The organism is Caulobacter sp. DWR3-1-2 (assembly GCF_049896225.1).
Taxonomy (GTDB): Bacteria; Pseudomonadota; Alphaproteobacteria; order Caulobacterales; family Caulobacteraceae; genus Caulobacter.
This window is the reverse complement of the sequence record NZ_JAFCTW010000003.1, coordinates 222,389-280,059: the sequence shown is the minus strand read 5'-3', so window position 1 is coordinate 280,059 and position 57,671 is coordinate 222,389. Positions and strand designations below refer to the sequence as shown.

The window sequence follows — 57,671 nt, the reverse complement described above, 5'->3', positions numbered from 1 at the left end:
GAGTCCAATCGCGACGGCATGCGCATCGTCGTCGAGCTGAAGCGCGATGCCTCGGGCGAGGTGATCCTCAACCAGCTCTACCGCTTCACGGCGCTGCAAAGCTCGTTCGGCGTCAACATGCTGGCCCTGAACAGGGGGCGGCCCTCGCAGATGGGCTTGCGCGAACTGATCGAGATCTTCGTCAATTTCCGCGAAGAGGTCGTGGTTCGCCGCACCAAGTTCGAGCTGGGCAAGGCGCGCGATCGCGGCCACGTGTTGGTGGGCCTGACCATCGCCGTCGCCAATATCGACGAGTTCATCCACATCATCCGCTCGTCCAAGGATCCGACCGAGGCGCGCGAGCGCTTGGTGGCCAAGGCCTGGCCAGCCGGCGACATGCTGCCGCTGGTCGAGTTGATCGCCGACCCGCGCACCCTGCAGGACGAGGGCGGCCTGATCCGCCTGACCGACGAGCAGGCCCGCGCCATCCTGGCCCTGACCCTGTCTCGCCTGACCGGCCTGGGACGTGACGAGATCGGCGCCGAGGCCGCCACCCTGTCCGAAGCCATTCGGGACTACCTGGACCTGCTGTCGGACCGAGCCAACATCATGGCCGTGGTCCGCGAGGAACTGGTCGAGGTGCGCGAAAAGTTCGCCATCCCGCGCCGTTGCGTGATCGTCGACGGCGACGCCGACGTGGAGGACGAAGACCTGATCGTCCGCGAGGACATGGTCATCACCGTCACCCTGGGCGGCTACGTCAAGCGCACCCCGCTGGCCGCCTATCGCACCCAGCATCGCGGCGGCAAGGGCAAGTCGGGCATGGCCACCAAGACCGAGGACGCGGTCACCCGCGTGTTCTCGGCCTCGACCCATTCGCCGCTGCTGTTCTTCACCTCGGGCGGCAAGGTCTACAAGATGAAGGTCTGGCGCCTGCCGCAGGGCGTCGCCAACAGCCGGGGCAAGGCCTTCGTCAACCTGCTGCCGATCGAGCCAGGCGAGACCATCACCTCGATCCTGACCCTGCCCGAGGACGAGGCCACCTGGGACGGCCTGGACGTGATGTTCGCCACCCGCTCGGGCAGCGTGCGTCGCAACAAGCTCAGCGACTTCGTCGACGTTCGCCGCAACGGCAAGATCGCCATGAAGCTCGATGAAGGCGACGGCATCATTGGCGTGGCCGTCTGCGACAGCAGCAAGGACATCCTGCTCAACACCGCCGCCGGTCGCTGCATCCGCTTCTCGACCGACGAGGTGCGGGTGTTCGCCAGCCGCGACTCCACGGGCGTGCGCGGCGTGCGCCTGGCCAAGGACGACAGCGTCATCTCGATGAGCGTGCTGCGCAATGTCGACGCCACCCCGGCCGAACGTGCCGCCTATCTCAAGCACCAGCGCGCCATGGCCCGGGCGATGGGCGAGGAGGGCGACGAGGCTCCCGCGGCGGCTGAAGAGACCGAGGAAGACGTCGGCGAGGCCAGCCTGACCCCCGAACGCATCGCCGAATTGGGCGCGGCCGAGGAAATCCTGCTGACCATCTCCAGCGAAGGCTTCGGCAAGCGCACCAGCGCCTATGACTATCGCCGAACCGGTCGCGGCGGCCAGGGCCTGACGGCCCAGGACCTGTCCAAGCGCGGCGGCAAGCTGGTGGGCTCGTTCCCGGTTGACGAGACCGACCAGGTCCTGTTGGTCACCGACGCCGGCCAGCTGATCCGCGTGAAGGTTTCGCAAATTCGGGTTGCGGCGCGGAATACTCAAGGCGTAACCATCTTCCGCACGGCGAAGGATGAGCACGTCGTCAGCGTCGAGCGCCTGGCCGAAACCGGCGACGACGATGTGACGGGCGACGAAAACGCGACGGACCAGATCTCGTAGCGCGAAGAGGCGGGCCGGTGGTCCTGAGGGCAGGGGCCAACGGGCCAAAGGCCCAGAAGGTTAGGGGAAAGTATGCGGATCGGACTCTATCCGGGCACCTTTGACCCGGTCACCAACGGCCATCTCGACATCATCGGTCGGGCGGTCAAGCTGGTCGACAAGCTGGTGATCGGCGTGGCGGTTAACATCGGCAAGGGGCCGCTGTTTTCCCTCGAAGAACGGGTCGCCACGCTGGAGCGCGAAACCGCGCACCTGACGCGTATCGCGCAGATCGAGGTTCGGCCGTTCGACACCCTGCTGATGTATTTCGCCCGTGAGGTCGGGGCCCAGATGATCGTGCGGGGCCTGAGGGCCGTGGCCGACTTCGAATACGAATTCCAGATGACGGCGATGAACCAGCAGCTCGATCGCGAGATCGAGACCGTGTTCCTGATGGCCGACCCGCGCCACCAGGCGATCGCCTCGCGCCTGGTCAAGGAGATCGCGGCCCTGGGCGGCGACGTCCACAAGTTCGTCCCGCCGGGCGTGGCCGAGCAACTGTTGGCGAAGCTGGCGAAATAGGGCGGCGGGGCGTCTGGTGCTGGGGGCCGCGTTGGAGTCTGTTTTCGACCCTGTGCTCACCTTCAGAAGGTCAGCTTTTCGCAGATCGCCTCAAACAAGCTCCAGCAGGTTAGCGCCGGGCCTTCAGGACGATGATCGCTACGAAAACCACACCAACGGCGAGGGCAGCGTGAATGATGCCTTTTACATCGACTCCAAAGTGGCCCGGCTGTGCGCCTTGCAACAAAGTAAGGATAAGATAGGTGGCAACCGCGACGGTTGCGGCTACCGCTGCAGCCAAAGCCATCTTCAATAGAGCAGAGCTTTCCACTAAATTTCCCCGAAAATTGAGGTGCCGCTGCTAAAGTCGCTGCACGCTGTTGGAAGGCTACAACGCGCTCGCTTGCACCACCAGCCAGCGCCGGTCGAGTTCCTGCGTTCCACCCTCTGCAGACGTTTGAAACGTCTGCTTCCTGGCGACCGCCCGCATCCGCCCCGGATGCGGCCACGCCTTAAAGCCTTAATGGATGGGAACTCTGGCGTCTGACGATGTCAAGGACCGCCTCTGGCGGCCGCGTCGCGGCGGCGCTCCGCGCCGTCCTTGACATCGTCAGACGCCAGAGCAAGCTCGCCATCAAGGTTTCAAGGCGCAGCCTCGCCGTTGCGGGCGGTTGGGTAAGGGGCCCTAACTTCTTCCATTTCAGAACCGTCATCCCGGGCCTTGTGCCCGGGATGACGGTTGAAAGGTGGGTTGGAAAAGCGGGCTCGCGGGGATCGACGCCGCTCCATCCCCACAATCGCCCGATACAAAACCCAACAAAGTCAACGCCCTATAAAATAATCAGCGTCACGACCGCTGGCGCACCCACAACCGCCTCATACTAACCCCGTCTCCGTCGCGGAGGAGGGCGCTTGGTACCGACCCGAAGCGGCGATGGAGGTGGAACCGAGCGGGGCCGTGCAGGGCCACGCGCGAGGCAGGTGTGGGTTGTCGGAGAAATCCGCCGCCCATCAAAACCTCGCCGGGATCTGCGCGGGTCGACGGGGCCGGGAGTCAAACCGGTCTGTTCCAGGATCTGTCGGAGTCGCTGACGGCCCCTTCCGGGCGACTTTGATCCTGCCCGTCCGAGGGGGAACGACGATCGGGATGAAACAAGCCCTCAATCGCCGTCCCTCGAGACAAACGGTTTCGCGGAGCGGTCGGTCCACGCCGAAACGCAAACTCTAAACCCACGGTCATCCGGGCTTGGCCCGGCCGCTCCGCGCCTCCTCACCTTCTCAGCGGCCGTCCGCGTGAGACGGCGACGCCGTGCGCCGGAAACTCGCCGGAATCTTCGGCTCTAACCCGCTGCTACTTGTCGTTCGCGTCGCGGCGTTCTACGCCGTCAGCACCAGTCTTTCGGGGATATCCATGAAGCTAGCGTCCCTCGCCGCCGTCATGGCGCTTACTGCGGCTTCCGCCGCCAGCGCCCAAGCGGCTTCCGACTGGCGGACGCCCGATCCGGACAATGTGCTGGTGGTCGACACCAACAAGGGCCGGATCATCGTCGAGCTGGTCCCGGAGGCCGCCCCCGCCCACGTGGCGCGGGTGCGGGGGCTTGCCAAGGCGCATTTCTACGACGGCCTGACCTTCTTCCGGGTCCTCGACAGCTTCATGGACCAGACGGGCGATCCCAAGAACGACGGCACCGGCGGCTCGGACCAGCCGAACCTGACGGCCGAGTTCACCTTCCGGCGCGGCGCCGGTTACGCGCCGCAGGGCAAGGCCGGGCCGGCCGAGATCGGCTTCGTCGGGCCCTTGCCGGTCTGGAGCCAGAACAGCGCCCTGGCGGCCATGACCGCCGACGGCAAGGTGGCCGCCTGGGGCGCCTTCTGTCCCGGCGTGCTGGGCATGGCCCGGGCCGGCGATCCCGACAGCGCTAACAGCCAGTTCTTCTTCATGCGACAGACCAACGCCTCGCTGGACAAGACCTATACCGCCTTCGGCCGCGCCCTGAACGGGCTCGAGGCCATCCGCGCCATCAAGGTGGGCGAGCCGGTGGCCGCCCCGCAGGACAGCATGACCACCGTGCGCGTGCTGTCCGACATCCCCGCCGCCCAGCGGCCCAACGTCCAGGTGATGGACACCGCCGGCCCGGCCTTCAAGGCCCTTGTCGACAAGCGCCGTGTCGAACTGGGCGGGGCCTTTACCCCCTGCGACGTGACTATTCCGGTGCAGGTAAAATGATGCGCGCGCCGATCGCCGCCCTCGCGGTTCTGCTGGCCTTCGGTGCGGCCCAAGCCGCGCCGAAGGGGGCCGCGCCCAAGGTCGCGGCTCCGAAAGCCTCCGACTGGCGCACGCCGGCCGCCGACACCGTGGTGGTGATCGACACCACCAGGGGCCGGATCGTCCTCGAACTGATCCCCGAGGTCGCCCCCGTCCACGTGGCGCGCTTCCAGGAGCTGACCCGCGAAGGGGTCTATGACGGCCGCACCTTCTTCCGGGTCATCGACCGGTTCATGGCCCAGACTGGCGATCCGGACGATACGGGAGAGGGCAGCACGAAAAAGCCCAACCTCAAGGCCGAGTTCACCTTCCGCCGCGACGCCAAGACGCCCTTCTCCGTGGTGGCCGCGCCGGCCGGCACGGAGGTGGGGCTGCTCAGGTCGCTGCCCGTGGTCAGCCAGGCCGCGACCTGGTCCGACGCCACGCCCGACAAGAAGGTCTCGGCCTGGGGGACCTATTGCCCCGGCGTGGTTGGCGAAGCGCGCGACGAGGCGCCGGATTCGGCCAACAGCCAGTTCTTCCTGATGCGCCAGCCCTACCCGTCGCTCGACAAGCGCTACACCGCCTTTGGCCGGGTGCTGTCGGGCCTGGAGGTGGTGCTGGCTATCAAGACCGGAGAACCGGTCGCCAAGCCGCAGGACGCCATGCTGAAGGTGCGGCTGCTGTCGGACATCCCGGTGGCTGAGCGGCCCACCGTGCGCGTGGTCGACACCGCCAGCGCCTGGTTCAAGGGCGAGGTGGCCCGCAAGCGGGCCAGCCGGGGCGCGGACTTCTCGGTCTGCGACATCGACCTGCCGGCCGAGGTGAAATAGGACGAGGCGTCCGTGGATCGCATCCCGGCGGTTTCTTGTTTACATCGCACGGGCTAGAAGCTCTTTCGATTCTCCAACCCTTCTTTCAAGCCTCAAGGGATGACCATGTCGGCCGACCTCGAAAACACTCTGCTACTGACGCTCGAGACCGGGCCCGTCACGATCAAGCTGCGTCCCGACCTGGCTCCTGGCCACGTCGATCGCATCAAGGAACTGGTGCGCGAGGGCTTCTATGACGGCGTGGTGTTCCACCGCGTGATCCCCGGCTTCATGGCCCAGGGCGGCGACCCGACCGGCAGCGGCCGCGGCGGTTCGGCCAAGCCGGACATCAAGGCCGAATTCTCCAAGGAAGCCCACGTGCGCGGGATCTGCTCGATGGCCCGCACCCCCGATCCGAACTCGGCCAACAGCCAGTTCTTCATCTGCCTCGACGACGCCTCCTTCCTCGACAACCAGTACACCGTCTGGGGCCAGGTGGTCGAAGGCATGGAAAATGTCGACGCCCTGCCGACCGGCGAGCCACCGCGCACCCCCGGCAAGATCCTCAGCGCCAAGATCGGCTCCGACGCCTAGAGCATCGCGCGGAAAAGTGGCCACCGGTTTTCCGCAAAAGCGATGCGAAAACAAAAGCCTAGAGCAATCCGTGCGATTCCTATATCGCGCGGCTTGCTCTAGGACAACAAGGGCCCCGGGAAACTGGGGCCCTTTTCCTGGTTGGCGCCTAGCGCGTGAGCGTGGCGACCACAGGACGGTGATCCGAGCCTAGGGTTGGTCCACGTTCGACACTTACGGTCTTCCAGGCCTTCCCGGCATAGACGTGATCGATGGGAAAGACGGGGAAGGGCGCGGTGGCCACTCGCGAGAACGCCCCGCTGGGCCAACTGGCCAGCGCCCGCGTCCGCCGATCGAGACCCAAGGCCTTGTCCCGGCGGCGCAGGGTGAAAGACCAAGGCGTGGAATTGAAGTCGCCGGTCACGATCAGAGTGTCATGCGGAAACCGGGCCAACGCCTTCACCAGAGTATCCGTCTGATCTTGTTGCCGACCGGCGGGATAGGGCCACACGAAGTGCGCGCCCGCCACCGTGAAACCGCCGCCCGGATGGCTGAGCGTGGCCCAGGCGCCGGGAAGGCCGAACCCCGACTGTGCGTACTGCCCTGAGGCGGCGATTGGCCAGCGGCTGAAAATCCACGTGTCGCAGCCGTGCTTGGAGGGGCATTTCGTAGAGGCCGGATAGGCTTTGCGCAGACCGGACACCACGGGCCAGGCCCCGCCGCCGCCCTCTTCAAGCACCACCACATCGGCCTTCTGGGCCAGGAGCCAGGCGAGGGTCGTCTGGGGGTCTTCGTTCGACGCCCAGGCGTTGAACTGTATGATCTTCACGGTCGCACCGGCCTTGGCCGGGGCCATCGGCCGCCCTGCGCTCAACAGTTCGGGGATGATCAGCGCGCTGTTGCAGACGATTGCGACGGCCGCCAGGCCCAGGAAAACCTTGCGCTCGGCGTCGCGGGAGAAGGCCGTCGCCAGGGCCAGCGTCGCCAGGCCGCAGAGCAGCCACAAAGGCGCGAAATGGGTCAAGGCGTCCAGCCGGTCGCTGAACATGCCGCCCATGCAGGCCAGGCCAATGACCGCGCCGACTAGGCCGAACATCAGGGTGGTGCCGCGGATGAACAGGCTGGCGAGGTCGAGGATCAAGCGCATGATCGCGCCTTAGCATGGCCTTGTGACACGCGCCGCCGCTTAGTCGCCGCCGAAGTACATCAAGCTGACATTGCGGAATTGTTGGTCGCCCACCTGCAGGTCGCCCTTCAGGACGATCCGAGGCTCGCCAGGGTCCGCCCCCTTGGCGGCCTTCAGCGCGCCCAGGTCGAAGACGCCGGAGAAGGTGAGCTGGCCCAACTTCGGATCGGCGCCGTGGAAGCTGACGGCCTGTCCATCCACCCGGTAGGCCGTCGGCATCACGCGCAGCGAGACTGTGTGATAGGCCTGCCCCATCTCGTTGACGGCCGTCGGACTGGCGACATCCTCGAATTCCAGGAAGATCGGCGCGTAGGTGGCCGGGCGATGTCCAGACTCCCACTCGGCGAAGTCGCTGGCCTGGCCGATGTTCAGCGAGCTCAGTTTCAAGTTTCCGGATTGAACGACGGTGTCGGTGAAATAGTAGCCAAAAACGTCAAGCGCTGGATCGTGGGCGAAGGTCACGGGTTCCGGGATCGTTTTGGCCGGGGCGGCGGTCGGAGCGGCCGCGGTTTCAACCCGCTTGCTCTCGGTGGCCGGTTTGCAGGCGGCCAGCGCCAGGCAGGCGCTCAGGACGCAAAGGTGGCGCAAGGTGACGGTCATGCTTTCCCCGAGATGGTGTCGAACGCTCAGGATGGCGGCTTGGCGCGGGCTTTGTCCAATAAAGCCTCGCCCAGGCCGGAGTGTCTGCGCGCTTGACCTGACGCCCCTGTCGTGGCCTTGAAGCCGCCCCATGCGCCTGTCCGACTTCGACTTTCACCTGCCCGATGCAGCGATCGCCCTGCGGCCGGCCGAACCGCGGGATTCCGCGCGCTTGCTCGTGGTCAGGCCGGGCGAGAGCCTTGAGAACCGGATCGTTCGCGAATTACCCGACTTCCTGCGCCCCGGCGACGCCCTGGTGTTCAACGACACGCGGGTGATCCCGGCCCGGCTGATGGGCCTGCGGGCCGGGCGCGGCACCGGCGGCGGCGACGGATCTCCGGTGGCGGTCGAGGCGACGCTGCACCGCCGCGCGGCGCCCGATCGCTGGACCGCCTTCATGCGACCCGGCAAGCGGCTGAAGGCAGGCGACCGGATCGCCTTCGGCCACGACCATGACCGTGCTTGCCAGGCCGGCATGCTGGACGCCACCGTGGTCGCCAAGCACGACGGCGGCGAGATCGAGCTGGCCTTCGACTTCGCTGGCGTCGATCTGGACCTGGCCATCGCCGCCCACGGCGAGATGCCGCTGCCGCCCTATATCGCCGCCAAGCGGGCCGAGGACGACCGCGACCGGGCCGACTATCAAACGGTCTATGCCCGTGAGGACGGCTCGGTGGCCGCCCCGACCGCCGGCCTGCACTTCACCTCCGACCTGCTGGAGCGCCTGAAGGCCAGGGGCGTTGGCCTGCACTTCGTCACCCTGCACGTGGGGGCCGGCACCTTCCTGCCGGTCAAGACCGACGTGGTGGCTGAGCACAAGATGCACGCCGAATATGGCGAGGTTCCTGCCGCCGTCGCTGCGGCCTTGAACGCCGTCCGCGCCGCCGGCGGACGGATCGTCTGCGTGGGCACGACCAGCCTTCGCCTGTTGGAAAGCGCCACGAGCGAGGACGGCCTCGTGCGGCCGTTCGCCGCCGAGACCGCGATCTTCATTACCCCCGGCTATCGTTTCCGCGCCGCCGACGTGTTGATGACCAACTTCCACCTGCCCAAGTCGACCCTGTTCATGCTGGTCAGCGCCTTCGCGGGCCAGGCGAGGATGAAGGCGGCCTATGAGCACGCGATCGCCACCGGCTATCGCTTCTATTCCTATGGCGACGGAAGCCTGCTGTTCCGCGCTACAACACACAAGAATGGGCCCGAGCAAAGCTGATGGCCGCCTTTCCCTTCGAGATTTCCGCCACCGACGGCGCGGCCCGCACTGGGGTCCTGAAGACCCCGCGCGGCGACATCCGCACCCCGGCCTTCATGCCGGTGGGCACCGCCGCCACGGTCAAGGCCATGACCGTCGATCAGGTGAAGGACACCGGCGCCGACATCATCCTGGGCAACACCTACCACCTGATGCTGCGGCCCACCGCCGAGCGCATCCAGCGCCTGGGCGGCTTGCACAGGTTCATGCGCTGGGACAAGCCGATCCTCACCGACAGCGGCGGCTTCCAGGTGATGAGCCTGTCGGGGATCAGCAAGGTCACCGAGGAGGCCGTCACCTTCTCCAGCCATATCGACGGCTCCAAGCACGTGTTGAGCCCCGAGCGGTCGATGGAAATCCAGGCCGACCTGCTGGGCAGCGATATTGTCATGCAACTGGACGAATGCGTCGCCTGGCCGGCCGAGGAGAAGCGGGCCCGCGAGGGCATGGAGCTGTCGGCTCGCTGGGGCGCACGCTCCAAGGCGGCGTTCGGGACCCGCGACAGCCAGGTGCTGTTTGGCATCCAGCAGGGTTCGACCTTCCGCAACCTGCGCCAGGAGTCATCGCAACGTCTGCAGGAGATTGGCTTCGACGGCTACGCTTTGGGCGGGCTGGCGGTCGGGGAGGGTCATGAGGCCATGTGCGAGGTGCTCGACTATGCGCCGGCCATGCTGCCCGCCGACAAGCCGCGCTATCTGATGGGGGTCGGCAAGCCGATCGACTTGGTCGAGGCGGTCTATCGCGGCGTCGACATGTTCGACTGCGTGCTGCCCACCCGCTCGGGCCGCCACGGCCAGGCCTGGACCTGGGAGGGGCCGATCAACCTCAAGAACGCGCGCTTCGCCGAGGACGACACCCCGCTGGACGCCAACAGCGACTGCCCGGCCAGCCGCGACTATTCCAAGGCCTATCTGCGCCACCTGTTCAAGGCCGAGGAAATCCTGGGTCAGGTGCTGCTGTCCTGGCACAACATCGCCTTCTTCCAGGCCCTCACGGCCGCCATGCGCGAGGCGATCGCACAGGGGCGGTTCGAGGCGTTTCGGCGAGATTTCAAGGCGCGGCATCTGGGCGACCGTTAAGCAGACTCGTCAGGCGTCCGAGAATGTTTAGCTTTCTCAGACACCCGCCCTTGGGGTCAGCCCCGTCGCCGCGCTTGGCGGGCGTCCAAGAAACCTAAACACAGCTGGACCTTGGCTCCGTTACAGAAACCGGACGTTCCAGAGCCTCCGTCAATCTACCAGATCTTGTAGATCGGCCTTTTCTTCTTCTTGGCCGGCGGCTCAGGCGGCGCCTGCGGTGCGTCGACCAGCGGCGCCTCGGCGTCCTTGGGCTCCGCCGCGGGGGCGTCGATCACAGGGGCGTCCTTCATCCACGGGAAGCGCTTTTCCTCGATGGGCGCGGCGGGCTTGGCCAGGTGCTGGGGCGTGGCCGGCGGATTGCAGCCGCGAGATTCACCCAGGCCCTTCAGATAGGCCCGGCGCACCGCGCCTGACGCGATAGCGGACTGCACCAATTGGTCGTGCTTTTCCGCGCCGCTCAACTTTCGGACCCAGCCGCGCATCGGGATCAGGTCCTGGGCGGCGCTGGCCATGGCGCCCAGGGCCGCCGAACCCGCCATGCGCTTGCCGCGATCCATCAGATCCTCGTTGCCGTCGGCCGGCTTGCGGTCCAGGTCTTCGCCGAGCGCCAGGTCCAGCGGCGCGACCATGGCGATCAGGGTGTCGCAGGTGATCTTCGCGCCGGGCGGCCGGGCATAGGCGTCGGCCATGGCCTCCAGCAACACCGGCGGGATCTTGGTGCGCAGCAGGTTCATGTCGCGCAGCGGCGCACTGGCCGCCCCCTCGAAGCCGGCCTTGTTGGCGTCGGAGGTGGTCTGGATCTTCGTTGGCGCCGCCGGCGGCGGCTCGCTTCGGCTCGCGCAGGCGGCCAGGATCGGAAGGGTGGCGGCGATAAGCAACAGTCTGCGCATGGGCTGACCCTAGCGCGCGGCGGGCGCGTTCGTCATCCGTCTCTTATCTATCAAAGCGCGCTTGCGGCTCAGGCGGGCGCCGACTATGTTCCGCGCCGCTTCCACCGGCCTCCCGCCGCGTCGATGCGGGCCGGTAGCTCAGTGGTAGAGCATTCGACTTTTAATCGAATGGTCGTGGGTTCGAACCCCACCCGGCCTACCAAAATCTGCTTGAAATGATTGGCTAAAGTCACCGCCTGGGCGGAGCGCTCGCGGGCGACGGCGGCCTGGCCGGCGCGCCGCCTCCTGATTGTTTCCGAGCGTCAGGCCCGTTGAAGGTTTGTGCGACGCAGGTCGGAGCTCCGAATCGCGTTGCCGGCAAAACGTGCGAAAATCTCCGTACAGCGCAGTTCGTGGCGACACCGAAAGTTGAATGGTCTAGCACTAGCTGTGGGGCAGTCGGGAGTAGGCGTTTGGCGGCGGGGGCAGGGGTTTCGCAGGGCGTATCCGCGCCTGTCTCGCAGCATGCGCCCGACGACTTCGCGCGCGCCCACGCCGCGTTGCTGCACGACAGAGACCTGCAGTTTTCTCCGACCCTCGTGAAGCCGCCGCACGTGCCCGAATGGATGGCCGCCGTCGGCGAGTTCCTGGCGGCGGTCGCGCCCGCTCTGGTCTATGTTTTCTGGGGCCTGCTGATCGTCGGGGCGGCTGTAATCCTGTTCTTCCTGGCGCGGGAGCTGATCGCCACCCGCTGGCCTTCGATCAAGCCCGGCAAGGGGCCAATCCTCGGCGCCGAGGACTGGAGGCCCAGCATCGCCAAGGCCCGCACCTTGCTAGAGGACGCCGATCGCCTGGCCGCCGCCGGCCGCTTCGCCGAGGCCGTCCACCTGATCCTGTTTCGCAGCATCGAGGACATCGAGGCCAAGCGCCCGGACCTGATCCGGCCCGCCTTGACCAGTCGCGACATCGCCGGATTGGACGGCGTGCCCCAAGCGGTGCGCCGCACCTTCAGCCAGATCGCCCGCGTGGTCGAACAGAGCTTCTTTGGCGGTCGGCCGGTCGGGGCCGACGGGTTCGCGGCCTGCCGCAAGGCCTATGAGGGCTTTGCCTTCGCGGAGGCCTGGCGATGAGCGACGCGAGCCTGGAGGGGCCCATCGCGGCGGACGGTGGCGTGCTATTCTCGCCCAAGGTGGTGCTGGGTATGATCCTGGCCGGGGTGTTCGCCTTCTCGACCTTCGCGGTGCTGTCGACCTATGCGCCGGATCTGCAGTCGGGTGACAACGGCCAGGGCCATGCGCTGTCAAAATCGGCGGTAGGCTATGCCGGCTTGGTCCAACTGCTGCGCGCGCGGGGGGATCCGGTGATTGTCAGCCGCCGGAATTTGAGCGGCGAGGAGCCGTCCCTGGTCGTGTTCACGCCCAATATGGGCGGTTCGCGCGACGCCTATCAGAAGGCCCAGCTGTCGTCCCGCACCCTGGTCGTCTTGCCCAAGTGGGGCGCGCCGCCGGATCCCCGTCATCCGGGCTGGGTGGGCGCCTTGGACCTGGCGCCGGACGCCATCATGGCCGACGCGCTGAAGGTGGTCGGCATTCCCAAGGCCGCGCTCGCGGCGCGAAAAGGGCTCGCTAACGCCCGGCTGGTCGGGGTGGCGGGCACGGTGGCGGAGGGCCTTGTGCTGGAGACAGGGCCGATCCGGGATCTCCGCGCCGTCTCTGGTCCCGGCCTTCAGCCCGTGATCGTCGACGCCCAGGGTCGCGCCATCTTGGCCCGGCGTCTGCCGACCGATACCTATTTCCTGGCCGATCCGGACCTGCTCAACACCATGGGCATGAAGGATATCCGCACCGCTCGCAGCGGCGTGGCGATCCTGGACACCCTGCGCAAACCTCAGGGCTCGATGGCCTTCGACGTAACGCTGAACGGCTTCACCCGCTCGCGCACCGCGCTCAAGCTGGCGTTCGAGCCGCCGCTGGTCGGCGCGACCCTGTGCCTGGTGGCCGCCGCCCTGTTGATGGGGCTGCACGCCGCCGCCCGGTTCCGCGCCGTCCGGCGCGGCGAGCGCGCCCTGGCCCTGGGCAAGGGCGCCCTCATCGACAATTCTGCAGGCCTGATCCGGATGGCCAAGCGTGAGCCGGCCATGGCCCCGCGCTATGCCGAGCTGCAGCGGGCCGCCGCCGTTCGCGCCATGGGCGGCTCGCGCCTGAGCGGCCAGGCCCTCACCGACTTTCTGGACCGCCAGGGGTCGCGCTTCGCCGCGACCGACAGCGTCTCGAGCCTGGATAACGAGACCCGGGCGGTACGTTCCCCCGGCGACCTGATGAAGGTCGCCGCCAAATGGTATCAGTGGAGACTGGAGATGACCCGTGAACGTCGCTGAGGTGCAGGCGCTCGCCGGCAAGATCCGAGCCGAGACGGCCAAGGCCGTGGTCGGCCAGAACGACACCATCGACCTGATGCTGACGGCCCTGTTCGCCGGCGGCCACGTGCTGCTGGAAGGTCCGCCCGGCACGGCCAAGACCTTCCTGGCCCAGTGCTTCGCCCAAGCGGTGAACCTGCAGTTCGGGCGTATCCAGTTCACGCCCGACCTGATGCCGGGCGACATTCTGGGCGCCAATCTGTTCAACTTCCAGACCAGCGCCTTCACCTTGGTCAAGGGGCCGATCTTCTGCGAGCTGCTGCTGGCCGACGAAATCAACCGCACCCCGCCCAAGACCCAGGCGGCGCTGCTGGAAGCCATGCAGGAGCGCAACGTCACCCTGGACGGCGTCCGACACCCGCTGAGCGACCGCTTCATGGTGGTGGCCACCCAAAACCCGCTGGAGCAGCAGGGCACCTATCCGCTGCCCGAGGCCCAGCTGGACCGCTTTCTGTTCAAGCACGTCCTGGCCTATCCCAGCCTGGCCGAGGAGACGGCCATCGTCTCCACCCATGGCAGCCGCACCGGCCAGCCGTCGCCAGAGGGGTTCGGCGTTAATCCAGCTGGTGACAGCGCGACGATCGCCGAAGCCGTCGCGGCGGTGGCGACCGTGCGCCTGACCGACGACATCGTCCGCTACATCGTCGGGGTGGTGCGGGCGACCCGCGACACTGGCGAGCTGTCGGGCGGCGCCTCGCCACGCTGCGCCGCCATGCTGGCGGTGGCCTCCCGGGCCCGCGCGGCGCTGGAAGGCCGCGACTATGTGATCCCCGACGACGTCAAGGCCCTGGCCCTGCCGGCCCTGCGCCACCGGGTGATCCTGTCCCCGGCCGCCGAGATCGAGGGCCGCAAGGTCGATGACGTGGTGCGCGGCCTGGTCGACCAGGTCGAGGCCCCGCGGTGAGCCGGGTGGAATAGGACCAGGCCTTGCGGACCTATCCCACCGCCAGAGCGATCCTGCTGATGGTCCTGGGCGCGCCCCTGGCCCTGATGCTGGCGCTCGTCTCGGCGCGGCTATGGTTGCTGGGCCCCGCCTGGATCGCGTTGGTCGCGGCGCTGCTGTTCATCGACGCCCTGCTGGCCCCCGGCCGCCGGAAGATGCAGCTGACCCTGACCGCGCCCGCGTCGCTGGCCAGCGGCGCGACCCAGCAGGCTCTGTTCCAGGCGGTGTTTCCGCGCGGCGTGGCGCCGTTCAGCGTGGAGTTCGCCGTCGATCTGAATGACCGGCTGGAAGCCTCGCCGGCCCACGGGCGGGCTCGGGTGCGCGATCGCCAGGCCGGCCTGCGCTTCGACCTGACGGCGACCCGGCGCGGGGAAGGGATCGTCCATCGCCTCTCGGCCCGTTGGCGGGGCCCGCTGGGCCTGATGTGGAAACAGCGCGACGACCGGCTGGAACGGGTGATCCCGGTCACCCTCGACATCGCGGGGATCAAGGAAGAGGCCCTGCGCCTGTTCTCCCGCGAGGCCTCGATCGGCCATCGCCTGCAACTGGACCTGGGCGGCGGCAGCGACTTCCACGCCCTGACCGATTTTCGGCCCGGCATGAACCGCCGGGCGATCGACTGGAAGCAGTCGGCCCGGCACGGGGCCTTGCTGGCCAAGGAATTCCACGTCGAGCGTAACCACCACATCGTCGCCGCCATCGACACCGGGCGGCTGATGAGCCAGCCCTTGCTGGGGCGGCCGCGCCTGGACCACGCGCTCAACGCCACCCTGCTGCTGGCCTATGTGGGCCTGAAGATGGGCGACAAGGTCGGACTCTTCGGCTTCGACGCCCGGCCCAATGTAATCAGCGGCGTGACCTCCGGCCCCAACGCCTTTCCGGCCCTGCAACGCCTGGCCTCGGCGATCGACTATTCGGCCGAGGAGACCAACTACACCCTGGGCCTGACCCAGCTGGCGGGCCAGCTCAGCCGCCGCTCGCTGATCGTGGTGTTCACCGACATCGCCGATTCCACCAGCGCGGAGCTGATGCTGGAAAATGTCGGCCGCCTGTTGCGCCAACATCTGGTGCTGTTCGTGATGATGCGCGATGAGGAGCTGGAGGCCATCGAGCGCAAGCCGCCAGAGAGCCCCGACGACGTGTCCAGCGCCGTCGTCGCCGCGTCGCTGATGCGCGAGCGCGAGCTGGTGGTCGGCCGCCTGCGCCGCATGGGCGTCGAGATCGTCGAGGCCCCCGCCGACCAGGTCGGCCCGGCCCTGTTGGCCAGCTATCTGGACCTCAAGCGTCGGGATCTACTGTGATGGAACAGCTGCAGCTGAAAAGCTCCCGCTTCCGCGCCGAGCGCGAGGACGACTGGCGGCGGCTGGAAAAGCTGCTGGCCAAGGTCGGCAAGGGTTCGGCCCGGGCGCTGAGCGACGAGGAACTTTTGGCCATGCCGGTGCTCTATCGCCAGGCTCTGTCGTCGCTGTCGGTGGCCCGCGCCACCTCGCTGGACCAGAGCCTGGTCGACTATCTGGAAAGCCTCAGCACCCGGGCCTATTTCTTCGTCTACGGCACGCGCTCCAGCTTGGTGGAGCGGCTCAGCGGCTTTTTTGCGCGCGAGTGGCCGGCGGCCGCCAAGGCCCTGTGGCGCGAGACCCTGTTCAGTTTTGCCCTGACCCTGATCGGCGTTGCAGCGGCCTATTATCTGACCATGCACGACACCGAGTGGTTCCACGCCTTCGTGCCCGAGAGCCTGGCCGGCGGGCGCGGTCCGGCGGCCACGACCGAGGCGATGCGGGCCACCCTCTATGACAAGGGCGGCGACCATTCGGGCCTGTCGGTATTCGCCGCCTTCCTGTTCACCCACAATTCCGGCGTGGCGATCTTCGCCTTCGCACTTGGGTTCGCCTTCTGCCTGCCGACCGCCATGCTGATGACCTATAACGGCGCCATGCTCGGCGCCTTCCTGGCCGCCTTCATGATGCGCGGCCTGGGCTTCGAGGCCGGCGGCTGGTTGGCCATCCATGGCGTGACCGAGATCTCGGCGGTCATCCTGGCCGGGGCTGCCGGCCTGCGGATCGGCTGGACCCTGGCCTTCCCCGGCGACCAGAGCCGACCCGCTGCGATGGCGCAGGCGGGCCGCCAATCGGCCACCTTGATGGCCGGGGTGGTGGTGATGCTGTTCTGCGCCGGCATCTTGGAAGGCGTGGGGCGGCAGGTGATCCAGAACGACTTTGCCCGCTATGGCATAGCCCTGGCGACCCTGATCCTTTGGCCGGCCTATCTCTACCTGCCGCGCCGCAGAAAGGCCGGGTCGTGAAGCTCAAGCGCGCGAAAAAGGCCCCCACCACCGTAGTCGCGTCGCCAGGCGACCTGTCGGCGCACCACGCGCGGCGGTCGCGGTCGCTGGTGACGCCGGAGGGCGTGGACCTGCACCTGCGACTGGGCGACGCCGGCGAACGGGCCGCGGCCCTGCTGATCGACCTGGCGATCATCGTGGGCGTGTTGATCGCCTTCAGCCTGCTGACCCTGCTGGCCTTTTTCGGAGCGAAGGGCAAGGGCGGCGACGTCATAGCCACGGTTTGGATGCTGGTGTTCTTCGTGCTGCGGAACCTCTATTTCGTCATCTTCGAGCTGACGCCGGGGGCCGCGACGCCGGGCAAGCGGGCGATGGGCCTGCGGGTGGCGGCGCGCAACGGCGGACGCCTGACAGCCGACGCGATCTTCGCCCGTAACGCCATGCGCGAGATCGAGCTGTATCTGCCGCTGAGCTTCCTGATCGTCAACAACAGCCAGGTCGGCGCCTGGATCAGCCTGGCGGGCCTGCTCTGGTGCGGGGTTTTCCTGCTGTTCCCGCTGTTCAACCGCGATCGCTTGCGCGTGGGCGACCTGGTGGCTGGAACCTGGGTGGTCAAGGCCCCGCGCCGCAAGCTTGTCCCGGACCTGGCGCGGACTTCGCGCCCGTCACCCGGACGCTTCGCCTTCACTCAGGCGCAGCTCGACGCCTATGGGGTCAAGGAACTGCACGTGCTCGAGGATGTGCTGCGCCGCTACGAGACCAAGACCATCGCCCTGGTGGCCGCCCGCATCCGCCTGAAAATCGGCTGGAAGGTCGCCCCCGAAGAGTCGGACGGCGACTTCCTGGCCGCCTATTACGCGGCCCTGCGCGGGCGGCTGGAGTCGCGGCTGCTGCTGGGCAAGCGCCGCAAGGACAAGCACGACCAGTCTTAGCCGTGGATCGGCTGGGGACACACACTCATGCCTCGCCTTGCGCCAAGATCACAACGGTCGTGGGATGACTGTCTGTCCCCAACTTCGCACGCTGTTTTGGGCTAGGCTGCTGATCTTGCTGAGCTAAATCTTTATCCCCAGCAGTCACTCCCGGCGCCCGTATCCTCATCTCACCTCGTCGCATGGAAAGGGCGCATGGCCAGCGACCGATGCGGCGGCGGGGGGCGATCGAGCGGGGCTGGGCGTGAGGGGGTTACTCACGCGTGTCCGGGGACTTCCATCGTTGGGGGAGCCCGCCCGCCGTCGGCGTCGACGGGGAACCAGCGTGCGTGTCTTGATGATCCGCGCCCCCGTCACCGGAAACCGTCGGAAACGACGGGGTCCGGATCCGGCTAGGCCTTAACAGGGCCGCCCACCGGACGCGGACGGATAACGATGGCGCGGAGCGATCGGCTTCGTCGAAACGGTACACACTAGACAACACTCCGGACGATGTCCGGCGCTCCGCGACCCTTTCCACCTCTTCAGCGGCCGTCCGCGTGAAGTCCTCCCCCCGTGGCGGAGATGTCGGCGAAGCCGACGGTGGGGGGAGGGATCGGATGTCGGCCATACCTGTGATTGCCGACCCCGACACTCCCCCCACCGGTCGCTGCGCGACGACCTCCCCCCGTGGGGAGGACTTAGCCAGCGCTTTCGTTTCCGCCGCTCACCTTCTATATGCAACCGCTCCTCGACTCCCCCGGAAGACCCATGTCGCGCATCCTGATCACCTCCGCCCTGCCGTACATCAACGGCATCAAGCACCTGGGCAATCTGGCGGGATCGATGTTGCCGGCCGACGTCTATGCGCGGTTCCAGCGGGCCCGGGGTAACGACACCCTCTATATCTGCGCCACCGACGAACACGGCACCCCGGCCGAGCTGGCCGCCGCCGCCGCCGGCCAGGACGTGGCCGAATATTGCGCCGAGCAGCACGTGATCCAGCACGACATCGGCCGGGCCTTCGGCCTGTCCTGGGACCATTTCGGCCGCTCGTCCTCGCCGCAAAACCATCGCCTGACCCAGCACTTCTGCGAGGTGCTGGAAGCGCGCGGCCTGATCGAGGAGCGGGTCGACCAGATGGTCTATTCCATCGACGACGCGCGCTTCCTGCCCGACCGCTACATCGAGGGCACCTGCCCGCACTGCGGCTTCGAAAAGGCTCGCGGCGACCAATGCGACAACTGCGGCAACCTGCTGGACCCCACCGACCTGAAGGATCCCTATTCGGTGATCTCCGGCTCGCGAAACCTGGAGGTGCGCGACACCCGCCACCTCTACCTTCTTCAGACGAAGGTGGCCGACCGGATCCGGGCCTGGATCGACACCCGCCGGGACTGGCAGCTGCTGGCCAAGTCCATCGCCTACAAGCACCTTGACGAGGGCCTGATCGACCGGGGCATCACCCGCGACCTGGCCTGGGGCATCCCGGTGACCAAGGGCGAGTTCCCGCGTCCGGGCTTCGAGGACAAGGTCTTCTATGTCTGGTTCGACGCCCCGATCGAATATATCGCCGCCACCCAGGAATGGGCCGACCAGGGCGTGGGCCGCGACTGGAAGTCGTGGTGGCGCACCGATGCGGGCGCTGACGACGTTCGCTACGTCCAGTTCATGGGCAAGGACAATGTCGCCTTCCACACGGTCAGCTTTCCCGCGACCATCCTCGGCTCGGAGGAGCCCTGGAAAAGCGTCGACATGCTCAAGGCCTTCAACTGGCTGAACTGGTACGGCGGCAAGTTCTCTACCTCGAACAAGCGCGGCGTGTTCATGGACGCGGCCCTGGAGATCCTGCCGCCCGACTTCTGGCGCTGGTACCTGACCTCCAATGCGCCTGAGAGCAGCGACACAGCCTTCACCTGGGAGCAGTTCGCCAGCGCCATCAACCGCGACCTGGCCGACGTGCTGGGCAATTTCGTCAACCGCATCCTGAAATTCACCGAAGGCAAGTTTGACGGCGTGATCCCCGACGGCGGCGCGCCTGGGCCGCTGGAGGAGAAGCTGTACGCCGATGTCTCCGCCCGCCTGGCTGACCTGACCGAGCAGATGGACGCCATCGAGGTGCGCAAGAGCGCCCAGGCCCTGCGCGCGCTCTGGGTGGTCGGCAACGAATATCTGCAGGAAGCCGCGCCTTGGACGGCGATCAAGACCGACCGCGATCGCGCCGCGGTGATCGTCCGCACCGCCCTGAACCTGGCGGCGCTGTATGCCCGGATCTCGGCGCCGTTCATCCCGTTCGCGGCCGAGAAGATCGCCGAGGCGTTCGCGATACCGTGGCCGCCCGAGTGGCCGACCACCGAAGCGGCGGCCGAGCTGTCGATCCTGCCCGTCGGCCTGTCGGTGCGGGCGCCGGAGGTGCTGTTCAAGAAGATCGAGGACGACCAGATCGCCGAATGGACCGAGCGGTTCGGCGGGGCGGAGTAATGTCGTCCTTCTCCCCTTTCGGGAGAAGGTGGTCTCGCGGAGCGAGGTCGGATGAGGGGCTGACGGGCGGGTCCACCGCGAGCGGGCAGGGCGGCGCGCCCCCTCACCCGTCAGCTTTGCTGACACCTTCTCCCGCAAGGGGAGAAGGGATTTGAAGGCGTCGTCCCAAACCCGCCTGGGCCTGTTCTACGTCGTCTCCTATCTCGGCACCGGCGTCAGCCTGCCGTTCATCGCGACCTATTTCCATTCGCGCGGCCTGACGGGCGCCCAGATCGGGTTGACCCTGGCCCTGCCGATGCTGATCCGGCCGTTCACCGGTCCGGCCCTAGCGGTGTGGGCCGATGGCTTCGCCCTGCGGCGCACCCCCCTGGCGTGGCTGGCTTTAGGGGCGGGGGCCGGCTATCTCGCCCTGCTGGCCGCCCCGGGGTTCCCGGCTCTGCTGCTTTGCTGGCTGGTCGCCATGACCTGCCTGACCACCCTGACCCCGTTGATCGACGTCATCACCCTGCGGCGCTCGAGGCTGGAGGGCTTCAACTACGGCGTGCCGCGCGGCGCGGGCTCGGCGGCCTTCATCGTCGGCAACCTGGCCATGGGCGCATTGCTGGCGGTGGCGGCGCCGAGCATCATCCCGATCTGGATCGCCGTGGCCGTGCTGGGCTGCGGCCTGGTCGCCCTGACGATCCTGCCGCCCGACCGGGTGCACGAAACTCAGGTGGCGCCGGACAAGTCGATGCGCTGGAAGGGGCTCGGCACACTGCTCCGCGACAAGACCTTCCTGCTCGCCGTGGTGACCGCCGGCCTGATCCAGGGAACCCACGCTTTCTACTATGGCTTCTCGACCCTGCTCTGGCGGCGCGAGGGAATTTCCGAACCGATGATCGGCGTGCTCTGGGGCGTCGGCGTGGCGGTCGAGGTCGGCTTCATGTGGTTCGCCGAGCCCTGGCGGCGCAAGGTCGGGCCCGAACGACTGCTGGTGCTGGGCGGGGCGGCGGCGGTGATCCGCTGGACGGCCCTGGCGTTCGCCCCGCCGCTATGGCTGCTGTTTCCGCTGCAGGCCCTGCACGCCCTGACCTTCGCGGCCAGCTTCATGGCCTCGCTGCGCCTGATCGAGCGCTTGGCCCCGCCGCAGAGCGCCTCGGCCGCCCAAGCGATCAACTCGGCCCTGTCGGCTGGTTTCATGCTCGGGGTGGCTACCCTGGCGTCTGGCCCGCTGTTCGACGTCTTCGGGGTGAGGGGGTATCTGGTGATGGCGGTGATGGGCGCGCTGGGGCTGATCGGGGCGTTGAGGCTGACGGGGCTGGCGGGTCGCTAAGTCGGGTTGGGGACCACGCACAAGTGCATGTCCCCGTCAGAGACCCGGCCGGGGACATGCACTTGTGCGTGTCCCCATTCGCGACCGCGGTCTAGATCTCGTAATCCAGCTCGCCCTCAAGCCAGGCGACGATCAGTTCAGCGGCCGCGACGGGGTCCATTTTCGTGGTGTCGATCCGCAACTCCGGCGCTTCCGGCGCTTCGTAGGGGCTGTCGATGCCGGTGAAGTTCTTCAGGTCGCCGGCTCGGGCCTTCTTGTACAGACCCTTGACGTCGCGTTCCTCGGCCACCGCCAAAGGCGTATCGACGAACACCTCGACGAACTCGCCATCCTGCAGGATCTCGCGCGCCAGGCGGCGCTCGGCCCGGAACGGCGAGATGAAGGCGGTCAGCACGATCAGGCCGGCATCGACCATCAGCTTGGCCACCTCGGCGACCCGGCGGATGTTCTCGACCCGGTCCTCCTCGGTGAAGCCGAGGTTCTTGTTGAGGCCGTGGCGGACATTGTCGCCGTCCAGCAGATAGGTGTGGCGGCCCAGGGCGTGCAGCCGCTTCTCGACCAGGTTGGCGATCGTCGACTTGCCGGCGCCCGACAGGCCGGTGAGCCAGACGACCCGGCCGCGCTGGCCCTTCAGGGAGGCCCGCGAGGCCTTGCTGACGTCGGTGTGCTGCCAGTGAATATTGTCGGCCCGGCGCAGAGCGAAGTTCAGCAGGCCCGCGCCAACGGTCCGATTGCTGATCCGGTCGATCAGGATGAAGCCGCCCAGGTCGCGATTGACGCTATAGGGCTCGAACGGGATCTCCTGGTCGAGCGACAGGTTCACGAGGCCGATCTCGTTCAGCTCCAGCTTCTTGGCGGCCAGGTGCTCCAGCGTGTTGACGTTCACCCGATGCTTGATCTCGGTGACGCTGGCCCCGACCATCCGCGTGCCGATCTTCAGCAGGTACGAACGGCCCGGGGGCAGGGGCTCGTCGTCCATCCAGACGACGGTGGCCTCGAACTGGCCGGCCACGGCGACGGGGTCGTCCGCGGCCACCAGGATGTCGCCACGGCTGACGTCGATCTCGTCGGCCAGGGTGATCGTCACCGACTGGCCGGCGAAGGCCTGGGGCAGGTCGTCGGGCAGGGTGACGATGCGGGCGACGGTGCTCTCGCGGCCCGAGGGCAGCGACTTGACCTTGTCGCCCGGCTTGACCGTGCCGGCGGCGATCTGGCCGGAGAAGCCCCGGAAGTCGAGGTTGGGGCGGTTGACCCACTGCACCGGCATGCGGAACGCCTGGCTTCGCAGATCGTCCTCGACCTCCACGCCCTCCAGCCAGTCCATCAAGATCGGCCCGTCGAACCACGGCGACTCCTCGCCCCGGCCGGCCATGTTGGCGCCGGTCAGGCCCGAGATTGGGATCGGGGTGAAGACCTGCAGGCCGATCTGGTCGGCGAAGGCCCGGTAGTCGGCGACGATCTCGTCGAACCGCGCCTGGTCCCATCCGACCAGGTCCATCTTGTTCACAGCCAGCACCACGTGGCGGATGCCCAGCAGCTGGACGAGATAGGAGTGACGGCGGGTCTGGGTCAGCACCCCCTTGCGGGCGTCGATCAGGACCACGGCCGCATCGGCGGTCGAGGCGCCGGTGACCATGTTGCGGGTATATTGCTCGTGACCGGGGGTGTCGGCGACGATGAACTTGCGCTTGTCGGTGGAGAAGAACCGGTAGGCGACGTCGATGGTGATGCCCTGCTCGCGCTCGGCGGCCAGACCATCGACCAGCAGAGCGAAATCGATCGCTCCACCCTGGGTCCCGACCCGCTTGGAGTCAGCCTCGAGGGCGGCCATCTGATCCTCGAAGATCATCTTGCTGTCGTACAGCAGGCGGCCGATCAGCGTCGACTTGCCGTCATCCACGCTGCCGCAGGTAATGAAGCGCAGCAGCGACTTGTGCTGGTGGGCCAGCAGATAGGCGTCGATGTCCTCGGCGATCAGGTCGGAGGGCTTGTAGACCGTGTTCACGGAAGCGGGGGCCATCTAGAAATACCCTTCCTGCTTCTTCTTTTCCATCGAGGCCGACTGGTCGTGGTCGATGGCCCGGCCTTGGCGCTCGCTGGTTGTGGTCAGCAGCATTTCCTGGATCACCTCGGGCAGGGTCGAGGCCGTGCTCTCGACGGCCCCGGTCAGCGGATAGCAGCCCAGGGTACGGAACCGCACGCTCTTCATCCGGGGGACTTCGCCCGGACGCAGCCGGAAGCGATCGTCATCGATCATGATCAGGCTTCCGTCGCGTTCGACCACTGGCCGCTCGGCCGCGAAGTAGAGCGGGACGATCGGGATGTTCTCCAGGTGGATGTATTGCCAGACATCCAACTCGGTCCAGTTGGAAATCGGGAAGACTCGCAAGCTTTCTCCGGGGTGCTTGCGGGTATTGTAGAGCTTCCACAGTTCGGGCCGCTGGTCCTTGGGGTCCCAGCGCTGATCAGAGGTGCGGAAGCTAAAGACGCGTTCCTTGGCGCGGCTCTTCTCCTCGTCGCGGCGGGCGCCGCCGAAGGCCGCGTCGAAGCCATGCTTGGCCAGCGCCTGCTTGAGGCCCTCGGTCTTCCAGAGGTCGGTGTGGAGGGCGCTGCCGTGGTCGAACGGATTGATGCCGCGCGCCTCGGCCTCGGGATTCTTGTGCACCAGGAGTTCAAAGCCCAACTGGTTGGCGATGGTGTCGCGAAGGTCGTACATCGCCCGGAACTTCCAGGTTGTGTCGACGTGAAGCAGCGGGAAGGGCGGCTTGGACGGATAGAAGGCCTTGGCGGCCAAGTGCAGCATGACGGCGCTGTCCTTGCCGACCGAATAGAGCATCACAGGCCGTTCGCACTCTGCGGCGACCTCGCGCAGGATGTGGATGCTCTCGGCCTCCAGCCGCTGAAGATGCGTCAGGCGCTCGGGACTCACGCGAGCCGAAGTCAGCGCACTCATGGACGTGTCCGCAAAGGCGTCGTGCGACAAGGAGGCGACTGGGCTAGGGGGCAAAACGCATGTCCGCAAATGGTAAAGCGCCGCCGCCATGCCATGGGCGCGGCGCCGACCGGTGATCCTGGGACTGCACCTAGGTGCGGCGGAACAGCGGGGCAAGGCGGAGAAAACTGCAGACGCTGTGAGCTTCGATGGGAGGCGCGACCACGGTCGCTGCCTTTCATGACCAAAAGTTCATTCGAGCTTGGGCGCAAACTGTCGCATAACGCCGGTATCGGATTGTGGGCTCACCGATGTCATCCCTGGCTGAATTCATCACTGCGATCATGCTCTGGCTATCGGCCATGGCCCTGTGCCAGTTCGGCGTGGTCGTTGAGCATCAGGTCAAGGCCCCGTCCAAGGCCGAGCGCACCGTTGCGCGGTCGCCGCGCCAGCAGGCCGTGCAAAGCACCATGAGTTGCGCTCATCGCCAGCTTGCCGCGGTTCGCGCCTAGGCCTTTCACGAGCAGGCTTCGCGGCAAGTTCACCTCTGACGGGAAAACCGCCGGAACCCGCTATGCGCGCGGGCTTTTCGCCGTTAGGTTTGAGCGTTGCGCGAGGGTGGGGCGCCCGCGCGGCGGTGTTCATCCGGCCCTACGCCGTTCGCTCTGGGACCATGGCTGCGTATGAAGCCTAAGAAGCGCCAACCGCTTGATTTCTCCGGCATCGCGATGGAACCGCCGGTCGAGGACGTCGGCCGTCAAGTCGAGCCCCAGGCCGATGCGCCGGTCAGCGAACCCGACCTGGATCTGGACATCGCCGCTGTGCCAGAAGCCTCGCCGCCGCCGACGCTTGATCGTGGCCCGCTGAACCCCGAACCCACGCCGATCGTGGAGACGCCAAGGACCGCCGCCCGTCGGGGTTTCTTTGCATCGACGCCAAAGGAGCGTCCAGCCGAGGCCGCGTCCAAGGCCGAAGTCGAAAGGCCATTGCCCGTAGCGCCCCACTCGACCGATCCTGGGGCCGATGATCCGATTCCCGCCTTTGCGGCCTATACGCCACCGCGCCCCAAGCGGAACGCCCAGGTCGAGGCCGAGCCGTTCGCGCCGCTGCCCTCCTTCCTGACCGCCTCGGCTGTCCAGTCGCCGGCCCCGGTCGTGGAGCCGGAGGCGCCGGCGAAACGGTCGGAAGCCGCCGTCGCGAAGCCGCGCCAAACCCCGCCAACGCCGCGGACCGCGCCCACCATCACACCCTTGTCCGCCACCTACGATGACAAGAAGCCGATGCCGGCCCCGCTCTATTGGAGCCTCGCCGCCGCCGCCGCTGCACTGTGGGCGCTGGCGCCGATCGCCTTTGCCCTGGGCTATGGCGCTGGTGTGCCCGCGCTGAAGGTCGATCAGTTCGCCTTGGCGGTGTTCGCCGCCCTGGCGATCGGTCCCGCTCTCCTGACCCTGCTGGGCGCCTACATGCTACGCCAGGCCTTGGCCGTCTCGGCGGAGCTGAAGCGCAATCGCGTGATGACCGACCGCCTGGTGACCCCTGCGGCCCTGGCCTCGGCCGGCGTGACCAGCGCCGTCGAAGGCATTCGCGCCGAGATCGACGCCGCCGCAGCCGCCGCCGAGGACGCGCGCGCGCGCGTCCAGGCCCTGCGTGAGGCCTTGGCCGAAGAGACCCTCGCCTTGGCCCAGACCACCAGCGAGTCGGCGCGGATGGTCAAGCAGCTGTCCGACGGACTGGGGCACGAACGCCAGGCCATGCACGCCCTATCGACGACGCTGGACGCCCAGTCCACCGCCGTGGTCGACGCCATCGGCAGCCAGGCGCGGATGGTCGCCGAGGCTTCCGACCTGGCCGAGACCCAGCTTCGCGAAGCCGAAGCCGCGCTCGCCGCCCGAGCCGCCGACCTTGCCGCCGCCGCCTCCGAGGCGTCCGACGCCGCGCGGGTTGGGGCAGAGGACCTCTCGCGGCAAATCGCTCGGCTGGAGACCGCCGGTCAGGGCGTGGGCGACCAGATGGCCGCTGTTGAGCGCAACCTGGCCCAGCAGCGCGCCGTGCTGGTCGCGGCCAGTCAGTCGTTGCGCGCCGACCAGGAAGACTTCGCCGGCGAGGCCGAGACCCGAACCGCCCAGCTCACCGAATTCATCGGCCACACCCGCGCCGGCGCCACCGAGATGGGCGACATGGCGGCCATGGGGGCCGAGGTGCTGCGCGGCCTGATCGGCGCGGCGGCCGACCAATTGCGCGAAGTGGCCGAGACCGCCCGCGCCGAGCGTGAGGCCCTGGCCGCCGAAACCTCCAGCGCGATCACCGCCCTGGCTAGCGCGGCCGGCGGGCAGCGCAGCGATTTAGAGAGCGCGCTCAACCACGCGCTGGACGCCATGGCCGCCGCCGCCCGCAAGGCCAGCGAAGGCGTGGAACAACGGGTCGAGACAGCGCGGGGTCGTGTCGACCAGCTCAATGAGATCGCGTTCGCTGCGGGCCAGAAGGCCGACACGGTGTTTGAGTCGCGCATGGACGAGGCCCGCGATCTGATCGAGCAATCGGCCCAGGTGGTCGAGCAGGCTGGCGCCCGTACGGCCCTGAAATTGGCCGAGAGTGTCGAGACGGCCCGGGCCACCATCGCCGAGATGGAGTCGATGCTGGAGGACGTCGGTCGTCGCACCGCCGACCTGCCGGCCGAAGCCCTGGCCCGCGCCAACGAGGTCCGCGCCCAGATCAACCACGGCATCGAGTCCTTGCGTCTGGCCGCTCGCCAGACCGCCGAGGAGACCGCCGCGATCGACCAGGCGTTCCAGGAGCGGGTTCGTCGCAACTACGACATGCTCAGCGAAGCGGTCAGCCGGATGGGCGTGGCGGGCGCGCCTCAGCCGCCGCCCGCATCGCGGGGAGCCGCGGGGCTAGTGCGTCCGCCTCAAGCCGCCGCCCCGCTGGCGCCGCCCGTGGTCCAGCCGGTCAATGAGCCGAGCGCCGACGAGATCGGCCTGCGCCCCCGCCTTCGCCTGACCCCGACCGCCTCCGATGACGAGTTCCGCTCGATCTTCGACGCCGCCGGTGGCCGCAACGCCGCGCCGCCGCCCGCCCAGCCCACCGAGCAGGCCGAACCACCGGGCGGCTGGTCGTGGCGCAATATGCTGTCGGGCCTGGAAAGCGCCGCGCCGGGCGACGCCGCCCTGGGCGAGAAGATGGCCGCCGAGATCCTGGCCATGGGCATAGACCCGACGGCCCTGCTACCGCGCGGTCGCATCGACGAGATCGCCGCCACCATCCAGACCCACGACAGTGAGGGTGCCCGTGAGGTGGTCAAGAAACTGGCTCCAGCCGCCATTCGCCGCCTGGTGCGCCGCCTGTTCTCCGACGCGGCATTGCGCGCCGACGCCGACCGCTTCCTGCGCCGCTATTCAGGCATGATGGACGAGGCGGCTGATCAGGACCGCGAAGGCTTCCTGGTGGCCGCCCTCTTGTCCTCCGACGCTGGACGCGCCTACCTGCTGCTGGACGCGGCTTCCGGCGATCTGGCCTAGGCCGTGAAGCGTCTGTTCGACGTGGCGGCCTCCGGCGGGGCGCTGCTGGTGCTGGCTGTCCCGCTTCTGGTGCTGGCGGGGGTGGTGCGCCTGACCTCGAAGGGGCCGGCGCTCTATTGGTCGCAACGAGTAGGGCGCGGTAACGCGCTGTTCGCGATGCCCAAGTTCCGCACAATGCGGATCGACACGCCGGAGGTCGCCACCCATCTGCTGGAAGGCCCCGATCGCTGGCTCACCCCCTTGGGCGGCCTCCTGCGCAAGACAAGCCTCGACGAATTGCCGCAGCTATGGAGCGTGCTGGTCGGCGAAATGAGCCTGGTCGGGCCCCGGCCGGCGCTGTTCAATCAGGATGACCTCGTGGCGCTGCGGACGGCCGCCGGCGTCGAGACGCTGCGGCCCGGCGTAACCGGATGGGCCCAGATCAACGGCCGCGACGAGATCGCCACACCGGCGAAGGTGGCTTTGGACGCCGAATATTTGCGGCGCCAGGGGTTCTGGTTCGACCTGCGAATTTTGCTCGCCACCGTGCTGCCCGTCATGACGGGCATGGGTGTAACGCGATAGGGATGCAGTCCTCCCCCCGTGGGGGAGGTGGTCGCGCAGCGACCGGTGGGGGGAGATTTACGACGCTCGATCTTGTCCGTGACTACCTGCCGATCACTCCCCACTCCGTCGGCTTCGCCGACACCTCCCCCACGGCGGGAGGACTTGTCAGGATAGCGCTGCGTAGGCCTTCTCCAACGCCGCCACGAACGCCGCGTTGCTCGCCAACTCCCGGCTGAACACCGGCTCCAACTTCAGGAACGACGCCACATCGGTCGAAGCATCGCCGGTGCAGGCGGCCGCCGTCTCGACCAAACGCTCAGCCAAGGGATCGACGATCTTCACGCCCTCGGCGGTGCGGCGGCGGATGACGTGCATCCAGGCGGCCAAGGGCAGGGCCAGGCGGTCGACCGAGCGGCCGGCCTCCAGCGCATCGACCACCGTGCCCAGGATACGGAACGGCAGTTTTTGAGAGCCGTCCCAGGCGATCTGGCTCAGCAGGTGGCGGATTTCGGGATTGCGGAACCGGGCCAGGATGGCCTGGGCGTAGGCGGCCAGGTCCAGGCCGCGCGGGGCGGTCAAGGTGGGGATGATGTCCTGGACCATCAGGTCCTCGGCGATCTGGGCCAGATCCGGATCGCTGATGGCCTCGAACACCGTTTCATGACCTTTCAGCAGGCCGGCATAGGCGATGGTCGAGTGCACGCCGTTCAGCAGCCGCAGCTTGGCGCGTTCGAAGCCGCGAACGTCGTCGGTCAGGGTGACGCCGACCGACGCCAGGTCGGGCGCGTCGTCTCCGAGCACGTCCTCGACAACCCACTGGGTAAATGCTTCGCGTTGGATCGGCCAGGCGTCGGACAGGCCGGTGGCCTTCTCGACCCGCTCGCGCAGAGCGTCGTCGGTGGCCGGGGTAATGCTGTCGACCATGGTGCGCGGGAAGCGGCCCTCGGTCTCGATCCAGGCGGCGAGTTCCGGATCAATCGCCTCTGCGAAGGCGACGGTCGCCGCCTTCAGCCGCCAGCCGTTGTCTCCGAGGTTGTCGCAGGCCACCACGGCATAGGGCGGCAGCCCGGCCAGATGGCGACGGCGCAGGCCCTCGACGAGATAACCCACGGCGCTGACCGGCTCGCGCGGATGGGCCAGGTCATGGACAATGTCGGGATGGGCGGTGTCCAGCTTGCCGTCGCCGGTTAGGCAATAGCCCTTTTCGGTCACCGTCAGCGTGACCATCCGGGTCATCGACGCGGCCAGGCGGGCGAAGACGGCGGGCGGATCCTCGGGCGCGACCAGCACTTCCAGGATCGAGCCTACGATGCGGAAGGTGGTTTTGGCGTCCAACTGGGCCAAGGTGTAGAGACCGTCTTGCGGCTCCAACGCGTCGCGGACGCCCGGGCTCTTCAGCGAGACGGCGCAGATCCCCCAGCGCGGGTCGCTGTTCAGAAGCTGGTCGAAATAGCAGGCCTGGTGGGCTCGGTGAAACGCGCCTGGCCCGAAGTGCACGACGCCGACGGTCACCTTGTCGCGATCATAGGCCGGCTGCGCGACGCTCGGAATGGTGGCGGGATAGCTGACGGCGTTGAGGCGCAGCGGGCGAGAGACGGTGTCGGTCAAAGGGTCACGCCTTGTTTCCAGATGGCGATTTCGCGCTCGCCGTTGAGTTCAGCCTTGGTCTGCTGGCCCGAGGCCGTGGCCACCACCAGGTCCATCAGGGAGTCGGCCGCCGCGTCCATGGTCACGCCCGCCAGCACGACCCCAGCGTCGAAGTCGATCCAGCCCGGCTTTCGCGCGGCCAGAGCGCTGTTGGACGCGATCTTCAGGGTCGGGGCGGGAAAGCCGAGTGGCGTGCCGCGACCGGTGGTGAACAGGATCACCGTCGCACCCGCCGCGGTCAGGGCGGTGGACGACACGGCGTCATTGCCGGGCGCCTCTAGCAGGGTCAGGCCGTGCGGCCCGACCTGATCGCCATAGCGCAGCACCTCGACCAGCGATGAGCGGCCGCCCTTCTGCACCGCGCCGAGGGACTTCTCCTCAAGGGTGGTGATGCCGCCGGCGATGTTGCCGGGCGAGGGGTTCTCGTAGATTGGCTGGTGGTTATCGATGAAGTAGCGCTTGAAGTCGTCGATCACCCGCACCGCGCCGTCAAACACGGCCCGGCTGGCCGAGCGCGACAGCAGCACCTGCTCGGCGCCGAATACCTCTGGAATTTCGGTCAAGACCGGCGTGCCGCCAGCGTCGGAGACCTTGTCTGCGATGCGGCCGACCAGCGGATTGGCGGTGACGCCGGAAAAGCCATCAGAACCGCCGCACTTGAGGCCGACAACCAGGTCCGCCAGCGGCGCGGGTTCGCGGTGGTCGCGCTCGGCGATCTCGATCAGGGCCTCGATGGCGGCCAGGCCGTCTTCCTGTTCGTCATCGACCATCTGGGTGGTGAACGAGCGCAGGCGTTCGGGATCCAGGCCCGGCGCGGACTCCAGCAGCGCCTTCAGCTGATTGTTTTCGCAGCCCAGACCCAGGATCAGCACGCCGCCGGCGTTTGGATGGGCCGCCAAACCGGCGATCAGCTTGCGGGTGTGGATCAGATCGTCTCCCAACTGCGAGCAGCCGAACGGGTGAGGGAAGGCAAAGACCCCATCCACCCGGCCGGCAAAGCGCTCATTGGCCTTCTCGGCGATCCGCCGGGCGGTGTTGGCCACGCAGCCAACCGTGCATAGCACCCAGATCTCGTTGCGGGTCCCGACCCGACCATTCTTGCGGCGATAGCCCAGGAAGCTTCCTGGCGGCGAAGCGAGGTGGTCATCCGGTGTCGCAACGGCGTAGGTGAAGTCCTCGACGCCCGACAGCCGGGTTTCGACATTATGGACATGGACGTGATCGCCGACGGCGATCTCCACCGTGGCCCGGCCAATCGGCCAACCGTATTTCAAGACGTCCTCGCCTTTGGCCGCGGCTCGCTGAGCGATCTTGTGGCCCTTGGGAATGTCGGCGCGAGCGATGATCGACTGACCATGCAGGTCGAGCGTCTCGCCCGCCACGAGGTCGCGAAGCGCCGTGGCGACGTGGTCGCGTGGATCGACGCCGTGGATCGATTCGGTGGCGGCGGAGGGCGGGTCACTCATCAAACTGTTGGTCATTGGGACATTTCGTGTTGCCATCCCCGTCAACGAGGTGGGGAAACCGGTGTCAGCATAGGCCAATTACGCCTGTCCGCGCATCTGTAGCGACGCCTTCTTGCGTAGAGTATGACAAAACAAACCAACGATCGCTGCATGGAAACGCTTTGACCTCGTCCAACACCCCCCTGACGGACAACGATGGCCCGGAACCCGAGTCTGGCCTCGAAGGTGGTCGCAAGCGCGCCACCATCAACGACATCGCCCGCCTGGCGGGGGTGTCGAAGAAGACCGTCTCGCGCGTCATCAACCAGTCGCCCTTCGTGCGCGACGAGACCCGCGAGCGTATCGAGGCGGTGATCGCCGAGTGGGGCTACGCGCCCGATCCCCAGGCGCGGGGCCTGGCGTTCCGCCGCTCGTTCCTGATCGGCATGATCTACGACAATCCTAACCCGCAATATGTCGTCAACATGCAACTGGGCTTGCTGGATGGTATCCGGGGCTCTGGGTTTGAGCTGGTGGTGCATCCTTGCGATCGTTCCAGCCCGACCTTCCTGCAGGATGTACGCACCTTCGTCGAGCGCCAGAAGCTGTTTGGAGTGGTGCTGCCGCCGTCGGTCTCGGAAGACGAACGGGTGGCCAAGCTACTACGCGAGATCGGCTGCGAATATATCCGCATCGCCTCGGTCGAGCTGGACAAGCCCGAGCATATGATCGTCGGTCACGACCGATTGGGCGGCGAGGCCATGGGCGCCCACCTGGTCGAATTGGGCCATCGGCGGATCGGCTTCATCAGCGGCTTGCCAAGCTTCCGTTCGTCGCACGAGCGGCGAGGGGGTTTGGAGGACGCCCTGAACAAGGCCGGCCTGAAGCTCGAAGACGACTACGTGGTCCAAGGCGCCTACACCTTCGAGTCGGGCCTGGCCTGCGGCGAGACCCTGCTGGCGATGGACCCGCGTCCAACGGCGATTTTCGCCGGTAACGATGAGATGGCCGCGGGCGTTCTGCAGGCGGCGCGACGGGCGGGCCTGCAGGTTCCCGCCGACCTGACGGTGGTCGGGTTCGACGACTTCCAGATCGCCCAGGCCGTCTGGCCGCCCTTGACGACGATCCATATTCCGACCCGCGAAGTGGGACGGATCGCCGCCGAGAAACTGATTAACGCCGCAGTTCGTGAGAAGCGTGATCCGAACAGCCCGATCCCCTATCTGGTCGTTCGGGAGTCGTCGGCCCCACCATCCTCGGTGTAGGGTCGGCCGCGCCGCCGTGGCTTGCATAGCTTCATGACACCGGTTACCAAGCGCGTCGAAGCGGCCAGTCAACGCCGTCGGCGGATTAAGGAGTAGGAGACGCCAATGGCTCGGCCTCTGATATTTCACGATGACCGCCTGTTCCCGGCAGACGAGCGCACGCGGGGCATCGCCCGTACGCTGTATGGCCAGGTCAAGGATCTGCCGATCATCAGCCCGCATGGTCACACCGACCCGTCCTGGTTCGCGACCAATGCCCCTTTCGAGGACGCCACCGACCTGCTGCTGGCGCCCGACCACTACCTGTTCCGCATGCTCTACAGCCAAGGGATCAGCCTCGACTCGCTGAAGGTCCGCTCCAAGGCCGGCGTGCCGGCGACCGACCCGCGCGCCGCCTGGCGGCTGCTAGCCGAGAACTTCCACCTGTTCCGCGGCACGCCGTCCTGGATCTGGCTGAACCACGTGTTCAGCAAGGTGTTTGGGTTCGAGGTCTTCCTGGGCGCCGACACCGCCGATCTCTATTTCGACCGGATCAACGAAGCGCTGGCCACGGAGGCCTTCCGACCCCGCGCCCTGTTCGACCGCTTCAACATCGAGACCCTCGCCACCACCGAGGGTCCTCACGATAGTCTCAAGCATCACCACGCCATCCGTGAGAGCGGTTGGGGCGGCCATGTGATCACGGCCTACCGTCCCGACGCCGTCATCGATTTCGAGGACGAGCGTTTCGGCTGGTCGTTCGACCGCTTCGCTGAAGTGTCAGGCCAGGACGTCACCAGTTGGCGCGGTTATCTCGAAGGCCACCGCATCCGCCGCGCCGCCTTCATCGACGCAGGCGCCACCTCCAGCGATCACGGCCATCCGACCGCGGCCACCGCCGACCTCAGCGACGTCGAGGCCGAGGCCCTGTTCCAGAGCCTGCTACAGGGCGAGGTGACGCCCGCCAAGGCCGAGCTGTTCCGCGCCCAGATGCTGACCGAGATGGCCAAGATGAGCCTGGACGACGGGCTGGTCATGCAGATCCACCCCGGCTCGCACCGCAACCACAACACCGGCCTGCTGGACAGCCACGGTCGCGACAAGGGCGCCGACATCCCGATGCAGACTGAATATGTCAGCGCCCTCAAGCCGTTGCTCAGCAAGTTCGGCAATGACCCGCGCCTGTCGATCATCCTCTTCACGCTGGACGAGACGGTCTACAGCCGCGAATTGGCCCCTCTGGCCGGCCATTATCCGGTGCTGAAGCTGGGTCCGTCCTGGTGGTTCCACGACAGCCCAGAGGGTATGATGCGGTTCCGCGAGCAGGTCACCGAGACGGCGGGATTCTACAATACCGTCGGCTTCAACGACGACACCCGCGCCTTCCTGTCGATCCCGGCCCGCCACGACGTGGCCCGCCGCGTGGACAGCAGCTTCCTGGCCCGCATGGTCGCCGAGCACCGCATGGACGAGGTCGAGGCCGCCGAGCTGATCGTCGACCTGACGTACAAACTCCCTAAGAAGGCCTACAAACTCGACCAACCGCGGACCGTCCAACCGACGCCCGCCACACAATACGCCGCCGAATAGATTTCCCGGAGCTCCAAGATGTTCGCCAAGACCTACCACGCCACCCACCCCGACATGATGTACGCGGTCAGCAATGACGACCTGCGCGATCGTTACCTGATGCAGGGTCTGTTCGCGGCCGACGAAATTGTGCTGCAGTACAATCACGCCGAACGCTTCGTGATCGGTGGTGCGGCCCCGGTCTCGACCGCCGTCAAGCTGCCCGACCAGACCGAGCCGGCCTCGGCCGCCGGTCATCCGTTCCTGGAACGCCGCGAGCTGGGCGCCATCAATGTCGGCGGTGGCGTCGGCAAGGTGACCGTGGACGGCCTCGCCTACGACATCGAGCCGCGCGACGGCATCTATGTGACCATGGGCTCCAAGGACGTGACGTTCGAGAGCGCCGACGCCGCCAACCCCGCCCGCTTTTACATCACCAGCCTGCCGGCTCACACCGCCTTCGAGACCAAGAAGCTCGAGTTCGCCAACGCCGTCCCGCTGGAGCGCGGCGCGCTGGAGACCTCCAACGAACGCACCATCTACCAGTACATCGTGCCGACCACCTGCAAGTCGGCCCAACTGCTGCTGGGCATGACCGTGCTGAAGCCGGGCAGCGTCTGGAACACCATGCCGCCTCACCTGCACGACCGCCGTTCGGAAGCCTATTTCTACTTCGGCCTGGGCGACAACGACCGGGTCTTCCACTACATGGGCGAGCCGGACGAGATGCGTCACATCGTGATCGCCAACCAGGAAGCCGTGATGAGCCCGCCGTGGTCGATCCACATGGGTTCGGGCACCTCGAACTACACCTTCATCTGGGCGATGGGCGGCGAGAACCTCGACTATACCGACATGAACGTGCTGGACATCTGCCAGCTGAAGTAGGGGCGGGGACCGCTGCACTTCCCTGCGGCTGTCATCCCGGCCGCAGCCAAGCGAAAACCCGGGACCGCCGCAAGCGCCTGCGTTTGTGGCGGTCCCGGATCGGCCCTTCAGGCCGTCTGGGATGACAAGATTTAGATCAGGAAGACAGCATGATGGCCCATCCGTTCAGCCTCGAAGGTAAGGTCGCCCTCGTCACCGGCGCCAACACCGGTCTCGGCCAGGCGGTGGCCGTGGCCATGGCGCAAGCCGGCGCGGACGTCGCCGTCGCCGGCCGCAGCACCCCGACCGAGACGCAAGCCCTGGTGGAAGCCACGGGCCGCAAGTTCCTGTCGATTCAGGCCGATTTCGGCTCGATCGAGCCCGTGCAGCGCGTGATCGACGAGACCGTCAGCGCCTTCGGCAAGGTCGATATCCTGGTCAACAACGCCGGCATCATCCGTCGCGCCGACAGCATCGACTTCTCCGAAGCCGACTGGGACGCGGTGATGGACACCAATCTGAAGGTCGTCTTCTTCCTGACCCAGGCCTTCGCCAAGCAGGTTCTGAAGCAGGGCGGAGAAGGCTCGATCGGCAAGATCATCAACATCGCCAGCCTGCTGTCGTTCCAGGGCGGCATCCGCGTCCCATCCTACACCGCCAGCAAGAGCGGCCTGGCGGGCTTGACCAAGATCCTGGCCAACGAATGGGCGGCCAAGGGCATCAATGTCAACGCCATCGCGCCAGGCTATTTCGACACCAACAATACCGAGGCCCTGCGCAACGACGCCGACCGCAACGCCTCGATCCTGGCTCGCATTCCGGCCGGCCGTTGGGGTCAACCAGGCGACTTGGGCGGGGCGGCGGTGTTCCTCGCCTCCTCGGCCTCGGACTATGTTCAGGGGATTACCTTGCCCGTGGATGGCGGTTGGTTGGCGCGCTAGAGGCTGATTTCTGCGCAAGCCTGCGATTGGTACCGTAACCATTGCGCTTGCCGCCTTTTCCCGGTGATCAAAGCGCGGTAAGGGCGCCGTTACGTCAGACTGGGCCCGGCGTCCGGCTGTCGTCTCGTTCATTTCTACCCTGATGAGCCGTCGCCGTTTCGCGGCGGCCTCGGAGCTCCGCGCATGCGCAATCCCCTGTCGGTCTTCTTGTCGTCCGAGGGGGATCGCCCCACCAGCCGCAACGTCCGGCAGAACGCCCACCTGCTGAGCGACCTGCTGAACGAGGCCATCGCCTATCTCGATGGCGACGAGGCCGCCAAGCTGGTGGCCACCGCCCGCAAGGCCGCCTCGCAGGATAGGCCGGACGGCGAGGCCGCGCGGCTGGACCATCTGTTCGCCGACCTGTCCAGCGACCAGGCGATCTTCCTGGCCCGCGCCCTGGCCAGCCACTCGATGCTAGCCAATATCGGCGAGGACGTCGCCGGTCGCCGTCGCCACGCCGAGGCCGACGCCCAGCCGGGCGATGATCGCCCCCGCACCCTGGTCGACGCCGTCAAGGCGCTGGTCGCCCAGGGCAAGACCCCAGCCGAGCTGACCAAGGTGCTGGCCGCAATGAATGTGGTGCCGGTGCTGACCGCCCACCCCACCGAGGTGCGCCGCCGCAGCATGGTCGACCGCGAGACCGAGATCTCGCGCTTGATGGCTCTGCGCCGCCACCACCTGCCGGCCGATCTCGAGGCCGACATCCGCGAGCGCCTTTTCCGCGAGATCGCCCTGATGTGGCGCACCCGGCTTTATCGTCCCGAACGGATCACCGTGAAGGACGAGATCCGCAACGCCCTGTCGATCGTCCGCACCTCAATCCTGCCGGCGATCGTCGACCTCTATGGCGACTGGTCGGCCCAGATCGGCGAGCATGGCCAGATGGCCCCGCTGCTGAAGATGGGCTCGTGGCTGGGCGGCGACCGCGACGGTCACCCCGGCGTCAATGGCGACACGCTCAAGCTGGCCCTGGCCTCCCAGGCTCGGGTCATCCTCGACTGGTACGCCGCCGAGGTGCGCAAGCTGTGGTCCAACCTGGCGGTCTCCACCGCCTATGCGCCGGTCTCGGACGAGGTGAGGACCTTGGCGGCCCAGACGCAGGACCCGTCCGTTCATCGCATGGACGAGCCCTATCGCCTGGCCCTGGAGCTGATCTTCGATCGTCTCTCGGCGGTGTCGCAGAAGCTGACCAACCAGTGGGTGGCCTTCGCCAACGGTCGCACGGAGGTCGAGCCCTATGCTCATCCCGAGGCCTTCGTGGCAGACCTGAAGATCATCATCGACAGCCTCGAACGCAACGGCGGCGAGCGCTTGGTCGGCACAGCCCTGCGGACCCTGGTCGAGGTGGCCCAGGCCTGCGGCTTTCACCTGATGAGCCTGGATCTACGCCAGAACGCCGACGTCCACGAGCGCACCCTGCACGAACTGTTCCAGCGGGCCGGCACCGGCGTGAGGTACCTGGACCTCGACGAGGAAGCCCGCTCCAAGCTGCTGATCAACGAGTTGTCGCATCAGCGGCCGCTGGTCTCGCCGTTCACCGCCTATGGCGAGGAAACGACCAAGGAACTGGCGACCATGGAGGCGGCCGCCCAGATGGTGCGCGACTACGGCCACGGCTGCCTCGGCGCCTATGTGATCTCCAAGTCGGCGACCCTGTCGGACATCCTCGAGCCACTGGTTCTGCTCAAGCAGGTCGGCCTGGTCTGGGGCGGGGCGGCGCCGCGCGCCTCTGTGAAGATCAGCCCGCTGTTCGAGACCATCGAGGATCTGGAGAACGGTCCCCGCGTGCTGCGCCAATGGCTGGAACTGCCGCTTAGCCGCACCATCCTGGGCGACCGGCCGGTGCAGGAAATCATGCTCGGCTATTCGGACAGCAACAAGGACGGCGGCTATGTGGCCTCGCGGCGCGGCGTGGCGCGCGGCGCTTCCGCCCTGGCCTTCGAGGCCGAGCGCATGGGCGTTGGGCTGCAGCTGTTCCATGGCCGCGGCGGCTCGGTCGGGCGGGGCGGGGGACCGGCCGCCGAAGCGGTGATGGCCCAGCCGGCAGGCACCGTCCAAGGCCGAATCCGCATGACCGAGCAGGGCGAGATGATCGCCCGACGGTTCGGCGACCAGCCCACCGCCCGCCGCAACCTCGACGGACTTGCCGCTGCGGCCCTGATGGCCAGCGAGCGCCCGGTTCAACGCCCCGACCCCAAGGTCGACGCGGCGATGACCGCTCTGGCCGAGGCCTCCTTCCATGGCTTCCGGGCCCTGGTGTACGACGACCCGGCCTTCGAAGACTTCTTCTGGTCCGCCACGCCGATCGGCGAGATCGTCGGCCTCAACATTGGCAGCCGGCCCGCCTCGCGTACCGCCAGCCGCAAGATCGAAGACCTTCGGGCCATCCCCTGGGTGTTTTCCTGGTCGCAGGCCCGTTTCATGCTGCCCGGCTGGTACGGCTTCGCCGCTGGTGTCGAACGGGCTGGGCTCTCTACGGGGCAACTGCAGGACCTGGCCGGCGGCTTCGACTTCTTCGGGGCCTTGCTCTCCAACATGGAGCTGGCCCTGGCCCAGAGCCACATGGGCATCGCCGCGCGATACATGGCCCTGTCGCCCGACACGACCGACGCTCAGCGGATTTTTGACACCATCCAGGCCGAGCACGACAGCGCCTCGAAGATCGCCCTGGCGATCCGGGGCGGAAGCGCCCTGCTCGACAACCAGCCGGAGCTGGCCGAGTCTGTCGCCCTGGCCGGCCTGTCGGTCGATCCGCTGAACCACCTGCAGCTTGAGCTGCTGACCCGGCGCCGGGCCGGCGATCAGGACGAGAACGTGCGTCTGGCCATCCAGCTGACCGTGGCCGGCATCGCGGCGGGCCTGCGCAACACGGGATGAGGGCAGTGGTGCTGACGGGGACGTGCCCTTGGGCGTGTCCCCAGACAGGGCAGGGCTTCATTGGGGACACGCCTAAGGGCATTTACCCGACCCTACTGCTGCTGATTTTCATCCCTTCCGTCAAAACATAAAACACCGTTTTCAACGGGCTTGCACAAGGCGGCGCTTCGGGGTAAATTCCCAATTGACACCGGTGGCAAAGTGGCCTGTCCACTTCCGCTTCTGGTATCATGACGTTTTGGATTGGTCTGCCCAATTCCAGACGTTCGCGGCTCTTTCTGAGTTCGCTCCTGCGCAAACTCGGGCGTCGAGCTTCGGCCTGACGCCCTTTATTTACGACACGCCCTGCGCCGCGATCCGAGGCAATCGGGGCGGCGGCGGGGCAGGGTGGAAACAAAGGACGATCGACCAGAGCCATGGAATTGACGTTGCGGGAGCCTCCGATGTGGCGTCCGGCCGCGACCCGGTCTAAACGGTCGCCCAGCGCCGAACGCGGCGAAATCTTCCACGCCAAGGCCACACAGCTGGGCCGGACGCAAGATCGATCCTTTTAGGAGCATTACTGATGGTGAAAGACCGCATGGCCGTACTGACGGCGCTGATGGGCCAGGGCGTGATCCCGGTGTTCTATCACCCCGATGTCGAGGTCTGTAAGAAGGTGATCCAGGCCTGCGCCGATGGCGGCGCACCTTGCATCGAGTTCACCAACCGCGGTGACTTCGCCAGCCACGTCTTCTACGAAGTGACCCGTTACTTCGCCTCGGCCGATCCCAGCGTCATCATGGGCGTCGGCTCGATCGTCGATGCGCCGACCGCCGGCATCTACATCGCCAACGGCGCCAAGTTCGTGGTCGGCCCGATCCTCAACGCCGATGTCGCCAAGGTCTGCAACCGCCGCAAGATCCCCTATTCGCCCGGCTGCGGTTCGGCCTCGGAAATCTCCTACGCCGAGGAACTGGGTTGCGAGATCGTCAAGGTGTTCCCCGGCTCGTCGGTCGGCGGCCCGGACTTCATCAAGGCGGTGTTGGGCCCGATGCCCTGGACCCGCATCATGCCGACTGGCGGCGTCGATCCTGACGAGGCCTCGGTGACCAAGTGGTTCGGCGCGGGCATCGTCGCCGCCGGCATGGGCTCCAAGCTGATCACCCAAGAGTTGCTCGATGCGGGCGATTACGCCGGTATCACCAAGAAGGTCCGCGACACGGTGGACCTTATCAAAAAGGTTCGTGGGAAGGCCTAAATGACCGACAATATCCTCGATATCCGCCCCGCCTCTGAAACCAAGTGGGACTGCGCCAGCTTCGGCGAGGTGATGCTGCGCTTCGATCCCGGTTTCGGCCGGGTTCGCAACGCCCGTCAGTTCAACGTCTGGGAAGGCGGCGGCGAATATAACGTCGCCCGTGCTTTCAAGAAGTGCTGGGGCAAGCGCTCGACGGCCGTTACCGCCTTGCCGGTGAACGACCTGGGGTGGCTGGTCGAGGACCTGATGATGCAGGGCGGGGTCGACACCTCCCACATCATCTGGCGCGACTTCGACGGTCTGGGCCGCAACACCCGCGTGGGCCTGAACTTCACCGAAAAGGGCTTCGGCGTTCGGCCGGCCCTGGGCTGCAGCGACCGCGGCCACACCGCCGCCTCGCAGATCCGTCCCGGCGAAGTGAACTGGGAAAAGCTGTTCGGCGAAGAGGGCGTTCGGTGGTTCCACACCGGCGGCATCTTCGCGGCCCTGGCCAGCAACACCGCCGAAGCCGTGATCGAAGCGGTCGAAGTGGCCCGCAAGTATGGCACCGTCATCTCCTATGACCTGAACTACCGCGCCTCGTTGTGGAAGTCGCAGGGCGGCAAGGAGGGGGCCCAGAAGGTCAACCGCCACATCGCCCAATATGTGGACGTGATGATCGGCAACGAAGAAGACTTCACCGCCTGCCTGGGCTTTGAGGTCGAAGGCCTGGACGAGCACATCTCGTCGATCGACCCGGCCAACTTCAAGAAGATGATCGAGACCGCCGTCAAGCAGTTCCCCAACTTCAAGGTCGCCGCCACCACCCTGCGCAACGCCAAGACCGCCTCGGTCAACGACTGGTCGGCGATCCTCTATGCCGGCGGCGAGTTCTATGCGTCGATGATGCGCGAGAACCTCGAGATCTATGACCGCGTTGGCGGCGGCGACGGCTTCGCCTCGGGTCTCGCGTTCGGCTTCATGGAAGGCAAGGGCCCCCAGGCCGCCGTCGAGTACGGTGCGGCTCACGGCGCCCTGGCCATGACCACGCCTGGCGACACCTCGATGGTGCGCCAAGCGGAGGTCGAGGCCGTGATGAAGGGCAAGGGCGCGCGGGTTATCCGCTAGAGCATTTCCCGACCTGACTGCGTCAGACCGTGAGCTCTAATCTTTTGTTTTGACGCATTGTTCTTCACGCGAACCGGAACAACTTCGCTCGAAAAATGCTCTAGTCTTCGTCCACCGCATTTTAGCAGAGCCCCCGGCTGCGAGGCCGGGGGCCTTTTGCTGTGTGTCGCGTCGCGGCGCCAGGGCGCTTATTCTTCGCAACCCCCGCGACCGCAATGGATCAATCAGTCTACGTCGGTTGTCATCCAACGCGTTAGGGTGTGGAGAAACTTGGCCGCACTGTTTGAACCGGATGTCGGAGGTTCAAAGGCTTGGCATTCTCCTCTGTGGTGGTGTTTGCCACGGGCGATTTCGCTAGTGTCAACTTGGGATTCGCGGCGCGGAAACAGTCGAAAAATGACGCAGAACAACAGCCCTAAAGTCGTGATCCTGGCTGGCGGTAAGGGCACGCGGATCGCCGAGGAAACTCAGGTGCGCCCCAAGCCCATGGTCGAAATCGGCGGTCGCCCGATCATCTGGCACATCATGAAATCCTACAGCGCCCATGGCCTGAACAATTTCATCATTTGCTGCGGTTACCTCGGCGACAAGGTCCGAGAGTATTTCCTGAACTACGCCTATCAGAACGCCGACCTGACGATTCTGCCGAGCGGCCAGGTCGAGGTCCACCAGAGTCATTCCGAGCCCTGGACCATCACCCTGGTCGATACAGGCGACGACACCATGACCGGCGGCCGGATCAAGCGGGTGGGGCGCTATATCCAAAATGATCCGTATTTCTGTCTGACCTACGGCGACGGCCTGTCAGACGTTGACATTGGCGCGCTGGTTCGCTTCCACGAAGCCCACGGCGCCCAGGCGACCATCACCGCGGTGACCCCCCTCGCGCGCTTCGGCGCCTTGAAGATCAAGGGCGACACCGTCGAGCGGTTCATCGAGAAACCCTCGTCCGAAAGCGGACGGATCAACGGCGGTTTCTTCGTGTTGTCACCAAAGGTGCTGGACCTGATCGACGGCGACAACACGGTGCTTGAACAAGCGCCGCTGGAGCGTTTGGCCAAGGCCGGCGAGCTGCGGGCATACCGGCACGACGGCTTCTGGCAGCCGATGGATACGCTGCGCGAGAAACTGTATCTCGAAGACCTGTGGGCGAAGGGCGCGCCTTGGAAGAACTGGTAGGCGTACGGCCTAGGTGGCGCCGCCCGGCCAGTAGCGCAGCTTCTCGGCGACCGAAGCCTCGCCGGGTGTGATCCGCTTCTCGCCATCGCCCAGCCATTCGCGCAAATCGCGCAGGCGCGAAACCAGGACCTTCAATTCGCCCGGCTCCAGCGAGGCGGACTGGTCCGAGCCGTACATCGCGCGGTCCAGGGTGATGTGGCGCTCGATGGCCACGGCTCCCAGCATGGCGGCCACCAGGCTGGGCTCCACCAAGCTTTCATGCCCGCTGTAGCCGACTGGTGCGCCGTAGCGGCGACGCAGGGTGTCGATGGTCATTAGGTTGAGGTCCGCCGGCGGAGTCGGATAGGTCGACACCGTGTGCATCAGCACGAACGGACAGGCGGCCGCGCGCAGGATCTCTACCGCCGTGTCGATCTGCTCGAAAGTACACATGCCGGTGGAGGCGAAGACCAGCTTGCCCTCGGCGGCCACGGCCTCGACCAGGGGCCGATGCGTGAGCATCGCCGAGGCGATTTTGTTGTAAGGTAGGTCGTACTTGGCCAGGAAGGTCTGGCTGGGTACGTCCCAGGCCGAGGCGAACCACGCCAAGCCCAACTCGCGGCAGTAGGCGTCAATGGCGTCGTACTCGGCCTCGCCGAACTCGAGGCCTTCCTTCTGGGCGCGCTGGGTCTCGCCCCAGGGGCTCTGCCGCGCCTGAGCCAGCACTTCGGCCGTGTAGACGATGTCAATCGTCCGCTTCTGGAACTTCACCGCGTCGCAGCCGGCCTCGCTGGCGGCGCGGATCAGTTGCCTGGAGATATCGAGGTCGCCATTGTGATTGATGCCGATCTCAGCGATCACGAACGGTCTGTCAGCTAGCGGCCAAGGGATAGCGGCCAGGCGTTCGGTGGCCATGTTTTCCACGGAAAGAGCCTTGGTGGTCAGCGCGTCGAGGGTCTGCATGGTCGGGGTCCTGTTGCGCGGCCGCCGCGCGGGCGCTTGGCTACGGCGCGGGCTAGTATATCTAGGCGCGGTCAATTGAGTTCGCGCCGCGACGTGCGTAGCCCCTGTCTAGAATGGAGTCGGCGGCAATGCCTAGGTGCAAGTTCGCCGCATGGTTAGCGCACTCCAATCGTCGCGTTGCGGTGGTGGGCGCATCCGGATGGGTTGGGATGGCGCTTGTGGACCAAATCCTGGCCACCGACAGCGATATCGCTCCCAACCGCCTGCGACTATTCGGCTCACGCCCCCGCGTCCTGAATCTGCGCGGTCGCGACCTGACGACCGAGTCTCTGGCGGGGGCGCGCCTTGGCGAAGGTGACTGGCTGGTGCTGCATGCGGGCATCGTCGGCGCCGACCGCCTGGCCGGTGACGGTCCGGCGCCCCTGCTGCGCGCCAACGACATCTTGCTGGGCCAAGTGCTGGCCCTGGCGGAGACCGGCGCGACGCGACGGCTGGTCGCCTTCTCGTCCGGTGCGGCGCACCGCCCAGGCGAAGGCTCGCCGGCCCGCGCGGCGTACGCGACAATGAAGCGCGATCAAGAAACGACCGTCGCCGAGTGGGGACAGAAAACCGGCACGGCAGTACTGCTTCCGCGGGTGTTCAACCTCGGTGGCCCCTTCATCAACCACGCCGAAGCCTATGCCTTGGGCGACTTCGTTCTTGGCTTGTCGCGGCGGGGCCGGGTCACGATCGCCGCCGCCGACGCGGTGTTCAGGAGCTTCGTCCACGTCTCGGAAATGGCGCGCGTCGTCCTCGACATGGCAGTGGACGAGACGCAGTCGGCGCAGCCCTTCGATGTCGGCGGCGCGGAGGTCGTCGAACTCGGAGCGCTGGCCCTGGCGGTGGGCGAGGCTCTGGGTCTAACCGATCCGGTGATCGACCGCCCAGAGCCGAGGGGTTTGGTCGGCGATTGGTATATCGGCGACGGACGCCGCTATCAAAGCGCTCTGTTCCAACGCGGTGAGCACCCAATACCGCTGGCCAAGATTGTCGCCGACACCATCGCTTATCTCGATGCGATTGAACCATTGGCCGACGCGCCGGACGACGCATAGCGATCGATCTGTTCTAGGGTTGTGGCGCGCAGATCGCGCCCGGCCAGGGCGTCGCGCCACCAGAGCGTCGTCAGCGAAATGGCCTGTTCCACGTCAAGGCGCGGGCTCCAGCCCAACTCAACTTTCGCCAAGTCCGAGTTCAGGGTGAGCAGGCCCGCCTCGTGCGGCGCGTTCGGATCGACACGTTCAACGATGCACGCGCTGTCGTCCCAGGCTTCCGCCGCTAGCCGGGCGACCGCCCTGACCGACCGCGCGCCGTCGGGGTCGGGGCCGAAGTTCCAGGCGCGCAGATCTCGGCCCGGCGATCTGGCCAGAGCCTCGACCGCCAGCAGGTAACCGTGCAGCGGTTCCAGCACGTGTTGCCAGGGACGTACGGCGCTTGGATTGCGCAGGATCGCGGGTTCGCCGCGTGCGAAGGCCGACAGGATGTCCGGTAGCAGCCGATCGCGCGACCAGTCGCCGCCGCCGATCACGTTGCCGGCCCGGGCAACGCCGACCGCCATGCCAACTGGCCCCATATAGGCGGCGAAATAGGCCCTGACCGCCAACTCGGCGCAGGCCTTGCTGGCGCTATAGGGGTCGCGCCCGCCCAGACGGTCGCCTTCGCGGCAGGGTTGGCCGTCTTCGAGGTTCTCGTAGACCTTGTCGGTCGTCACGATCAGCGTCGTCACCGGCCGGGGGAGGCGGCGGACGACGTCGAGCAGGTTGACCGTGCCCATCAGATTGGTGGCGAAGGTCTCGCGTGGCTCGGCGTAGGCGCGGCGAACCAGAGGTTGGGCGGCCATGTGGATCACCACCGATGGTGTGAAGTCGAGCACGGCCGCGTCGAGGCCGTCCGGGTCGCGCACGTCCGTGATCACGCTGTCCAGGCCTTCGCCGACCCGCGCCGCGTCAAACAGATTCGGCTCGGTGTCGGGCGGTAACGCCACGCCGCGCACGGTCGCGCCCAGCCGCTCCAGCCACAGGGCCATCCAGCCTCCCTTGAAGCCCGTATGGCCGGTCAGCAGCACTCGCCGACCCCGCCAGAAATTCTCGTCGATGCCGATTGTCATGGCGCGCCCAATACTGACCGAAATGCTTGGCCACTCTAGCGCGGCAGTTTGGCGCGCCGACGACACGCCGAATCGGAGATAATCATGGTCTCCGCCTAGGCGGAGCAACAAGGTTGTCTATGGCCGCACCGGGAGCGCGTCATCTCGTTTCAAGAACCCTCGCAGGAGACCGCGGCGCTCCGTGGCAAGATTCTCGCCTTGGTCGAGGAATACCACGCGCTGGCTCACGCGCCGAAAGCCTTCGAGCCGGGCGCGTCGCCCGTGCCCGTTTCGGGCCGCGTCTACGCCGCCGCCGACATGCGAAGCCTGGTGGACTCGGCGCTTGATTTCTGGCTGACCACCGGCCGGTTCAACGACGCCTTCGAGGTCCGCCTGGCGCAGCGGCTCGGCGTAGAGTTCGCCATGACCGTCAATTCCGGTTCGTCGGCCAACCTCGTGGCGCTGTCGGCTCTGACGTCTCCCAAGCTGAAAGCTCGCCAGCTCAAGCCGGGCGACGAAGTGATCACCGCCGCGACGGGTTTTCCGACCACGGTCAATCCGCTGCTGGGCGCGGGCCTGGTCCCGGTGTTCGTCGATATGTTGCCAACCACCTATAACTTCGATCCGGACAAGGTGGCCGCCGCCATCGGGCGAAAGACCAAGGCCATCATGGCCGCGCACACCTTGGGTAACCCCTTCGATCTGGCGGCGATCCGGAAGCTCTGTGACGACCACGGCCTGTGGCTGATCGAGGACTGCTGCGACGCTCTGGGCTCGACATATGACGGCCGGCAGGTGGGCACGTTCGGGGACATCGCCACCCTCAGCTTCTATCCCGCCCATCACATCACGACAGGCGAGGGCGGCGCGGTGTTCACCAATGACGCCTTCCTGCGGCGGCTGGCCGAGTCGTTCCGTGACTGGGGGCGTGACTGCTTCTGCGCCCCTGGCATGGACAACACCTGCGGCAAGCGGTTCGGCTGGAAGATGGGCGACCTGCCGCGCGGCTACGATCACAAATACATCTACGGTCACCTGGGATATAATCTCAAGATGACCGACATGCAGGCCTCGGTGGGCCTGGCGCAGATGGATCACCTGGATGGCTTCATCGCGGCACGCAAACGCAACTTCGCGGCTCTGAAGGCTGGCCTGACCGACCTGCAGACCTATTTGGTTCTGCCCGAGGCGACCCCAGGAAGCGACCCCGCCTGGTTCGGCTTCCCGATCACCGTCAAGCCGGACGCCCCCTTCACACGCAACGAACTGACCCGACATCTGGAAGACGCCCGGATCGGCACCCGCCTGCTGTTCGGGGGCAATCTGGTGCGCCAGCCCTACATGGCCGGCCGAGACTTCCGGGTTATTGGCGAACTGATCCACGCCGATGCGATCATGGAGCGCACCTTCTGGATCGGAGTCTATCCCGGCCTTGGAGCCGACCACATCGACTACATGCTGGACAATATCCACAGCTTCTGCCGTGAGCGCGCCGCCGCTCGCTCTCCAACCACGCGAGCCTAAGCGGGACAGCCCATGTCAAAACTCGAATGCGCCCTCGCCGACAGCGTTATCAGACCGTTTGCGCAGGAGCCGGTGCTCAGCATCGTTATTCCGACCTATGAGCGCCCGGCTGAGCTGCAGCTTACGGTGCAGAGCATCGCTGACCAACTGAAGGAGGGACTTGAGGAAAAGGTCGAAATCCTGATCAGCGACAACGCTTCGGGTCCCGACACCAACGGCATGATCCAGGCTCTGGCCGACCGCTATCCGCGCCTGAGCTACATGGTCAACGCCCGTGACGAAGGCGGCTTCTTCAACCTGTTCGCTGCCCCCTGGCGGGCGCGCGGGCGCTACACCTGGACCTTCGGCTCGGACGACGTCCTGTTGGAGGGCGGCGTGGCCAGCGTGGTCTCGATCCTCGAACGCGAGGCGCCCAGCTTCCTGACGCTAAACAAACGCGCGGCCAACGCCGACCTGACCGAGGTGCTTTATCCGTTGTTGAACACCGTGCCGGACAAGCGCTTCGATAGCTTCATCGACCTGTTCTGCGCTTTCGGGCTAAACCAGTTGGCCTTCATCAGCGCCCAGATCGAGAGCACGCAGGCCGCTCGGGCGCTGGATCCCGAGCCCTATCTGCGCTCGGACACCCGCCACCCGCACGTGGCCGCCTTCTTGGAAAAGCACGCCCACGCCCCGGCTTATTACAGCAGGGCCAACCACTTGGTGCACCGGGTCGGCAACTCCCAGACCATCGACTACAACGGCGGAAACTTCTTCGACTACGCTGGCGATCTGCCGCGCCTGCTGGCGGACGTCGCCGCCAAGGTCGGCGCTCCGTTCGACCTGTTCGAGCGGTCGAATGGTCACCGGCAGGTGCAGTCCTACGGCCCGCCGGAAGTCACCCTAGTCGACACGATCTTCGAGAATCTGCTGCGGGCTCTCTATTCGGGCTACCACCTGACAATGGGCCACCGTCGCAGCCTGGAAGCCACCTTGGCTCATTGCCGTCCGGACCGCCTTCAACAGTTCGCCGAGCTTTGCACCTACAGCAACACGCTCGCGCAACTGGCCAATCGCAAGACCGAGGCGACCCAAGCCCTGGCTGAGGCCCGTCAAAAGGCCCTGAGCGCCTCGGAAATGTTCTCGCGCTCGACAAAGCCCTGAACCGATGGTCCTGACCCCGACCTGTCCGATCTGCGGTCTCAAGGCCAGTGCGCCCATCGCCCAGATGCGCTTTGGCGAGAAGCCGCACTTGCCCAGCGAGGTCGCTTTGCACGGCTGCGCCGACTGCGATTTCGCCTTTACCTGGCCACGGGATCCGCCCGGCTACCGCGACTACTACGCGGCGGTCGCCAACGACGCTGCCCAGAGGCATGGCCAGTACCGCAATCTTCCCCAGGCCGAGATCCTCGCGGATCTGATCGGCTCGCGGCAGGTTCAATCTGTACTGGACTTCGGCTGCGGCGGCGGCGGCCTGCTCCACGTCCTGGCCGGGCGCTTCCCGCAGGTCGATTTCCTGGGCTTCGACGTCAACGCCAACTTCCCCTCGGATCTGCCAAACCTGCGGTTCAGCGACCAATTTCCGCCAGGTGACCACGACTTGCTGATCCTGAGCCACGTCGTCGAGCACATGGCCGATATCGGCCAGATCCAGGGACTGTTCGGCCTCGTGGGTGAAGGGGGCCTCGTGCACATCGAGACGCCCGATCCGAAGCTTTATGCGACCTTCCCGCAACCGCATTTCGGCTATTACGTCGATCGGCTGCACATCAATCACTTCTCGCAGCGCGCAATCCTGAGGATCGCGCCGCAAGGCTTTGACGTCGTGGCCGGCGGGACCTACGCCATGCCCTACGCGCTGGGAGCGTTCTATCCGGCGCAATATGTCGTCCTGCGAAACCGCCAGGGCGAGCGGGCTGTGCCTGCCGCGATCGAGGGCTACCTACGGGACGAAGCGCCGCGTTGGACGGCGGTTCAGGCCGAGTTGCGCGATCGGAAATTCTTCGTCTACGGCTTTGGCGACAACTTCCATCGCAGCCTGACGCCGGGCGGTCCGCTACACTGCCTGAAAGACAATATCATCGCGGTCATCGACCGTAACGCCGCCGTTTTGGCGACCGACGGTCTGGCCCGCTTCGCCTTCGTGGAACCCACCGAGGTCATGCGGATCGACGGCGCGTTAATCGTCTGCACGGTGTCGCAGTTCTCGAAGCTGGACACCTTTTTCCGCGAGGCCTATCCGCGCAGTGAGATTCGTTACATTTAGGCTTTTCGGCAAATTACGCAGAATAGCTGCCCGGTTCGACCGTATATTTCGGTCTCAAGAATCTCGAAATGAACGATCACAAGTCCTTGGCGGTTGGTCAGGATCCGTATCGACATCTCGGTGAAGAAGTTGATATGCTCGTGCCAATACTTCTTGCCAACAGCCAGGTTCTCGACGCCGTCGTTCTGGATCATGTAGGATTCGCGCGGTACTTCCAGGTAGAGCAGCGTTTCGGACGACATCACCGCGACAATGTCGTCCAGCAAAATGGCCGGCGCCGGGACGTGCTCCAACACGTTGCTGCAAACCACCAAGTCGTAACGCGCCTCGGCCATGCCCTTGCGGTCGACCGCGGCGACCCCGTCGGCGAGGGTCAGGCCAGAGATGTCGTGCACGGATAGGCTGGCGGCGTTGTCGCGGAAGGGAGTGTTGAGGCCTTTGTCGCCGCCCCAGTCCAGCACATGCGGCGGCCCCCCCAGATGAAGGCCAATCATCGCCTCGATCTGGGGCAAGTAAGTCGCGCGCTCGGCAAGAGCGTCATTGAAGGTCGTATAGCCCGGCTCGAAGCGTTCGCGCAGGGCCGTGTAGTCAGCGTCGCGATAACCGCTGTAGAGCCGCGCCATCTCTGCGTCGCTGAATCGGATGTCCAGGAACAGCGCCCCGCACGCGCGGCACTGCAGCGAGTTGCATAGCGAATAGGCCATCCCCAGGCGCAGGGTCTTCATGCCCCAGGCCTCGGTGATCTCCACCGGTTCCCAATCGAACACTCGCTTGGCGACGAAGGGCATCAGGATCGCGGGTGACTTGCGAAGCTGGTCGCCGTTACAGCAGATGCAGCGGCTGGCGATGCGCTCGCTTAAAGGGAGCGCGCCTACCACTGGATCTCCGACAGCGGGGTAGACGACAGCTTGCCATCCGGCGTGATCATCGTCTTGACCGCCGGACCGCGCGACTCCGTGGCGTCGATCATCAGATCGACGAACACCGGCGGGGCGTTCGCGTCCAGGGTCGGCAGCAAGGCGTCCAGGTCGGCCAGGCTGTCGATGCGCAGATAACGCAGGCCGAAGGCGGGCGCGACCTGGCCGTAGTCCGGAATGAATACGCCGGAGGCCTTGCTCGCCCCGCCCTCGGCGCCAAAATGGCGCACCTGAGAAGCTTGGATCGAGCCGTAGCCGTCGTTGTTGAGCACCAGCAACACGAAGCCCTTGGGGGCATAGTGGGCCAGGGTCGCAAGCTCTTGTAGGTTCAGCATCAAGCCGCCGTCGGCCTCGACGCAGATCACCTGCTTGTCAGAGCCGAAGCTGGCCCCAATGGCCTGGGGCAGGCCCAGACCCATGGCGCCCAGCGAGGCTCCGAAGAAGATGCGGCTCCCCTGGCGCGGCGCGAAAAAGCGGAAGAAGGCCTCGATCGCCCAGCCTGAACTGGTAGGGGCGAACACCTTGCCCGATGACCAAGCCGACAAACGTTGGGCGATACCGTAGATGTTCAGGCTGTCGACCGTCAGGCGGCGGCGCTCGTCGGCCTGATATTCCGTCCGGCGCGTTTGGCACCAGGTCAGCCAGCCCGCCGCCATGGCCTTGGGCTGATCCCGCGTCGCCGCGACGGCGGCGGGCAGGGCGGTCAGGTCGGCGCGCACGGCGCGCGTATTGGGCATGCCATCGAACTTGGCCAGTTCGCTGGGGTCGATGTCGATCATGATTCGCTCGGCCTGGGCCCCGAAGTCATGCCGTTGAAAGGCCGTGGTGCCCAGGTCCAGCCTCGCGCCCAGGAATAGCACTCGGTCAGCTTGGTAGAGGATTTGGTTGGCCGACAGCGGCGCCAGCCCCCCTGGCGCGCCGAAGTTCAGCGGATGCTCAGCCGGCAGTTGGTCGATCGACACCCAGGACAGCACCGCCGGCAGACCGTGCGTCTCGATGAAACCGCGCGCCGCGGCCTCCACCTGGGCCAGCCGGCAGCCATTACCGATATAGACAAGCGGACGCTCGCCACCGAGCAACCAGCCCAGGGCCTGCGTCAGGGATGAGACGTCCGCGGGCCCGACCCCCGACGCTGATCGGGCCCGGATTGCGTGCGTAGCCGCCTCGATGTCCTCCGGTGCGTAGTCGACCGCCACGTTCTGGACGTCCAGCGGGATTTCCACAAACACGGGCCCCGGGCGGCCGGCGAAGGCCTCGGAGAAGGTCTCGCTCAGTTCCTCGCGAAAACCCGCCGCTGTGAGCCGGGTGAAGCGTTTGACGCAGGGGGTAATCAACGCGCGCGACCGCACCTCCTGGTTGCCGTGGGTGCGTGTGCCGAAGGCGTCGATGTCGGCGGTCTTGACCTGTCCCGCCAGAACGATGACCGGCGCGCTGTCGCCATAGGCCGAGCACAGGCTCGTGATCGTGTTGGTGACCCCTGGCCCGGCCGTGACCACCGCCAGACCCGCACTGCGGTAATTCGTGGCCTTGGCGTAGCCTTCAGCGGCGGCGACACAGGCCTGTTCGTGCTGATTGTAGACCGCCGTCACGCCTGGATGGGTCGAGACGGCCCGGTTGAGGTACATCGCCATGCCGCCCGTCAGGGTGAACGCCGCGCGCCCGCCGAGCGCAGCAGCCAGGTCCACCGCATAGGAGGCTATATTGCGCTCTGCCTCTGGGCGGATCGGGGGACGAGAAGGACTCATGATGAACCAAGCCGAAAACGCATGCATAGGCGGTGGACCTTGGCGCGATCAAGGTCGATCATTCAACCCTTCGTCCGGCAAACTATCGCGTGTGCGGAGTTCCAAAGACCTCGAGAGCGGCGGCTGGCTCGAGGGCCACGCCGGAGCGACTGAACTCCCTTAGGAAAATATTTTCAGCCAACCCGCCGCGCCCATTGACGAGCCACGGCGCAGGTCCACTCTGCGGAGAAATCAACTCCAACACGCGGCCCTCCTCACACCATGATTTCCCTGGCCGCCGCGCGGATCGCGCGCTGTCGAGCGACGCCGCTTGAACCCTCCCGGACGCCTCGGCCCGAGGCGCTTTCGTGAGCGAACCGACGATCTTCTTCTCCGAGGTCAACGAACGGCAGGGCGTGTTTCATCGGCGCGCCTTCCTGATGGCCGGCCTGGCCGGCGGCGGGTTGCTGGCCCTGGGCGGACGTCTGGCCCAGCTGCAGCTGGTGGAGGCCCGGCGCTACCAGAAGCTGTCGGCCGGCAACCAGTTCAACTACCGACTGGTGTCGCCGCCGCGCGGCACGATCCACGACCGCAACGGCATTTCGCTGGCCTCCAACCGGCCCAATTTCCGACTGCTGGTCACCAAGGACACCGGCTTCGACGCCGAAACCGCCCTGGACGAGCTGGCCCTGCTGGTCCCCATCGACGCGGACCGCCGGGCTCGCATCCTCAAGGACCTTGAGCGATCGCCCAAGAAGACGCCGGTGGCGGTGATGGAAGACATGACCTGGGAGGAGTTCTCCCGGGTCAACATCCGCGCGCCCGAGCTGCCCGGCGTGACCGCCGACATGGGGGAGGTGCGAGTCTATCCGTTCGGCGGCGCCTTCGCCCATGTGATCGGCTATGTGGCCAAGGTCTCGGACCGAGACCTCGACAAGGCCAAGACCGATACGAGCCAGGACCAGGAGCTGCTGCACCATCCCGGCTTCCGGATCGGCAAGCTGGGGGTGGAGAAGGCTTTTGACACCGCTCTGCGCGGCCATGCCGGGGCCACCAAGGCCGAGGTCGACGCCCAAGGCCGCACCGTGCGCCTCGATCCCGAGGGCGACATCGCACCGGGGGCCGGCGCCGATATCCGCCTGACCCTGGACGCCGACATCCAGAACCGGGCGCTTGAGGTGATGGGCGAGGAGAGCGGCGCCATCGTGCTGATGGACTGCCAGAGCGGCGACCTGCTGGCCATGGTCTCGACCCCCAGCTTCGACGCCAACCGCTTCGTGAAGGGGCTGTCGGGGCCGGAGTACCGGGCGCTGGCCGAGTATGAGCGCAAACCCCTGCTCGACAAGGTGATGACCGGCACCTATCCGCCTGGCTCGACGTTCAAGCCCACTGTGGCCATGGCGGCCCTGACGGCGGGTGTGGATCCGTCCGAGCGGGTGACTTGCACCGGCGGTTGGTCGTTCGGCGGCCGGGTCTGGCACTGCCACAAGAAGGGCGGTCACGGCTCGCAGAACATGCACGACGCCATCAAGAACAGCTGCGACGTTTATTTCTACCAGATGGCCCTGCGCATTGGGCCGGAACCGATCAGCGCGACGGCCAAGGCCTTCGGCTACGGCAGTACCTTCGACATCGGCATCCCCGGCCAGCGCAAGGGACTGGTGGGGACGCGCGAGTGGAAGAGGAAGACCTTCAAGCTCGACCCGACCTGGCATCCCGGCGACAGCGTGCCTTACGGGATTGGCCAAGGCTATATCAACGTCAACGCCCTGCAGTTGGCGGTGATGACGGCGCGGCTGGCCAACGGGAAAAAGGCGTTGAACCCGCGCCTGGTGAAGTCGGTGGGCGGGGTTGAGCAGCCGCACGGCGACGCGGTGGCCGACCTGCCGTTCAGCCAGGAACACCTCGACATCGTGCGCGCGGGCATGGCTGCGGTGGCCAATGACCCAACCGGCGGGGCCTTCAAGCAGAGTCAGCTCGGTTTGGGTGACGTCAAGATGGCCGGCAAGACCGGCACCGCCCAGGTGCGCCAATATGCGGCGGGGGCCTCGCGCAGCAACCAAGGCGTCGCCTGGAAGCTCAAGGACCACAATCTATTCATCGCCTTCGCGCCGTATGACAATCCCCGCTACGCCATGTCGGTGATCATCGAGCACGGCGGTCAGTTCGGATCGAGCGCCGCCGCGCCGCGGGCTCGGGAGGTAATGCGCGTGGCGCTGCTGAAGGACCCGGAGATCCGAGCGCGGATCGAACGCCCGATGCCGCTGCCCGACGCGCCGACGACCGACGAGGGGGAAGGGGACGCGGGGCCGGCGGTGGTGGTGACGGAGGAGGGCTAAATCCAACCTTTCAACCGCTCATCCCGGCATTTGCCGGGATGAGCGGTATTTTTATAGACCTAGATGTCTTTCCAGCCCCTCGACCACCAGCCCGTGATCCTCGACCTGCGGCAGACCCGAGATGGTGATCGCGCCGATGCAGCCCAGGCCCGCCAGGAGCAGCGGAAACCCGCCGCCGTGGGCGGCGTGGTCTCGGAGCGGCAAGCCGTATCGGCTCTCCAGCGTCTCGCCGGAGGCCTTCAGCTTCAGGCCGACGGCCAGGGTGCTGGTCCCCAGGGTCAGGACGGTATTGCGTTTGCGGCGGATCCAGTCGGCGTTGTCGGGACCCGCGCTCAGCAGGGCGGCGTGGAACAGCGGGCGGTCGCGCAGACTGATGTCGATGGCCACCGGGGCGGACCGGGCCAGGGCGAGGTCGCGCAGGGCGGTTCCCAGCGTCCAGGCGGTCTCAAGGGTGAAGCGCTCGAACACCAGAGTCTTTTCCTGGGCGGCGACGGCGGCCAGCAGATCGGTGTCGGTCACAGCGACAGTTCCCGGCCCTCGGCCGCGCTGCGCTGGGCCAGGTCGATCAGTTCCATGACCGCTAAACCCTCCTCAGGCGGCGCGGGGTTGGGTCCCACGCCTAGCAGGGCGTCGCGGATCGCGGTGTAATACGCCGGATAGTTCCCCGGTTCGCCCGAAACGGAGCGGCTGACCGTCCTCTCGCCATCGGGAACAACCAGGGTCCCGGGACGCGGATCGGCGCCCCAGCCTGCGGAGCCCGGGGCGACCCCAGCCTTCAAGGCGTCTTCCTGCGCGTCCAGGCCCTGCTTGATGAAGCTGCCTTTCGTGCCATGCACGGCCATTCGCAGGTCCGAGGCGATGGTCATCTGGCTGGCGTGCAGCAGAACCCGCAGGCGCGGGTAGCGTAGTAGCAGGTGGAAATAATCGCCGGCTTGGCCGCCGTCCTTCTGCGCGGCGATGTCGGCGAACACCGCCCGGGGCGAGCCGAACAGCTGCAGGGCCTGGTCAATCAGATGCGGGCCGAGGTCGAGCAGCACGCCAGCGCCGGGCGCCTCGCGCCAGCGGTCACGGACGATCGGACGGAAACGGTCGAAATGGCTCTCGTATTGGACGACTTCGCCGAGTGACCCGTCGGCGATCAGGGCCTTCAACGTGAGGAAGTCGCTGTCCCAGCGGCGGTTGTGGAAGATGCTCAACAGCTTGCCGGCGCGACGGGCGTGGTCGGCGACGGCGCGGGCGTCCTCAAGCGTCACGGCGAACGGCTTGTCGATGATCACGGCCTTGCCGGCGTCCAGCGCCGCATGGGCCTGCCGGGCGTGCAGCGGGTCGGGGGTGGCGATCACCACCAGGTCGATGGTGGGGTCGCGCAAGGCGGCGTCCAGGTCGGGCGCGACCTTCACGGCCGGATGGTCGGCCAAGACCTTGACCGGGTCGCTGGAAACCACGGTGTGCAGGGCAAGGCCCGGCGTGACGGTGATCAGTGGCGCGTGGAAGGTCTTGCCGACGAAGCCGTAGCCGACCAGGGCGACCTTGAAGGGGAGGCGTGAGGACATGGCGTCTTATACCCAATCCTCTGCGGGATAGGGCGCAAGAAAAAGCCCCCGACCTTACGGTCAGGGGCTCGTTCTTCGGATGCTGATGAAGGCCTAGACCTTCACCGGCTCCATCTTCGGGGTCAGCAGATGGATGACCAGCAGGGCCACCAGATAGGCGCTGCCGGCGACGATGAAGATTGGGGTGTAGGTGCCGATCTGGTCCAGTACGCGGCCGATGTACTTGGAGAACACCATGCCCCCCACCGCGCCCAGCATACCGCCGATGCCGACGACCGAGCCCACGGCGCCGCGCGGAAAGACGTCCGACGGCAGGGTGTAGAGATTGGCCGAGAAGCCCTGGTGAGCAGCGGTGGCGACACCGATGATCAGCACGGCGACCCAAAGACTGTCCACATTGGCGGCGAAAACCACGGGCGTGGCCAGCAGGGCGCAGACCAGCATGGTCGTCTTGCGCGCCTTGTTGATACTCCATCCGGCTTTCATTAGGCGGGACGAAAGCCAGCCGCCGCCGACGCTGCCAACGTCGCTGAGCAGATAGATGGCGATCAGCGGTGGGCCGAAGGTCTTGAGATCCAGGCCGTAGCGCTTGCCCAAAAAGTCGGGCAGCCAGAACAGAAACATCCACCAGATCGGGTCGATCAGGAACTTGCCCAGGGCGAAGGCCCAGGTTTCGCGCTTGGTGAGCAGCTTGGCCCAGCCGATCTTCTCGACGGGGTCGGCTGGGTCCTGCTCGATGTGGGCCAGTTCGGCGGCCGACAGGCGCTTCTGCTCACGCGGCCGGCGATAGACGATCAGCCACAGCGGCAGCCAGACCAGGCCGGCGATCCCGGTGACGATGAAAGCCATCTGCCAGCCAAAGGCCAGAACGATGCCCGGCACCACCAGCGGGGTGACGATGGCGCCGATATTGGTGCCGGCGTTGAAGATGCCGGTGGCCAGGGCGCGCTCGTTCTTGGGGAACCACTCGGCCACGGCCTTGATGCCGCCGGGAAAGCCGCCGGCCTCACCTATGCCCAGGCCCATGCGGGCAATAGCGAAGCCCCCGAACCCACGCGCCAGGGCGTGGCCGATATGGGCGACCTGCCAGATGAAGAACGCAATACCGAAGCCCCAGCGCGCCCCGATCCTGTCCATGATCTTGCCCCAGGCCAGGTAGGCCACAGCATAGGCAAGTTGGAAGTAGAAGACGAGGTCAGCGTAGTGGGTCTCGTCCCAACCAAATTCCTTGCTCAGGTCAGCCTTTAGCAAGCCAATGGTTTGGCGATCGACATAGTTGATCACCATCGCCAGGAATAGCAGGCCGACAATCACCCATCTGTACCGCCCGATCCTCGCGGATGGAGCGGGCATCGTTGGAGCGTCCATGGACTTCCTTACCCTTGGTCTTGTTGTTTTTCCGACGCCCCCGTCGGTTTTTTAGGCCGGGATGGCGACGCAGGCGACAGTCCCGAATGGAACGAAGTCTACGCGCGCCTGGTCGCCTGCCGCAACGTCATGAATGCCGGTGCTGGCGCCTGTGGTCACCAGCATGCCCTTCTTGAGGGGTCTGCCGCGCGAGGCGACGTGTCCCAGCAGGAAGGCCAGAGCGGCTAGCGGCGAGCCGGGGATCGAGAACGCGCCGCCCTTGCCGACCGACACGCCATTGATGAAGGTCTCGGACGGCATGTCTTCCCAGGCGATCTCGCGCCAGTTTTCTATGACCGTGCTGAGGATCTGGCCGTCATTATTGCCGAAATCCGAGGCGACGATGGGCGG

46 protein-coding genes and 1 tRNA gene (2 of these 47 running past the window's edge) are annotated in these 57,671 nt (G+C 66.5%); 32 read left to right on the top strand and 15 right to left on the bottom strand.

Going from position 1 to position 57,671, the window contains the following annotated elements; translation table 11 throughout:
• The 5 genes from gyrA to ACP696_RS05880 form a co-directional block, all read left to right on the top strand.
• Positions 1-1,851 carry the 3' portion of a DNA gyrase subunit A gene (gyrA, locus tag ACP696_RS05900; RefSeq protein ID WP_426043542.1) on the top strand. Its footprint begins 918 nt before the window's first position, so 1,851 of the gene's 2,769 nt are visible here — the last part of the coding sequence; the start codon falls outside the window, past its left edge; its stop codon occupies positions 1,849-1,851.
• A 72-nt stretch (positions 1,852-1,923) separates the two neighbouring features.
• Positions 1,924-2,412 carry a pantetheine-phosphate adenylyltransferase gene (gene coaD / locus ACP696_RS05895; protein ID WP_426012077.1) on the top strand — a complete coding sequence of 163 codons (489 nt, stop codon included), beginning with the start codon at positions 1,924-1,926 and terminating at the stop codon, positions 2,410-2,412.
• A 1,390-nt stretch (positions 2,413-3,802) separates the two neighbouring features.
• The gene (locus tag ACP696_RS05890; RefSeq protein ID WP_426043541.1) at positions 3,803-4,618 is read left to right on the top strand and encodes a peptidylprolyl isomerase; all 816 of its coding nucleotides are present in this window, start codon (positions 3,803-3,805) and stop codon (positions 4,616-4,618) included.
• Entirely contained in the window at positions 4,615-5,469 is an 855-nt protein-coding gene (locus tag ACP696_RS05885) for a peptidylprolyl isomerase (RefSeq protein WP_426012071.1), read from the top strand. The genes ACP696_RS05890 and ACP696_RS05885 overlap by 4 nt, the downstream gene beginning before the upstream one ends.
• Before the next feature lie 105 nt (positions 5,470-5,574).
• The gene (locus tag ACP696_RS05880; RefSeq protein ID WP_426012070.1) at positions 5,575-6,042 is read left to right on the top strand and encodes a peptidylprolyl isomerase; all 468 of its coding nucleotides are present in this window, start codon (positions 5,575-5,577) and stop codon (positions 6,040-6,042) included.
• 148 nt (positions 6,043-6,190) lie between these two features.
• Here ACP696_RS05880 and ACP696_RS05875 read toward each other — a convergent pair whose 3' ends face one another.
• Together ACP696_RS05875 and ACP696_RS05870 are read right to left on the bottom strand one after the other, a co-directional pair.
• On the bottom strand, positions 6,191-7,168 hold the full coding sequence (locus ACP696_RS05875; protein WP_426012068.1) for an endonuclease/exonuclease/phosphatase family protein: 978 nt from the start codon (positions 7,166-7,168) through the stop codon (positions 6,191-6,193).
• A 39-nt stretch (positions 7,169-7,207) separates the two neighbouring features.
• Entirely contained in the window at positions 7,208-7,807 is a 600-nt protein-coding gene (locus ACP696_RS05870) for a hypothetical protein (protein ID WP_426012067.1), read from the bottom strand.
• A 130-nt stretch (positions 7,808-7,937) separates the two neighbouring features.
• On the opposite strand from ACP696_RS05870, the gene queA reads away from it, so the two are divergent.
• A complete protein-coding gene (gene queA / locus ACP696_RS05865) occupies positions 7,938-9,059 on the top strand; it encodes a tRNA preQ1(34) S-adenosylmethionine ribosyltransferase-isomerase QueA (protein WP_426012065.1) in 1,122 nt (373 codons plus the stop codon).
• Positions 9,059-10,177 carry a tRNA guanosine(34) transglycosylase Tgt gene (tgt, locus tag ACP696_RS05860; RefSeq protein WP_426012063.1) on the top strand — a complete coding sequence of 373 codons (1,119 nt, stop codon included), beginning with the start codon at positions 9,059-9,061 and terminating at the stop codon, positions 10,175-10,177. Before queA ends, tgt begins: the two co-directional genes overlap by 1 nt.
• Before the next feature lie 155 nt (positions 10,178-10,332).
• Here the strand turns inward: tgt and ACP696_RS05855 are convergent, their stop codons facing one another.
• A complete protein-coding gene (locus ACP696_RS05855; protein ID WP_426012062.1) occupies positions 10,333-11,067 on the bottom strand; it encodes a hypothetical protein in 735 nt (244 codons plus the stop codon).
• A 127-nt stretch (positions 11,068-11,194) separates the two neighbouring features.
• On the opposite strand from ACP696_RS05855, the gene ACP696_RS05850 reads away from it, so the two are divergent.
• From ACP696_RS05850 to ACP696_RS05810, 9 genes are all read left to right on the top strand, one after another.
• Positions 11,195-11,269 (top strand) — tRNA-Lys (locus ACP696_RS05850).
• Between the two features lie 250 nt (positions 11,270-11,519).
• Positions 11,520-12,176: a hypothetical protein gene (locus ACP696_RS05845; RefSeq protein ID WP_426012060.1), complete on the top strand. Its 657-nt coding sequence runs from the start codon at positions 11,520-11,522 to the stop codon at positions 12,174-12,176.
• Positions 12,173-13,423, top strand: a complete 1,251-nt coding sequence (locus ACP696_RS05840) for a hypothetical protein (RefSeq protein WP_426043540.1) — start codon at positions 12,173-12,175, stop codon at positions 13,421-13,423. The genes ACP696_RS05845 and ACP696_RS05840 overlap by 4 nt, the downstream gene beginning before the upstream one ends.
• Positions 13,410-14,366 carry an AAA family ATPase gene (locus tag ACP696_RS05835; RefSeq protein ID WP_426012056.1) on the top strand — a complete coding sequence of 319 codons (957 nt, stop codon included), beginning with the start codon at positions 13,410-13,412 and terminating at the stop codon, positions 14,364-14,366. The genes ACP696_RS05840 and ACP696_RS05835 overlap by 14 nt, the downstream gene beginning before the upstream one ends.
• A 23-nt stretch (positions 14,367-14,389) precedes the next feature.
• Entirely contained in the window at positions 14,390-15,706 is a 1,317-nt protein-coding gene (locus tag ACP696_RS05830) for a DUF58 domain-containing protein (RefSeq protein WP_426012054.1), read from the top strand.
• Positions 15,706-16,707 (top strand): stage II sporulation protein M, encoded by a 1,002-nt coding sequence (locus ACP696_RS05825; protein ID WP_426012052.1) that lies wholly within the window; start codon positions 15,706-15,708, stop codon positions 16,705-16,707. Before ACP696_RS05830 ends, ACP696_RS05825 begins: the two co-directional genes overlap by 1 nt.
• Complete coding sequence (locus ACP696_RS05820; protein WP_426043539.1) at positions 16,704-17,618, top strand: RDD family protein; 915 nt, start codon at positions 16,704-16,706, stop codon at positions 17,616-17,618. The genes ACP696_RS05825 and ACP696_RS05820 overlap by 4 nt, the downstream gene beginning before the upstream one ends.
• Positions 17,619-18,368: 750 nt before the next feature.
• Positions 18,369-20,078, top strand: coding sequence for a methionine--tRNA ligase (metG, locus tag ACP696_RS05815; protein ID WP_426043538.1), 1,710 nt, complete (start codon positions 18,369-18,371; stop codon positions 20,076-20,078).
• A 151-nt stretch (positions 20,079-20,229) separates the two neighbouring features.
• Entirely contained in the window at positions 20,230-21,390 is a 1,161-nt protein-coding gene (locus ACP696_RS05810) for an MFS transporter (protein WP_426043537.1), read from the top strand.
• Positions 21,391-21,481: 91 nt separating this feature from the next.
• Here the strand turns inward: ACP696_RS05810 and cysN are convergent, their stop codons facing one another.
• Both cysN and cysD read right to left on the bottom strand, forming a co-directional pair.
• Complete coding sequence (gene cysN / locus ACP696_RS05805) at positions 21,482-23,410, bottom strand: sulfate adenylyltransferase subunit CysN (RefSeq protein ID WP_426043536.1); 1,929 nt, start codon at positions 23,408-23,410, stop codon at positions 21,482-21,484.
• Positions 23,411-24,343, bottom strand: coding sequence for a sulfate adenylyltransferase subunit CysD (gene cysD, locus ACP696_RS05800; RefSeq protein ID WP_426043535.1), 933 nt, complete (start codon positions 24,341-24,343; stop codon positions 23,411-23,413). It abuts the gene before it with no gap.
• Between the two features lie 290 nt (positions 24,344-24,633).
• Here cysD and ACP696_RS05795 point away from each other — a divergent pair, with 290 nt between their 5' ends.
• The 3 genes from ACP696_RS05795 to ACP696_RS05785 all read left to right on the top strand — a co-directional run bounded on the left by ACP696_RS05795 (position 24,634) and on the right by ACP696_RS05785 (position 28,404).
• Positions 24,634-24,834, top strand: coding sequence for a hypothetical protein (locus ACP696_RS05795; protein ID WP_426043534.1), 201 nt, complete (start codon positions 24,634-24,636; stop codon positions 24,832-24,834).
• 171 nt (positions 24,835-25,005) lie between these two features.
• Complete coding sequence (locus tag ACP696_RS05790; protein WP_426043533.1) at positions 25,006-27,840, top strand: polar localization protein TipN; 2,835 nt, start codon at positions 25,006-25,008, stop codon at positions 27,838-27,840.
• Between the two features lie 3 nt (positions 27,841-27,843).
• On the top strand, positions 27,844-28,404 hold the full coding sequence (locus tag ACP696_RS05785) for a sugar transferase (protein WP_426043532.1): 561 nt from the start codon (positions 27,844-27,846) through the stop codon (positions 28,402-28,404).
• Positions 28,405-28,551: 147 nt separating this feature from the next.
• Here the strand turns inward: ACP696_RS05785 and ACP696_RS05780 are convergent, their stop codons facing one another.
• The gene (locus ACP696_RS05780) at positions 28,552-29,994 is read right to left on the bottom strand and encodes a mannitol dehydrogenase family protein (protein WP_426043531.1); all 1,443 of its coding nucleotides are present in this window, start codon (positions 29,992-29,994) and stop codon (positions 28,552-28,554) included.
• On the bottom strand, positions 29,991-31,499 hold the full coding sequence (locus ACP696_RS05775) for a UxaA family hydrolase (RefSeq protein WP_426012564.1): 1,509 nt from the start codon (positions 31,497-31,499) through the stop codon (positions 29,991-29,993). Before ACP696_RS05775 ends, ACP696_RS05780 begins: the two co-directional genes overlap by 4 nt.
• A 161-nt stretch (positions 31,500-31,660) precedes the next feature.
• On the opposite strand from ACP696_RS05775, the gene ACP696_RS05770 reads away from it, so the two are divergent.
• The 8 genes from ACP696_RS05770 (at position 31,661) to rfbF (ending at position 42,544) form a co-directional block, all read left to right on the top strand.
• Positions 31,661-32,743, top strand: a complete 1,083-nt coding sequence (locus tag ACP696_RS05770) for a LacI family DNA-binding transcriptional regulator (RefSeq protein WP_426012034.1) — start codon at positions 31,661-31,663, stop codon at positions 32,741-32,743.
• Positions 32,744-32,848: 105 nt separating this feature from the next.
• The gene (uxaC, locus tag ACP696_RS05765; protein ID WP_426012032.1) at positions 32,849-34,312 is read left to right on the top strand and encodes a glucuronate isomerase; all 1,464 of its coding nucleotides are present in this window, start codon (positions 32,849-32,851) and stop codon (positions 34,310-34,312) included.
• A gap of 18 nt (positions 34,313-34,330) precedes the next feature.
• Positions 34,331-35,179 carry a 5-dehydro-4-deoxy-D-glucuronate isomerase gene (gene kduI / locus ACP696_RS05760; RefSeq protein WP_426012030.1) on the top strand — a complete coding sequence of 283 codons (849 nt, stop codon included), beginning with the start codon at positions 34,331-34,333 and terminating at the stop codon, positions 35,177-35,179.
• Between the two features lie 152 nt (positions 35,180-35,331).
• Positions 35,332-36,099 carry a 2-dehydro-3-deoxy-D-gluconate 5-dehydrogenase KduD gene (gene kduD / locus ACP696_RS05755; RefSeq protein ID WP_426012562.1) on the top strand — a complete coding sequence of 256 codons (768 nt, stop codon included), beginning with the start codon at positions 35,332-35,334 and terminating at the stop codon, positions 36,097-36,099.
• Positions 36,100-36,282: 183 nt separating this feature from the next.
• On the top strand, positions 36,283-39,018 hold the full coding sequence (gene ppc, locus ACP696_RS05750) for a phosphoenolpyruvate carboxylase (RefSeq protein ID WP_426012028.1): 2,736 nt from the start codon (positions 36,283-36,285) through the stop codon (positions 39,016-39,018).
• Positions 39,019-39,583: 565 nt separating this feature from the next.
• Positions 39,584-40,258 carry a bifunctional 4-hydroxy-2-oxoglutarate aldolase/2-dehydro-3-deoxy-phosphogluconate aldolase gene (locus ACP696_RS05745; RefSeq protein WP_426012026.1) on the top strand — a complete coding sequence of 225 codons (675 nt, stop codon included), beginning with the start codon at positions 39,584-39,586 and terminating at the stop codon, positions 40,256-40,258.
• The gene (locus tag ACP696_RS05740) at positions 40,259-41,365 is read left to right on the top strand and encodes a PfkB family carbohydrate kinase (protein WP_426012024.1); all 1,107 of its coding nucleotides are present in this window, start codon (positions 40,259-40,261) and stop codon (positions 41,363-41,365) included.
• Between the two features lie 270 nt (positions 41,366-41,635).
• Entirely contained in the window at positions 41,636-42,544 is a 909-nt protein-coding gene (gene rfbF / locus ACP696_RS05735) for a glucose-1-phosphate cytidylyltransferase (RefSeq protein ID WP_426012022.1), read from the top strand.
• A gap of 9 nt (positions 42,545-42,553) precedes the next feature.
• On the opposite strand, the gene ACP696_RS05730 is transcribed toward rfbF, so the two are convergent.
• Positions 42,554-43,486 carry an N-acetylneuraminate synthase family protein gene (locus tag ACP696_RS05730; RefSeq protein ID WP_426012020.1) on the bottom strand — a complete coding sequence of 311 codons (933 nt, stop codon included), beginning with the start codon at positions 43,484-43,486 and terminating at the stop codon, positions 42,554-42,556.
• A 113-nt stretch (positions 43,487-43,599) separates the two neighbouring features.
• On the opposite strand from ACP696_RS05730, the gene ACP696_RS05725 reads away from it, so the two are divergent.
• Entirely contained in the window at positions 43,600-44,580 is a 981-nt protein-coding gene (locus ACP696_RS05725; RefSeq protein ID WP_426012018.1) for an NAD-dependent epimerase/dehydratase family protein, read from the top strand.
• Here the strand turns inward: ACP696_RS05725 and rfbG are convergent.
• Entirely contained in the window at positions 44,532-45,632 is a 1,101-nt protein-coding gene (gene rfbG, locus ACP696_RS05720) for a CDP-glucose 4,6-dehydratase (protein ID WP_426012016.1), read from the bottom strand. The two genes, ACP696_RS05725 and rfbG, sit on opposite strands and share 49 nt — an antisense overlap.
• A 141-nt stretch (positions 45,633-45,773) precedes the next feature.
• Between rfbG and rfbH the strand changes: the two genes are divergently transcribed.
• From rfbH to ACP696_RS05705, 3 genes are read left to right on the top strand one after another with little or no spacing between them, the layout of a single operon-like run.
• Positions 45,774-47,135 (top strand): lipopolysaccharide biosynthesis protein RfbH, encoded by a 1,362-nt coding sequence (gene rfbH, locus ACP696_RS05715; RefSeq protein WP_426012560.1) that lies wholly within the window; start codon positions 45,774-45,776, stop codon positions 47,133-47,135.
• Positions 47,136-47,147: 12 nt separating this feature from the next.
• On the top strand, positions 47,148-48,278 hold the full coding sequence (locus ACP696_RS05710; protein WP_426012014.1) for a glycosyltransferase family 2 protein: 1,131 nt from the start codon (positions 47,148-47,150) through the stop codon (positions 48,276-48,278).
• A gap of 4 nt (positions 48,279-48,282) precedes the next feature.
• Entirely contained in the window at positions 48,283-49,380 is a 1,098-nt protein-coding gene (locus ACP696_RS05705; protein ID WP_426012012.1) for a class I SAM-dependent methyltransferase, read from the top strand.
• Here the strand turns inward: ACP696_RS05705 and ACP696_RS05700 are convergent.
• Positions 49,377-50,168 carry a class I SAM-dependent methyltransferase gene (locus ACP696_RS05700; protein ID WP_426043530.1) on the bottom strand — a complete coding sequence of 264 codons (792 nt, stop codon included), beginning with the start codon at positions 50,166-50,168 and terminating at the stop codon, positions 49,377-49,379. The genes ACP696_RS05705 and ACP696_RS05700 overlap by 4 nt on opposite strands.
• 83 nt (positions 50,169-50,251) lie before the next feature.
• Entirely contained in the window at positions 50,252-52,042 is a 1,791-nt protein-coding gene (locus ACP696_RS05695) for a thiamine pyrophosphate-binding protein (protein ID WP_426012008.1), read from the bottom strand.
• 347 nt (positions 52,043-52,389) lie between these two features.
• Between ACP696_RS05695 and mrdA the strand changes: the two genes are divergently transcribed.
• Positions 52,390-54,360, top strand: a complete 1,971-nt coding sequence (mrdA, locus tag ACP696_RS05690) for a penicillin-binding protein 2 (RefSeq protein ID WP_426012006.1) — start codon at positions 52,390-52,392, stop codon at positions 54,358-54,360.
• Positions 54,361-54,411: 51 nt separating this feature from the next.
• On the opposite strand, the gene ACP696_RS05685 is transcribed toward mrdA, so the two are convergent.
• The 4 genes from ACP696_RS05685 to ACP696_RS05670 form a co-directional block, all read right to left on the bottom strand.
• On the bottom strand, positions 54,412-54,879 hold the full coding sequence (locus tag ACP696_RS05685) for a heme-degrading domain-containing protein (protein ID WP_426012004.1): 468 nt from the start codon (positions 54,877-54,879) through the stop codon (positions 54,412-54,414).
• Entirely contained in the window at positions 54,876-55,913 is a 1,038-nt protein-coding gene (locus ACP696_RS05680) for an oxidoreductase (protein ID WP_426012003.1), read from the bottom strand. The genes ACP696_RS05685 and ACP696_RS05680 overlap by 4 nt, the downstream gene beginning before the upstream one ends.
• A 93-nt stretch (positions 55,914-56,006) precedes the next feature.
• Complete coding sequence (locus ACP696_RS05675; RefSeq protein WP_426012002.1) at positions 56,007-57,281, bottom strand: MFS transporter; 1,275 nt, start codon at positions 57,279-57,281, stop codon at positions 56,007-56,009.
• Between the two features lie 51 nt (positions 57,282-57,332).
• A protein-coding gene (locus ACP696_RS05670; RefSeq protein WP_426012000.1) for a 2-keto-4-pentenoate hydratase crosses the window boundary here: on the bottom strand, positions 57,333-57,671 show its end. It continues 477 nt past the right edge of the window; the window shows 339 of its 816 coding nt (coding positions 478-816); its start codon lies off the right edge, out of view; its stop codon occupies positions 57,333-57,335.

Bases quoted from the DNA above. Each gene is read 5' to 3' on its own strand.
- coaD (WP_426012077.1), top strand. From the start codon at position 1,924: ATGCGGATCGGACTCTATCCGGGCACCTTTGACCCGGTCACCAACGGC.
- ACP696_RS05890 (WP_426043541.1), top strand. From the start codon at position 3,803: ATGAAGCTAGCGTCCCTCGCCGCCGTCATGGCGCTTACTGCGGCTTCC.
- ACP696_RS05885 (WP_426012071.1), top strand. From the start codon at position 4,615: ATGATGCGCGCGCCGATCGCCGCCCTCGCGGTTCTGCTGGCCTTCGGT.
- ACP696_RS05880 (WP_426012070.1), top strand. From the start codon at position 5,575: ATGTCGGCCGACCTCGAAAACACTCTGCTACTGACGCTCGAGACCGGG.
- ACP696_RS05875 (WP_426012068.1), bottom strand. From the start codon at position 7,168: ATGCGCTTGATCCTCGACCTCGCCAGCCTGTTCATCCGCGGCACCACC.
- ACP696_RS05870 (WP_426012067.1), bottom strand. From the start codon at position 7,807: ATGACCGTCACCTTGCGCCACCTTTGCGTCCTGAGCGCCTGCCTGGCG.
- queA (WP_426012065.1), top strand. From the start codon at position 7,938: ATGCGCCTGTCCGACTTCGACTTTCACCTGCCCGATGCAGCGATCGCC.
- tgt (WP_426012063.1), top strand. From the start codon at position 9,059: ATGGCCGCCTTTCCCTTCGAGATTTCCGCCACCGACGGCGCGGCCCGC.
- ACP696_RS05855 (WP_426012062.1), bottom strand. From the start codon at position 11,067: ATGCGCAGACTGTTGCTTATCGCCGCCACCCTTCCGATCCTGGCCGCC.
- ACP696_RS05840 (WP_426043540.1), top strand. From the start codon at position 12,173: ATGAGCGACGCGAGCCTGGAGGGGCCCATCGCGGCGGACGGTGGCGTG.
- ACP696_RS05825 (WP_426012052.1), top strand. From the start codon at position 15,706: ATGGAACAGCTGCAGCTGAAAAGCTCCCGCTTCCGCGCCGAGCGCGAG.
- metG (WP_426043538.1), top strand. From the start codon at position 18,369: ATGTCGCGCATCCTGATCACCTCCGCCCTGCCGTACATCAACGGCATC.
- cysN (WP_426043536.1), bottom strand. From the start codon at position 23,410: ATGGCCCCCGCTTCCGTGAACACGGTCTACAAGCCCTCCGACCTGATC.
- cysD (WP_426043535.1), bottom strand. From the start codon at position 24,343: ATGAGTGCGCTGACTTCGGCTCGCGTGAGTCCCGAGCGCCTGACGCAT.
- ACP696_RS05795 (WP_426043534.1), top strand. From the start codon at position 24,634: ATGTCATCCCTGGCTGAATTCATCACTGCGATCATGCTCTGGCTATCG.
- ACP696_RS05790 (WP_426043533.1), top strand. From the start codon at position 25,006: ATGAAGCCTAAGAAGCGCCAACCGCTTGATTTCTCCGGCATCGCGATG.
- ACP696_RS05775 (WP_426012564.1), bottom strand. From the start codon at position 31,499: ATGAGTGACCCGCCCTCCGCCGCCACCGAATCGATCCACGGCGTCGAT.
- uxaC (WP_426012032.1), top strand. From the start codon at position 32,849: ATGGCTCGGCCTCTGATATTTCACGATGACCGCCTGTTCCCGGCAGAC.
- kduI (WP_426012030.1), top strand. From the start codon at position 34,331: ATGTTCGCCAAGACCTACCACGCCACCCACCCCGACATGATGTACGCG.
- kduD (WP_426012562.1), top strand. From the start codon at position 35,332: ATGGCCCATCCGTTCAGCCTCGAAGGTAAGGTCGCCCTCGTCACCGGC.
- ppc (WP_426012028.1), top strand. From the start codon at position 36,283: ATGCGCAATCCCCTGTCGGTCTTCTTGTCGTCCGAGGGGGATCGCCCC.
- ACP696_RS05745 (WP_426012026.1), top strand. From the start codon at position 39,584: ATGGTGAAAGACCGCATGGCCGTACTGACGGCGCTGATGGGCCAGGGC.
- ACP696_RS05740 (WP_426012024.1), top strand. From the start codon at position 40,259: ATGACCGACAATATCCTCGATATCCGCCCCGCCTCTGAAACCAAGTGG.
- ACP696_RS05730 (WP_426012020.1), bottom strand. From the start codon at position 43,486: ATGCAGACCCTCGACGCGCTGACCACCAAGGCTCTTTCCGTGGAAAAC.
- ACP696_RS05725 (WP_426012018.1), top strand. From the start codon at position 43,600: ATGGAGTCGGCGGCAATGCCTAGGTGCAAGTTCGCCGCATGGTTAGCG.
- rfbG (WP_426012016.1), bottom strand. From the start codon at position 45,632: ATGACAATCGGCATCGACGAGAATTTCTGGCGGGGTCGGCGAGTGCTG.
- ACP696_RS05710 (WP_426012014.1), top strand. From the start codon at position 47,148: ATGTCAAAACTCGAATGCGCCCTCGCCGACAGCGTTATCAGACCGTTT.
- ACP696_RS05705 (WP_426012012.1), top strand. From the start codon at position 48,283: ATGGTCCTGACCCCGACCTGTCCGATCTGCGGTCTCAAGGCCAGTGCG.
- ACP696_RS05700 (WP_426043530.1), bottom strand. From the start codon at position 50,168: ATGCCCTTCGTCGCCAAGCGAGTGTTCGATTGGGAACCGGTGGAGATC.
- ACP696_RS05695 (WP_426012008.1), bottom strand. From the start codon at position 52,042: ATGAGTCCTTCTCGTCCCCCGATCCGCCCAGAGGCAGAGCGCAATATA.
- ACP696_RS05680 (WP_426012003.1), bottom strand. From the start codon at position 55,913: ATGTCCTCACGCCTCCCCTTCAAGGTCGCCCTGGTCGGCTACGGCTTC.
- ACP696_RS05675 (WP_426012002.1), bottom strand. From the start codon at position 57,281: ATGGACGCTCCAACGATGCCCGCTCCATCCGCGAGGATCGGGCGGTAC.